Genomic DNA, 55,764 nt, shown 5'->3' on the forward strand with positions numbered 1-55,764 from the left:
AGCTTGCTGGGGACCTCAGCGGTGATGTCCAGGCCCCATTCGGCGAGCGCCTGCGCGGCCGCCGGGTTGACCTGGTCCGCGGGCTCGGAGCCGGCGGAGCGCACGGCGACGCGGCCGAGGGCGTGGTGCTGCAGCAACGCGGCGGCCAGCTGCGAACGGCCGGCGTTGTGCACGCACACGAACAGCACCTCCGGAGTGCGGGTCACAGCAGAAGTCCTTTCACCAGAAGCGAAAACGCGGGGTACGGGAGTCAGTCGCGGAGTTCGCCGAGCAGCTGGATCGAACTCTGTCGATGCAAGTGAACGCTTTGGATCGATGTTTGTCAATCCAGCAGGTACTATCGTGAGCACGTACGCCGGGATCGACCGAGGAGGACGGATGACGACCGCGCACGGCCACACCCGCCGGGAGCCGATCGCGGTGACGCTGCTGCTCGCCGAACCCGCCGCGGTCGTCGCGGGGGATGCGGCCGAGTCGGCGGCGAAGCTGTTCAAGGCCCTGTCCGACCCGGTCCGGATCCGGCTCGTGTCGCTGATCCGCTGCTCGCCCGGTGGCGAGGCCTGCTTCTGCGACCTCGCCGAGGACTTCGCCATGCCCCAGCCCACGCTCAGCCACCACCTGCGGGTGCTCGTCACCGCCGGCATCCTCACCCGCGAGCGCCGCGGCACCTGGAGCTGGTACCGCCTCGTCCCCGAATCCCTCGGCGAACTCGAAACGCTGCTCCGCGCCGGCGGCCCGCTCGCCGACCGGCCCGCCCCGCTGACCGGCGCCGACCGCGACCGCGACAGCCGCCGCTGAACTCGCTTCCGGCCGGCACTCTTTCCGGCTGACACCGCGGCCCACAGTGCGGCCCGCGCTGCGGCCCGCGCTGCGGCCCGCGCTGCGGGGTGATACCACTGGTGGCGCATTCGCATCAGCTATCGAGTCAGAATCCTGAGGAACAGTATTTCATGCGGCAATTCCCCCTCGAAGAACTGGAGACTTCCCCGGGTTCGGTCGTCCAATGGCGGCCGCGGATTCGTCCGGACGCCGTTTCCGGCCGTTCGGGAGAACGGGCTTCGTTCAACCAGGCCAAGCACTATTCGAGCATTCGGGGATCGCGGCTGGCCGGCGACCCGCTGGCGTCCTGGCTGGCCGTGACCTTCGAGGTCGAAGGCGAGCCGGACCTCGCCGCGCTCGAGGCCGCGGTGCTGCTGCTGGTGCGGCGGCACGAGGTGCTGCGCTGCGAGTTCGAGCGGCTCGCCGGGGACCTCTCCTGCGCGGTCCACGGGGCCGACGACATCGAGCTTTCCCGGGTGGAGCGGGGGTTCTTCGCCTCGAGCACGGAGCTGCTGGGGTTCCTCGGGGACGAGTTCCGCCGGGGCATCGACACCCTGGCGTGGCCGCTGTGCATGGCGGGCGCCGTGGTGCGGCCGGGCGCCCCGGCCACGGTGTACCTGGCGTTCGACCACATCGTCTCGGACGGGATGTCGATGCTCTACGTCATCGACGAGGTCCAGCGCGCCTATCGCGCGTACTCCCGCGGCGAAGAACCCGATTTGGCCGAAGCCGGCGGTTATGTGGACTTCGCCCGGGATCAGCGTGACCGTTACCTGGAAATCGGTGCCGACGACCACCGGCTGGCGCATTGGCGGCGGTTCGCCGAGAACAACGGCGGGGTCTTCCCGCGATTCTCACCGGACCTCGGCGTCGAGCCGGGGCGCACCTATCCGGTGCTCAGCGAGGCGGGGCAGCTGCTCGACGCCGAGGAGACCGCCGCGTTCGAAGCCGCCTGCCGGGCCGAGGGCGGCCGGCTGTTCATGGGCCTGCTCGCGACCGTGGGCACAACGCTGCGCGAGGAGGGCGGCCGGGAGGTCTACCGCGGGCTGATGCCGGTGAGCGAGCGGGACCGGACGGGGCGGCAGAGCGCGATCGGCTGGTTCGTCAACACCCTGCCGATAGAGTTCCCGGTGTCCGCGGGCCTCGATTTCGGCGGGCTGGTCCGCGGCGTCCGCGATGCCTTCGAGGAGATGATGCGGCACGCCGAGGTGCCGTTCGTGCGGGTGTGGGAGCTGCTCGCGCCGGAGCATTTCGACCGGCATTCCTGGCCGTACCCGGTCAATTTCTTCTCCTACATCGACACCCGCAAATTCCCCGGCGCCGAGTCCCACCCGGGCTGGAAGCCGGCTTTGCACGTGTGGGCCTCGCGGTCCAACGGCGCGAATTCCTGGTTCGTGCGCGACGCGGCGGGCCTGCATTTCAACTCGCTCTACGCGAGCACCCCGCGGGCACGGGCGGTGATGGCCGGGATCCACGAGACGCTCCGGCGCACTTTGCGGGAAATGGCCGCCGCCGGCCTGGTCTCCGCGCGCTGACCGGAGCTAGCCGTCCCAGACCCCGGCGCCCTGGCGCACCACGGTGACCGGCGCCGGGGCCGCGGACGGCCACAGGTCGAGGACGTACCGGAAGTGCGCGCCGTACTCGAAGTCGTTCCACTCCGCGTCCGGCGGATCACTCTCCACATAGGACACCCGGACGCGGTAGCGCCCCGGCGCGGCGGGCAGGTGGTGCTCCTGGCCCGGGTAGTCCGTGGGGCCGGCGACGGTGAGGGTGCCGCCGCGGACCTCCAGGTCGGCCTCGACCACGTGCTCCGCGCCGTCCGGGACGGCGGGCCGCGCGGCGTGCACCGAGACCGCCGCCTCGACCAGGTCCGAGCGCGCCGTGGCGACGGCCAGGGCGAACGGCTCGACCGCGATCCGGTGGGAGGTCACCGCTTCACCGGTCCACCCGCCGTCACCCGGCACCCAGGCCGAGGTGTCACGCACCGAGAACTGACGCTGGTCGGCATGAACCACTAGACGCACGGGCCCACGTTAGACCCTGGACAGGGGGTCATCGGAAATGATAGAGACGCGCGGTTTAGCGTAATGTCCATGACCACTGCTCCCGTCGACGTCGACACCGCCCGCCGTGACTACGCGGCGCTCGTCGACCGCGGCCTCTCCCTGGACATCACCCGCGGCAAGCCGTCCCCCCGGCAGCTGGACCTCTCCGCGGACCTGCTCACGCTGCCGAACGGCCAGTACAAGGCCGAAGACGGCACGGACACCCGCAACTACGGCGGCGGCGCCAAGGGCCTGCCGGAGCTGCGCCGCGCGTTCGCCGAGGCCTTGCAGGTCCCCGTCGAGCAGCTGCTCGCCGTCGGCAATTCGAGCCTCGAGCTGATGCACGACGCCGTGGTGCAGTCGCTGCTCAGCGTGCTGCCGGGCGGCGAGCGCCGCTGGGCCGACGAGCCGCGCGTCGCGATGCTCTGCCCGGTCCCGGGTTACGACCGGCACTTCCACCTCGCCCAGCGGTTCGGTATCGAGCTGATCCAGGTGCCGATGACCGAGGCCGGCCCGGACATGGACCTCGTCGAGCGGCTCGTCGCCGAGGACGCCGGGATCAAGGGCATCTGGTGCGTGCCGAAGTACTCGAACCCGACCGGCGTCACGTTCTCCGACGACACCGTGCGCCGCCTCGCGGGCATGACCACCGCGGCGCCGGACTTCCGGATCTTCTGGGACAACGCCTACGCCGTGCACCACCTCACCGAGGAAGAGCCGGCGCTGGCCGACGTGCTCGCGCTGTGCGCCGAGGCGGGCAACGCGGACCGCGCGTTCGTCTTCGGCTCCACCTCGAAGATCACCCTCGCCGGGTCCGGCGTCGGGTTCTTCGGCGCGTCGGCGGCCAACATCGCGTGGTGGTCCGGCCTGGCCGCCAAGCGCACGATCGGCCCGGACAAGGTGAACCAGCTGCGGCACGCGCTGTTCCTCGCCGACGCCGAGGGCGTGCGCGCCCACATGCGCAAGCACGCGGCGATCCTGGCGCCGAAGTTCGCCGCGGTGGACCGCATCCTGACCGAGGAGCTGGGCGACTCGGGCCTGGCCACCTGGACGCGGCCGGCCGGCGGGTACTTCATCACGCTGACCGCGCCCGAGGGCACCGCCAAGGAGATCGTGCGGCTGGCCAAGGAGGCGGGCGTCGCGCTGACCCCGGCCGGCGCGACCCACCCGTACGGCGACGACCCGGCCGACGCGACCATCCGCATCGCCCCGTCGTTCCCGGAGATCGGCGAGCTGGAAGAGGCCGTCCGCGGCCTGGTGGTCTGCCTGCGGCTCGCGGTCGCCGAGCGCGCCTGACCCGGATCCGGGCCGCCACCGTTTCGGTAGGGTCGGCGGCGGCACGGATTGTCTCAGAGGGGTTAGTGATGCGGGTTCTCGTCGCCGGCGGCGGCATCTCGGGCACGGTCACGGCGATGGCGCTGCACCGCGCCGGGCACGAGGCAGTGGTCTTCGAGGCGTACCCGTCCGGCGGAGCGGACGCGGGCGCGTTCCTCACCGTGATGCACAACGGCATGGACGCCCTGCGCGCGATCGAGGCCGACGGCCCGGTGGTCGACGCGTCGTTCGCCGCGCTCGGCGTCGAGGTGGTCGCGCCCGACGGCGGCACCGCGGGTCCCCAGGAATTCGACGACACCGGGCGGGACGGCCCGCGCACGCTCACCCGCGCCACTTTTTACCGTGTGCTGCAAGAAGAAGCGGGCCGTCGCGGCATCACCGTGACGCACGGGCGCCGGCTGGTCTCGGCCGAGACGGGCCCGGAGGGGGTAGTCGCCACCTTCGACGACGGCTCCGTCGAGTCCGGTGATGTGCTGGTCGGCGCCGACGGCCTGCACTCGGTGGTCCGCACCCTGATCGACCCGGACGCCGGCGAGCCGCGGTTCACCGGCCTCACCGTCGTCTACGGCTACACCCGCGCCGACAGCTTTCCCGCCGCCCCGGGCGTCTACCGGATGATCCGCGGCAGCCGCGCCGGTTTCGGCTACACCACGGCGCCGGACGGCGCCACGTTCTGGTTCGCCCGCATCCAGGAAGCCGAGCGGCCCCGCGACGAGATCGCGGCGGTGACCCCGGCGCAGTGGCGCGAGTTCGCGCACGAGAAGTTCGCCGGCGATCCGCTGCCGTGCGCCGACATCATCGCGGCCACCGGCGACGAGGTCTTCGGCGGCCACTCCTACGACGTGCCGACCACCCGGCTCTGGTCCACCGGGCGGATGGTGCTGGTCGGCGACGCGGCCCACGCGGCGTCCCCGTCGGCCGGGCAGGGCGCGTCGATGGCGCTGGAGGACAGCGTGGTGCTCGCCCTGTGCCTGCGGGACCAGCCGGACGCGCCCTCGGCCTTCGCCGCGTACGAGCGGTTGCGCCGCACCCGCGTGGAGAAACTGGTGGCCGCGAGCGCGGGCCAGGACGTCGGCGAGGAGCGCGGCTGGGTCTACCACCACCACATCGACTGGAACGCGCGGATCACTTCCTGATTACGCGGTGCGGCGGCCCCGGGCTCGTTACGATCCGTCCATGACACAACCCGCGCCCCCGCAGCAGTTCCCGATCCTGCTGTCCACTATGAACGACCTGCCCGGTTATCGCGTGGTTCGCGTGTTCGGCGAGGTTTTCGGGCTGACCGTGCGCAGCCGCAACATGTTCTCCAACATCGGTGCCGGCTTCAAGTCGATGGCGGGCGGTGAGCTGAAGGGCCTGTCGAAGCTGCTCTCGGACTCGCGTTACGAGGCGCTGCACCGGCTTTCGCAGGAGGCCATGCAGCACGGCGCGAACGCGGTGCTCGCGCTGCGCTTCGACTGCAACGAGATCGCCCAGACGGCCAGCGAGATCGCCGCGTACGGCACCGCCGTGTACGTCGTCCCCGAAGGCGGGCAGCAGCCCCCGGCGGGCCAGCACCAGCCGGGCCAGCACCAGCCCGGTCAGCCGCCGCAGCAGCCGGGCCAGCCGCAGCCGGGGCAGCCGCAGCCGGGCCAGCCCCAGCAGCAGCCCCAGTTCCAGCCGCCGCAGAACTTCCAGCAGGGCTGAGCCCCCAGCGCCCCAATGTGGCGTTGGTTGCGTCCAACGCACCCAATGTGGCGTTCGGTGCGTTCAACGCACCGAACGCCACATTGGGGCGCTTCAGGCGGGGCGAGGCGAGGCGGGCCGGCGCCGAGGGTCAGCGCTTGTACAGCGCTTCGATGTCGCCGGCGTAGTTCTTGCTCACCACGTTGCGCTTGAGCTTCATGCTCGGCGTGATCTCGCCGCCCGCCTCGGTGAAGTCCTTGGCCAGCACGGTGAACTTCTTGATCGCCTCGGCGTGCGAGACCTGCCGGTTGGCCTCGTCCACCGCGGCCTGGATCTCCTGGCGCAGGTCCTCGTCCGCGGCCAGGTCGGCGACGGTGGCCTGCGCGGGCTTGCCGTGCTGGGTCTTCCAGGACGGGAAGTACTCCTCGTCGATGGTCACCAGCGCGCCGATGAACGGCCGCTGGTCGCCCACCACCATGGCCTGGCTGATCAGCGGCGACGCCTTGATCGTGTCCTCCAGCCCGGACGGCGCCACGTTCTTGCCGCCCGCGGTGACGATGATCTCCTTCTTGCGCCCGGTGATCTTCAGGAAGCCGTCGGAGTCCAGCTCGCCGAGGTCGCCGGTGTGGAACCAGCCGTCGGTGAGCGACTCGGCCGAAGCCTCGGCGTTGTTGTGGTACGCGCCGAAGACGACCGCGCCCTTGACCAGGATCTCGCCGTCGTCGGCGATGCGCACCGAGTTGCCGGCCACCGGCTTGCCGACGGTGCCGACGCGGAACGCCGTCTTGGTGTTCACGTTCGCCGCCGCCGAGGTCTCGGTCAGGCCGTAGCCCTCGAACACCGGCACGCCGATGCCGCGGAAGAAGTGCGCCAGCCGCGCGCCCAGCGGGGCGCCGCCGGACACCGCCGCGACGCACCGGCCGCCGAGCGCCGCGCGGAGCTTGCTGTAGACGAGCTTGTCGAACAGCAAGTGCTTGGCGCGCAGGCCGAACCCGGCCCCGCCGCCGTCCAGAGCCTCGCTGTACTCGACCGCGACGGCCTCGGCCGCGTCGAAGATCTTGCCCTTGCCCTCGCTGTGCGCCTTCTGCTTCGCCGAGTTGTAGACCTTCTCGAACACACGCGGCACGGCGACCACGAACGTCGGGCGGAAGGTGCCGAGGTCGGGCACCAGGTTCTTGACGTCGGGGGTGTGCCCCAGCGTGACCCGGGCCGAGAGCGCGGTGACGGCGATGGCGCGGGCCAGGATGTGGGCCAGCGGCAGGAAGCAGAGCAGCGAGTTGCCCTGCTCCATCAGCTCCGGGAACGCCTCGATGTCGGCCCGGATCTCGGTCAGCAGGTTGCGGTGCGTCAGCTCGACGCCCTTGGGCCGCCCGGTGGTGCCGGAGGTGTAGACGATGGTGGCCAGCTCGCCCGCGGAGACGGCGCGCCGGCGGGAGTGCAGGTCTTCGTCGGAGATCTCGGCGCCCAGCGCGGTCAGCTCGTCGATCGCGGGGGAGTCGCTCTCGATCTGCCAGGTCAGCTCCAGCCCGGTCAGCCGGTCGCGGATCTGCTCGACGGCGCCGCGGTGCTCGTCGGTCTCGACGATCACGGCCTTGGCGGCCGAGTCCGACAGGATCCAGTGCACCTGCTCGGGCGAGGACGTCTCGTAGATCGGGACGGTGACCGCGCCGGCGGCCCAGATCGCGAAGTCGATCAGGGTCCACTCGTAGCGGGTCTTGGACATCAGGGCGACGCGGTCGCCGTGCCCGACGCCGGCCCCGGCGAGGCCCTTCGCGACGGCGGCCACCTGGTCGGCGAAGTCCTTCGCGGTCACGTCGAGCCAGCTGCCTTCGACCTGCCTGCGGAAGCTGACGACGTCGGAGAACCGCTCGGCGTTCGCCCAGACGACATCCGCCAGGTTCTCGTCGTCGGTCACCGGCTTCCCGGCGGGGGCGCTGTATTCGCGCACGTGGACCTCCGTGTTCGACGCGTGCGGTTACCCGCCGGTCAACTTAGCTTGCCGTAGACCTTAAGACCACGCCGCGGCGGCCCGCCGGACGAGGTCATGACATTCTGCGCCTGTGAACCCCGGACCACCTGCCCTGGACCTCGTGGACGAGACCTTCATCGTGGTGCCGCCGAGCACGATCGCCGCGGCGTTCGCCGACCCGGCCGCCTGGCGGCGGTACTGGCCGGACCTGTCCCTCGAGGTCTACACCGACCGTGGGGACAAGGGTCTGCGCTGGACCGTCACCGGCGCGCTCGTCGGTACGATGGAGGTCTGGCTGGAACCCGTGCTCGACGGCACCGTGCTGCACTACTTCCTGCGCGCGACGCCCACCGGGCCCGGTGGCGCGCCGCGTGAGCTGAGCCCACGCGAGCTGCGCCGCGAGTTCGACCGCCGCGCCCGCGCGGCGAAGGAGCTCACGCTGGGGCTCAAGGACGTCCTCGAGGACGGGCGCGAGCCCGGGATCCCGCCGCTGACCGAGGATTAGGAGGGTCTTGTGCGGGTTCACGTCGTTTCGGACGTGCACGGCAACGCCGACGCGCTGAAGCGGGCCGGTGAGGGCGCGGACGCGCTGGTCGTGCTGGGTGACCTGCTCGACTTCGTCGACTACCGCGAGCACGACAAGGGCATCATGGGCGCCCTGTTCGGCGCGGAGCGGGTCGGCGAGTTCGCGCGGCTGCGCCGGGAGGGCACCCGTGACGAGACCGTCGCGTACTCCCGCACGCTCTGGGCCACCCTGGACGACCCGGCCGCGGCCGTCGACGAGGCCGTGCGCAGCCAGTACGCCACCTTGTTCGCCGCGATGACCGCGCCCACCTACGCCACCCCCGGCAACGTCGACACCCCCGCGCTGTGGCCCGAGTTCTCCGGCTCCGGCGTCGAGGTGCTCGACGGCGAGGTCGCGACCATCGGCGGCCTGCGGTTCGGCTTCGTCGGCGGCGCGGTGCTGCCCGAGGGCGTCGTGCCGCGGCCCCGCAAGGGCGCGGCCTGGCGTCCGTACCTGCGGGCCCGCGAGGAGTTCGACGAGTCCGTGGCGAAGCTCGAAAACGTCGATGTGCTCTGCACGCACATCCCGCCCGCCGTGGCCGACCTGACCTACGACGTGGTCGCGCGCCGCGCCGAGCTGGGCTCGAAGGCGCTGCTGGAGCTGATCCGCGAGCAGCGGCCGCGGTGGTCGCTGTTCGGCCACGTGCACCAGCCGCTGGCCGCGCGGCGGCGGCTCGGGCGCACCGAGTGCCGTAACGTGGGTCACTTCAAGGAGACCGGGCAGCCCTACGTGCTGCGCTGGTGAAGACGCTCTCCGGCTACGCTTCGTCCCATGGCCGAGCAGTCCACGCAGTCCATCGAGGTCGACGCCGAGCCCGCCAGGGTGCTGGCGGTGATCGCCGACTTCCCCGCCTACCCCGAGTGGGCGAAGGCCGTCCGTGAGGCCGAGGTGCTGGGCACCGACGACGCCGGGCGCGCGAAGCAGGTGAAGCTCACCCTGGACGCCGGCCCGATCAAGGACGTCTACACCCTCGAGTACGACTGGGACACGACCGGCCTCGGCGTCAGCTGGCACCTGGTCAAGGGCCAGATGCAGAAGGCGCAGAACGGCCGTTACGCGCTCGAGGACCTCTCCGGCGGGCGCACGAAGGTGACGTACACGCTGTCGGTGGAGCTGGCGTTGCCGATGATCGGGCTGCTGAGGCGCAAGGCCGAGAAGATGGTCATGGACACCGCGCTCAAGGAACTCAAGAAGCGGGCCGAAGGCGGGGAATAGGAGCGAGCGCATGCGGATCCTGCTGTTCACCGGCAAGGGGGGTGTCGGGAAGACCACGCTCGCCGCGGCCACCGCCACCGCGCTCGCCGGCCGCGGCAGGAAGACGCTGGTCGTCTCCACCGACCCGGCGCACTCGCTCGGCGACGCGTTCGGCCGCCCGCTCGGCTCGGAGCCGTCCGAAGTGGACGTCGCGCCCGGCACCGCCGCGGTGGCGAACCGGCTGTCCGCCGTGCAGGTCGACTCGCGCTCGCTGGCCGACCGGACCTGGGACGAGCTGCGCGGGCAGCTGCGCTCGACGCTGGCCGGCGCCGGCCTCGACGCGCTGGACGCCGAGGAGCTGACCGTGCTGCCGGGCGTCGACGAGCTGCTCGCGCTGACCGAGGTGCAGCGGCTCGCCGAGCACAGCCCGTGGGACACGGTGGTGGTCGACTGCGGCCCGACCGCCGAGACGCTGCGGCTGCTCGCCTTGCCCGAGGCCGTTTCGGGCTACCTGACCAGGATGTACGGCTGGAAGGCGGGCCGGCGCGGCCGCGTCGTGGACTCGGTGGGCCGGCTCGGCGCCCACCTGGAGTCGCTGCGCGCGCTGCTCACCGACCCGGCCGTGACCACGGTGCGGCTGGTGCTCACCCCCGAACGGGTGGTGGTCGCCGAGGCGCGCCGCACGCTCAGCTCGCTGGCGCTGCGCGGCATCGCCGTCGACGGCCTGATCGCGAACCGCCTGATGCCCGCGCCCGGCTTCTGGCGCGGCTCGGCGGCCACCTGGCTGCGCACCCGGCGGACCCAGCAGGACGCGGTGCTGGCCGAGCTGGCGGCCGCGGGCTTCGGGCCCCGCGAGCTGGCGCGCGTCGAGCACCGGGCGAGCGAGCCGGTGGGCGCGCGGGCGCTGGCCGAGCTGGCCGAAGAGCTGTACGGCGGGCGGGACCCGTTGGCGGGCAACGGAAAGCCCGTGACGCCGTTGCTTCAGGTGAACGAGGTCGAAGACGGCTTCCGCCTGCGCGTCGCGATCCCGCTGGAGCGGGACGCGGACGTGGACCTCGCCCGCGTCGACGACGACCTGGCGATCACCGTGGACGGCTTCCGCAGGCTCATCGCCCTGCCCGAGCCGCTGCGGCCGTGCCGGATCACCGGCGCGGAATCCGACGCCGACGGCCTGGTGGTCAGCCTGGCCGGGAACCGGGGACCCGGGTGAGCGAAGAGGACGAGCCCGGCGCCGAGGGCCTGCGGCTGGCCGAGGAGATCCGCCTGCTGGCCGAGATGCTGGTGGAGCGGGCCGCGCCGTGGCTCGAGGGCGTGATCTCGGCCGGGCACGGCGGTGACGAGTCCCACGAAGCGGCGGCCGAGGGCGGTTCGACGTGCGGCTGGTGCCCGCTGTGTGCGATCGTCGCCGTCGTGCGAGGTGAGCGGCCGGAGTTCGCCGCCCGGGTGCTGGAACAGCTGGCCCAGCTGGTGGCGTTGTTACGGGCGGTGCTCGCCGACCGGTGGGAGCCGGACGAGGGTGTGCACATGCCGGGCTTCCGGCCCGCGCCCCGGCCGACGGCGTCCACACAGGCGGCGGCCGGAGCGTCTTCGGAAGGGGCGGGAGCGTCCCGGGTGCAGCACATCGCCGTCCGCAGGCGGGAAGACTGGCGGCCGGAGCAGGAGAGCTGAGTTGCTGACGATAGGGGTGGACGTCGGGGGCACGAGTGTGCGCGCCGGCGTCGTGGACGAGCGGGGCTCGCTGCTGGACACGGGCCGCGTCGGGACGCCGAGCGAGGAGAACGCGCTCGAGGACGCCATCGCGGGGGTCATCGAGGACCTGCGCAACCGGCACGACGTCGCGGCCGTCGGGCTGGCCGTGGCCGGGTTCGTGGCGCGGGACCGCCGTTCGGTGATGTTCGCGCCGCACCTGGCCTGGCGTGACGCGCCGGTGGCCGACCGGATCTCCAAGCGTGTGGGCCTGCCCGTGACGCTGGAGCACGACGTGAACTCGGCCGTCGTCGGCGAGCACCGCTTCGGTGCCGCGCGCGGGGCGCAGGTGGCGGCGCTGGTCGCGCTGGGCACCGGGATCGGCGCCGGCCTGCTGCTCAACGGCGAGATCTACCGCGGTGCGTACGGTGTCGCGCCCGAGCTGGGCCACCTGACCATGGTGCCCGGCGGGCGGGCCTGTCCGTGCGGAAAGTACGGCTGCTGGGAGCGCTACTGCAGCGGCACGGCGCTGGCCGCGACGGCCGTCGAGCTGCTCGCGCGCTACCCCGGCCGTTCGACGGTGCTGTCCCGCGAGATCGCGGGCGACCCGGGCTCGGTCACCGGCCGCCGGGTGGCCGGCGCCGCCCGCGACGGCGACCCGATCGCGCTGCGGGCGATGGCCGAGCTGGCCAAGTGGCTCGGCGAGGGCCTGGCCCTGGTGGCGGACGTGTTCGACCCGGAGATCATCGTGATCGGCGGCGGGGTTTCGGAGTCCGCGCCGCTGTTCCTCGACGAGGCCCGCGAGCACTACGCGGGGGCCATCACCGGCGCCCGCTACCGGCCGCTGGCGCGCATTCGCACCGCGCACCTCGGTGACGACACGGCGATCGTCGGCGCCGCCGCGCTGGCCGTCGACGCCGCGAAGGCTCCCGGAGCCGAAGTCGGTGTGACAGGCTGAAGGCGTGACGCCGAAGACCGCCAACCGCTTCGTGCGGTGCACCACCTGCGGCCGGCTGCACTGGGGCGCGTTCGGCGCGGCCGGGCTGTTGCTCTCGGACCCCGCGCGCGGCGTGCTGCTGCAACGGCGGGCCTGGTGGGTGCACAACGGCGGCACCTGGGCCCTGCCCGGCGGCGCGCTGGAAGTGGGCGAGACCGTGCGCGACGCGGCGGCCCGCGAGGCGTGGGAAGAGGCGGACGTGGCGAAGTCCGACTTTCGCGCGCTGTCCGCTTCGGTGCTCGACCACGACGTCTGGCGCTACACCACGGTGCTCGGCGTCGCCCACAGCTCGCTCGACGCACGGGTCGCGAACCAGGAGAGCGCGGAGGTGCGCTGGGTCGAGCCCGACGCCGTCGCGGACCTGCCGCTGCACCGGGACTTCGCCGGGTCGTGGCCACGGCTGCGCGCGCAGATCGGCCGTGAGCTGGTCCTGGTCGTGGACGGCGCGAACGTGGTCGGCTCGCGCCCCGACGGCTGGTGGCGCGACCGCCGCGGCGCGGCCGAGCGGCTGCGCGACCGGCTGGCGAAACCGGCCGAGTCGGGGATCCCGGACGCGGTCGCAGACATCGGCGCCGGGCCGGAGTGGACGTGGTGGCCGCGGGTCGTGCTCGTCGTCGAGGGGCAGGCCCGCGGGGTCGAGCCGGTGCCCGGCGTGCAGGTCGTCTCCGCCGAGACCGACGGTGACTCGAAGATCGTCGAGTTCACCGCGTCGGCCCGCACCCGCCCGGACGACCACGTGGTGGTCGTGACGGCCGACCGCGAGCTGCGTGGCCGCGTCACGGCACTGGGTGCGTCCGCGATCGGCCCGGGCACGCTGCTGCGTCACCTCGACGGGGGAAAAGGCTCGTGAGTGTTTATGACGGTTCTAGCGGACCGTCTGACCGCTAAGCCGCCGGACACCACCAGGCACACCGCAGCAGACCGCAGGAGGAGCAGCGACTATCACAGTCCAGGACGCGACACTCGCACCCACGGCGGACAACCCGCCTGCAACGACAACGAGGAAACTGGGTACCGCGCCAACCCACACGACAGGCAGCGTCGACACTCGCAGACGAGACTGCGCCGAGACCGGCAGAGCATCTCCGTACGGCCGGAGCGGGAAAGCTACGCCGAACAGCGCGCCCGGCTGGAGGAGGAAGCCTCGGTCGGGAGACCTCGGCCGGCCGGAGCAGATCTGATCTTTAGCCGGTACCGCTGACAGTAAGCAGGATCGGAGTGCTGATGCCGTGCCGATTGGCTGTGTCACTGAGAAAAGCGGCCATCCACCCGATAGCATTGAGTGACCACTCGGCGAGAACCCCGGTGAACGAGACCCGATGTTGTGGGGGCCCGTTCCACAGCTGATCAACAACGGGGCTGCGTGCAGCCAAGGGGTCGTGCTGAGACAGCGAGTACGAGTCACAGACGAAGGCGCTATGCCGGAATCCAGCCATGGTTTCCTGCATTCCTGATGCTGCAGCCTGGATAGCGGGATCGCGTCCACTATCGATCGTGACGCGGATCGGCCTCCGCTCGCGGGGGTTGATGTCGGCAAACCAGCCGGCATCCTGCGCTAGGCGGAAGGTGCGGGCCGTCGGGTACTGCGGTGTACCACCAGTAGTGATCAAGCTCTGCAGAGGTAACACGAGTTGAACGGTCTCCACCCGCACCTCCCCGATCCGGTCCAGGACATCGCCGACGCAGTTCAGAAAGGGTTGCGCCGGAATTGGCCGGTCCACCGGGACGGAGTCAGACCACGAGACTTGGAACCATGCGATAGGCGCGGGGGAGGACTCGCCGTTTGCGGCCTCCCCCGCGTCGTTCATTCCCCATGCACCGCCAGAATCGCCCTGTCGTGCATCGGCAAGCAACCGCATCGCCGACGTTCTCGCGACAAATAAACTGTAGGCATCCATCTCATGACTGTTCGCCTCCCACCACGAGTGGTGCTTGAGCCAGCCATGCAATGTCATGAACATCGTGTTCGCCGGGGAAGACAGGGCTGCGGGCATTGGCGTCATTTACTCACCGAACTTACTTACTCACTGCGCAATTGAAGGTTTGCTTGGGGGTGGTAACGGTAGAGAAGGGCGCATCAGGTCGTGTCACCTCGACCACACTATACCAGGTTACCGGCTGAAAGCCATCGCAGTCGAGGCGCAGCGGGACCCGGCTGGTTGAGCCACCCCCAGGAAGGGGATTTCCGGTATTGTAACCTTTGTAATGGTATGTCCCGTCACTGTAGAACTCGTACGCTCCGATGCGCACGCTGGCGTTTCCTTGGCAATTGATGGTGGTCCACCATCCATGTGCTGATGCCGCCGTGGGCGGCGAGGAGGAAATGTGGAAATTGTCACCAGCGGCCTGGATGGCGCAGGCCGGAATTGCACCACCTGCCGGTAGTGAAGTCCCTCCCGGCAATGCTCCGTTCGGTGGCTGCGTCCCCGCCGACGGGTCAACAGCAGGAACGGGACCCTTGGATGGCGATGGAGTGTCCGCCTGTGCCGACAAAGCAGAGGTGAACGGTAGTAGGCATACGGCGGTTCCGGCAAGCGCGAACGCTAGCGAACGGCTTCTTCGCGGGAATGAAAACTTTTTCGCCATCATGGATAATCAAACCTCTTTCGTGTGCGAACTATAAACAAGAAACCTTGAGTCGGCAAAGTCGGTGCGTCTGTGAATTATTTCACCGCGCTAACATCACCCCCAAGCTGGCGCGGGCCTCGTGCGGCGCCGCGGTGTACGAGGCATCCGAACTCGATGAAACTTCGGCACAGCTAGTGCCTCATCAAGAAACGTTGACGTTGCCATCGTGTCGCGTGGACATCCGGGCTGGTGATTCGCAAGGCTGGCCGTGGAGGTGTGGCTGGTGGCGCGTCAGCCGGAGGTGTTCGCGCGGTCGCTGGAGCCGGAGGAGGCGCAGCGGCTGGTGAAGATCACGAGGTCGGCGAAGGACCGGGTGCGACTGCGACGGTCCGGGATCCGTGTTGGCCTCGGCATAGGGCCGATCCGCCGGCCGCTGAGTCGACCACGGACGAACACATAGAAAATACTACGGCACCAGCGGTTAGTGCCGCTACGAATTTGCTGCGCAAGAAAATACCCCTAAGGCTACAGTGGAAAAAGTAGCAAGTTCCCGAAAAGTCCCCCGACTCAGACAAGGGACACGCTACCCAACTTATTTTCCGAGCCCTAGGCCCGATCGGGTGAATCGCTTGCGCGCACCGGCGTTTTACGAAAAATAAAAAATCTAACCTGCCAAAGATGCGGAACCATCACTAATGGAAAAATGCAGCAATGAAATCCGACGTCGCCACCGGTTCGTCGTTCATCTTTCCCTTGCGGAGCCTGACTCGGTCACCCCTGACACTGACGTCATCTGCCCTACCAATGCGAGGGATACGTCGTGCGGCTCCTGGAAGCGAATGAGCCGGGTCGTGGCCGACGCGCTTAGTTCGGCGGCCGCCCGCCTTGGGGGCGGGGTGCGCGTCGCCCTGTGTCGCTGGTGTCGGACGGTAAGACCCCCTGCTCGGTGCACAAGGCGGCATGGTGCTCGTCCTCTCTGCAACTCGCCCTGGGTGCGACTGTGCCGGAGTTCGCATCGAGGGAGGAACGTTCCGAGTCCTTGGTTCGACCCCTGTTGTCGGGAATGACCTGGCCGCCTACTGCTGATCACAAGTAGGTAACCAAGTGATGATCGGTTCTAACCGTCATCAACACTCACGAGCCTTTCGGCGCGGCCGGCTCAGCGGGCGATGCCGTCCCGCATCTCGGCGACCAGCGACGCCACCACGGCCTTGAGCGAGCCGTTGTACTGCTTTGCCACGGCCCGCTGCCGCAGGTAGCTCGGGCCGTAGGTCAGGATCGTCTCGACGTCGCGCAGTTCGGCGACGCAGTCCAAGCGCCGGGCCACCGGCTCCAGGCGGTCCAGCAGGTCGGCGATGTCGTCGGTGACCAGGCGCTCGCGGCCGGCGGCGTCGAGGATGACGATCGCGTCGATGCCGTAGCGGGCGGCGCGCCACTTGTTCTCCTGGACATGCCACGGCGGCAGCGTCGGCAGCCGCTCGCCGTCGTCGAGGCGGGTGCTGAAGTCCTCCACCAGGCACTGCGTCAGCGCCGAGATGGCACCGACCTCCTCCAGCGTCGGCAGGCCGTCGCACACGCGCATTTCGATCGTGCCGAAGTGCGGCGCCGGGCGGATGTCCCAGCGGATCTCGGAGAAGTGGTCGATCACGCCGGTGGTGAACATGTCGGCCACGTACTGCTCCAGCTCGCCCCACTCGCTGAACTGGAACGGCAGCCCGGCCGTCGGCAGCTGCTGGAACATCAGCGCCCGGTTGGACGCGTACCCGGTGTCCTCCGCGCCCCAGTACGGCGAGGACGCCGAGAGCGCCTGCAGGTGCGGCGCGTAGTTCAGCAACGCGTCGAGCACCGGCAGCGCCTTGTCCCGGTGGTCGAGGCCGACGTGCACGTGGACGCCGTAGATCAGCATCTGCCGGCCCCACCACTGGGTGCGGTCGATCAGCTTGGCGTACCGCTCCTTGTCGGTGACCTTCTGCTGGTACCAGTTGGAGAACGGGTGCGTGCCGGCGGAGAACAGCTCCACGCCCAGCGGGTCGGTGACCCCGTGCACCACGTCGAGCGAGCCGGTGAGGTCGGCCTTCAGCTCGGCGACCGTGGTGCAGACGCCGGTGATCACCTCGATGGTGTTGAGCAGCAGCTCCTGCTTGATCTTCGGGTGCTCGGCGGCGCCGTCCGGGCACACCTGGTCGAGGATCCGCTCCGCGACCGAGGACAGCTCGCCGCTGCGCCGGTCCACCAGCGCCAGTTCCCACTCCGCGCCGATCGTCGAACGGCGCGAAGGGGTGAAGTCGATCCGCATGCCCGCCCGGTCAGACCTGGGCGCCGTTGTGCGGGTCCGCGCCGGGAGGCGGGCCCTGGCGCACGCGCAGCAGCAGGAGCGCGATCGCCGTGGCGAGCGCGAGGATGCCCAGCGGCATGGACAGCGACGGGCTGACGCCGATCAGGTTCGGCACGATCAGCAGCAGCAGGCCCACCACGAAGAACAGCAGCACCACGAACGCGCCCTTGCGCGGGCGCGGCAGGGGCGGCGGCTCCGGCGGGACGAAGTGCTCGTCGTCCTCGGCCGGGTCGTCGGAGAACATGGTGGCGTCCCAGGTCGTGCCGCCGCCGCGCCAGCCCTCGCTCGGTTCCGCGGGCTTCTCCTGCTTCGCGGGCGGCGGCGGGCTGGGCGGGCCGGTGTCCGACGGCCGGTCGGCCGCCGTGTCCTCGGCGACTTCGAGCGCGTCCTGGGTGAACACGCCCACCCCCTCCGCGCGCAGGTCCGCCACGATCTCGGCGAACGTCGCGTCGACGTCCTCGGGCCCGTCCGTGCCTTTCCCCCTGCTCATCAGGCACCCACCTGTCCCGCCCGTGTCGCCCGGGCGAAGTCGACACTGCTGCTGAAGATCAGTTCCGCGTCGTTGTCCTGGGTCGCGACGTGGAAGCTGTGCTCCAGCACCACTTCGGTGACGTCCGTGCTGGAGATCCCGGCCAGCACGAGCCGTGAGTTCTCGGGCTCGACGACGTGGTCGACCCGCGAGTGCAGCAGCAGCACCGGCTGCGTGATCTTGCCCAGGTCGGCGCGCACGAGGCGCCACAGCTGCGCCAGGCTCGCGGCGGCGCGCACCGGCGTGCGCGGGTAGGCCAGCTCCGTCTCGCCGGGCTTGGCGATGTCGTTCGCGATCGCGGGCACCGACGGGACGACGTGCGCGAGCAGCGGCAGCAGCTTCGTGTCCCACTTCAGCCGGGTGACCGACGGGTTGACCAGCACGAGGCCGGCGATCCGGTCGCCGAACTCCTCGGCCAGCCGCAGCGTGAGCGTGCCGCCCATGGACAGGCCGCCGACGTACACCGTCTCGCAGGTGGACAGCAGCGCGAGCAGCTCTTCGCGCACCGCGCCGTACCAGTCCTGCCAGGTCGTGCGGTTCAGGTCCTGCCAGCGGGTGCCGTGGCCGGGCAGCAGCGGGCAGCGGACCGCGTACCCGGCTTCGGCCAGGTGGTCGCCCCACGCCCGCAGCCCCGCCGGCGTCCCGGTGAAGCCGTGGCAGAGCAGGAACCCGGCCCCGGACGAACCGGTGTGGGCGAACGGTTCAGCGCCGGCGAGCACGCCCATGACGAACGCCTTCCGATCGAAACGGTGTAGGTCTTCCATGCTCTCACGCTCGCGTGGTGTTGTGGGGGCCCGGCCGGTGCCCGTAACCACCCGCCTGCGCTGTGAGATCGGTCGCTGCCGGGTAGTAGCCCCCGGTCTCGCATTGTGCGCGGACCACCCGGTTTCGTAGTCTTGGCGACTGAGAACTCGGACGTCGGGCCACGGGAAGGACAAGAGCGCGGTGCTGTACTGGCTCATGAAGTTCGTGTTCATCGGTCCGCTGCTCAAGACGCTGTGGCCGACCAAGGTCGTCGGCGCCGGGAACATCCCCGAGACCGGTGGCGTCATCCTGGCCGGCAACCACCTGGCGGTGGCCGACTCGTTCTTCATGCCGCTGCGGGTCAAGCGCAAGGTCACCTTCCCTGCCAAGTCCGAGTACTTCACCGAGCCGGGCCTGAAGGGCCTGCTCAAGAAGTGGTTCTTCACCGGCGTCGGCCAGATCCCGATCGACCGCTCCAGCGGCAACGCCGCGCAGGCCGCGCTCGACACCGCCACCCGCCTGGTCCGCGAGGGCCACCTGCTCGGCATCTACCCCGAGGGCACGCGCTCGCCCGACGGCCGGCTGTACAAGGGCAAGACCGGCGTCGCGCGGATCGCGCTGGAGTCCCACGGCCTGGTGGTGCCGGTCGCCATGGTCGGCACCGACAAGGTCAACCCGATCGGCTCCAAGATGTGGTGGCCGCGCCGGCTGGAGATCCGCTTCGGCACGCCGCTGGACTTCTCGCGCTACGACGGCCTGGCCGGCGACCGCTTCATCGAGCGGTCGATCACCGACGAAATCATGTACGCGCTGATGGAGCTGTCCGGCCAGGAGTACGTGGACATCTACGCGGCGAAGGCCAAGGAACTGATCGCCGCCGAGGCCGCCGGCGTCAACGCGAAGGTGCCCGAGCAGCCCTCCGGCCGCGACGCCGACCGGGTGCCCGAGAGCAAGGCGAGCTAGCCGCCTTCCGCCGTACCGCCGCCCTCAACAGCGCCGCTTAGCGCCGCTGCTAGTTTCCCGTAATGCGTTTTTTCTACGACACCGAGTTCATCGAGGACGGCGTGACGATCGACCTGGTGTCGATCGGTGTCGTTGACGAGCGTGGCCGCGAGTTCTACGCCGTGTCGACCGACTTCGACCCGGGCAAGGCCGGCCCCTGGGTACGGGACAACGTGCTGCCGAAGCTGCCCTCGCCGGCGGACACCGCGTGGCGCAGCCGGGAGAAGATCCGGACCGACCTGCTGGAGTTCTTCGGCAAGCCGCCGGGCGGTATCGAGCTGTGGGCCTGGTTCGCGGCCTACGACCACGTCGCCCTCGCGCAGCTGTGGGGCCCGATGCCCGCGCTGCCGCGCCAGCTGCCGCGCTTCACGCGTGACCTGCGCCAGCGCTGGGAGGACGCGGGCAAGCCCAAGCTGCCCGCCGCCCCCACCGACCAGCACGACGCACTGGCCGACGCCCGGCACAACTACCAGCGCTGGGACGTCATCGAGTCGGCCTTCCGCCGCCGCTGAGCCAGTAGGGTCGTCGCGGTTGGGGGAGGGGAGCCCGCGGTGCGTCGTCTGCTTGCCGCATTTGTCGTGCTGGTACTCGTGGCGGGCTTGGCCACGGCCGCGTCGGCACCGCGTCCGGGTTCGCCGCGGGAGTACCTCACCTACGCGCTCGGCCTGCTGCGGGCCCACTCGATCGACCGGGACTTCATCGACTGGCCCGAGGTGGAAGCCGACGCGATGCGCCTGGCGGCGAGCGCGTCCGACCCTGCGGACACCTACCCGGCGATCCAGAGCGTGATCTACCAGCTGGGCAATCCGCACACCAGCCTGCTCACCCCCGCGGCGGCCATGCCCCCGCCGCCGGAGACCATCGACGTGCCGACCAGCCGGAGCCTCGGCGACGTGGCCGTGCTGACCGTCCCGCAGTTCAAGGCCGACCCGGTCGGCGAACGCCGTTACATCGCGGCCGGGGTGGCCGCGGCTTCCGACGCGGGCAATCCGTGCGGCTGGATCGTGGACCTGCGCGGCAACCTCGGCGGCGACATGGTCCCCATGCTCACGGTCGTCGCGCCGCTGCTGGACGAGGGCGAGCTGGGCTCGTTCGAGCAACTCGACGGCTCCAGCACCTGGTCCCTGCGCTCCGGCCGGGTCCTGGTCGACGGCCGGGCCCCGGTCGACGAGGCCAATCCGCTGCGCCTGGCCCGTCCGCACCCGCCGGTCGCCGTGCTGACCGACGGCCGCACGGCCAGCTCGGGCGAACTGACGCTGGTGGCGTTCCGCGGACTCGGGCGCGCCGCCAGCTTCGGCCAAGCGACCGCCGGTTTCGCCACGGGCAACGAGGCCTTTCGGCTCAGCGATGGCGCCGTACTGCTCATCACGTCCTCGCGCACCGTCGACCGTACTGGGCGCCGTTACGGCAACACCCCGATCCAGCCCGACCACCCGCTGCCCGCGGCCGCGACCACCGATCAGGAGGTCGCGGCCGCGACGGCGTGGCTGCACACCCAGCCCGGGTGCGCCCACCGCTGAGCGCTCAGCGGCGCGCGCGGACGGCGGCCGCGAGCGTGTCGAGCAGACCCGTGGTCGAGTCCCAGTCCAGGCAGGCGTCGGTGATCGACTGGCCGTAGGTCAGCTCGGAAGCCTTGCCCAGCACGAGTTCCTGGCGCCCGGCGGCCAGGAAGCTCTCCATCATCAGGCCGACGATCCCGCGCTCGCCCGCGGCGATCCGCGCGGCCAGCTCGGTCACCACCTCGCCCTGGCGGACGTGGTCCTTCCGGCTGTTGCCGTGGCTGGCGTCGATGATCACGCGCTCCGGCAGGCCCGACTTCTCCAGGCGCCCCAACGTCTCGGTCACCGAGGCGGGGTCGTAGTTGGGGCCGGCCGAGCTGCCGCGCAGGATCACGTGGCAGTCCGGGTTGCCGGAGGTGGTCAGCAGCGCCGCGAGGCCGTCGATGTTGATGCCGGGGAACACGTGCGACGCCGCGGCCGCGCGGGTGGCGTCGACCGCCACCTGGATGTCGCCCTCCACCGAGTTCTTGATCCCCACCGGCATCGACAGCGCGCTGCACAGCTGCCGGTGCACCTGGCTCGCGGCCGTGCGCGCGCCGATCGAGCCCCAGGTGACGATGTCCGCGATGAACTGCGGCGTGATCGGGTCCAGGAACTCGCACCCCACCGGCAGCCCGAGCGCGGACACGTCGAGCAGCAGCTTCCGGGCGAGCCGCAGGCCCTTGTTGACGGCGAAGGTGCCGTCGAGGTCCGGGTCGTTGATCAGGCCCTTCCAGCCCAGCGTGGTGCGCGGCTTCTCGAAGTACACGCGCATCACGATGTGCAGGTCGCCGCGCAGTTCCTCGGCCTTGGCGGCCAGCTTGCGGGCGTAGTCGAGCGCGGCCTCGGGGTCGTGCACCGAGCACGGGCCGACGACGACGGCGAGCCGGTCGTCGCGCCCGTCGAGGATGTCGACGGTCTCACTGCGGCCGGTCTGCACGACCTTGGCCACGGCGGCGTCCACGGGATGGTCCTCGCGGAGCAGGGCGGGGGAGATGAGCGGGCTGATCGCGGTGGTGCGCTGGTTGTCCAGCGAACCCGCGTCGGCGGGACCAGCGCTCAACTTGGGGGTGGTCACGGCGGGTGGTTCCTTCCTGGAGGACACCGACCCGCGGAGAAATCGCCGAGCCGGTGGGAAATCCGGCTCGGGCGGTGGTGGTCAGCGCAGGTTCACGCCGCCGTGCCCACCCGGGGCCGGCTTCGTAAACCAGAAATAGCGCTGCACGAGGCCAACGTAGCACAAGCGTGACGGTGTACCGATTCGCCAGGTGGTACGGGCTGCACCGATCCAGAGGAAAGCCGCTACCCTGGCGGCGAAATGTGACTGCAATCTCCACTTGACGAAAAGACGGAGGCTCGAGATGCGTGTCGGTGTGCTGACGGGTGGCGGGGACTGCCCGGGCCTGAACGCGGTGATCCGCGCGGTGGTCCGCAAGGGCATCGAGGTGCACGACTGGGAGCTCGTCGGCTTCCGCAACGGGTGGCAGGGGCCGCTCACCGGTGACAGCAGGCCGCTCGGCCTCAACGACGTCGAGGACATCCTCACCCGCGGCGGCACGATCCTGCGCTCGTCCCGGACGAACCCGTACAAGATCGAGGGCGGGGTCGAGAAGATCAAAGCCGTGCTGGCCGAGCAGCAGGTCGACGCGCTGATCGCGATCGGCGGCGAGGACACCCTCGGCGTCGCGAAGCGGCTGACCGACGACGGCGTCGGCGTGGTCGGCGTGCCCAAGACGATCGACAACGACCTGGGCGCCACCGACTACACCTTCGGCTTCGACACCGCGGTGTCCATCGCGACCGAGGCGATCGACCGGCTGCACACCACCGCGGAGTCGCACCACCGCGCGCTTGTCATCGAGGTCATGGGCCGGCACGCCGGCTGGATCGCGCTGCACTCCGGCGTGGCCGGCGGCGCGAGCGTGATCCTCATGCCGGAGCGCGAGTTCTCCGTCGACCAGGTCGTGGACTGGGTCGAGCGCCGGTTCGAGCGCGAGTACGCGCCGATCATCGTGGTCGCCGAGGGCGCGTTGCCTGAGGGCGGCCAGGAGAAGCTGCTGACCGGGGAGAAGGACTCCTTCGGGCACGTCCGCCTCGGCGGCATCGGCAACTGGCTGGCCGACGAGATCGCGCACCGCACCGGCAAGGAGTCCCGCGCCGTGGTGCTCGGGCACGTGCAGCGCGGCGGCACGCCGACCGCGTACGACCGCGTGCTCGCCACGCGCTTCGGCCTGCACGCGGTGGACGCGGTGGCGGACGGCGACTTCGGCGTGATGGTGGCGCTGAAGGGCACCGAGATCGTCCGCGTGAAGTTGTCGGAGGCGACCGCCGAGCTGAAGACCGTGCCGCTCGAGCGTTACCAGGAAGCCGAAGTCTTCTTCGGCTGAGTTTCCGCCCGCGCCGGGTGGGGCCAGCCCCACCCGGCGTACGGGGGCGCGCTGGATCGCTTGCGCGCGGCCATGATCGTTACGTTGGGGTCCTTCGACGAGAGGGGCTCGGACATGGCGGTGATGGGGGCAGTGGGCCTGGTGGCCTTGGCACTGGGCGGATCGGTGACACCTGTATCCACTGTGGACACTGTGGACGGGGTCTGGCGCAGCGACGGCTACGGCCAGGTCGTGCGGGTCGCGGGCGGCGCGCTCACCACCTACGACGTCACCGCGGTCAGCTGCCTGCCCGGCTCGCTGACCGGGACCGGCGACGGGACCACGTTCGCCACCAGCGAGGGCACGGTCGCCACCGTGCGGCCGCGTGGCCGTGACCACGCGAGCCTGAGCTTCGACGGCGACCTCGGCGTCCGCTCGCTCACCCGCCTGCCGGGGCTGCCCGCCGCGTGCACGACCGCCCCGCCCACCGGCGCACTGTCCACTTTCGACGTCTTCTGGCACAGCTACGCCGAGAACTACCCGTTCTTCGCCGCGAAGGGCGTCGACTGGCGGGCCGAGGGCGCGGCGGCCCGCGAGCAGGTGGCCGCCCACCCCGAGCGGCTGTACGAAATCCTCTGTGGACTGATCACCCCGCTGCACGACGCGCACGTCGCCCTGATCGCGGGCGGGGACCACTGCAGCTCACCCCGGCCCGGCACCCCCGACTACCCGGGGGATCCCGCGCTGCGCAAGCGAATCAAGGACGTCACCGACGCGAACGTCGGCGTGCCGTTGCAGACCTGGGCCGGCGGCGCGATCGCGTACGCCGACTTGCCGGGCGGCACCGGCTACCTGCGCGTGACGAGATTCGAGGGCTACACGGACACCTTCGCGGGCGACAAGGCTGAGCTGGACCGCGCGCTCGACGCGATCTTCACCGCCGCGCGCGTCCACTCGCTGCACGGCCTCGTCCTCGACCTGCGTGTGAACGGCGGCGGCGCCGACCCGCTCGGCCTCGAGATCGCGTCCCGGCTCACGGACACCCCGCACTTCGCCTACGCCAAGCGCGCCCGCAACGACCCGGACGACCCGGCGCGGTTCACCGTGCCGCAGCCACTCTTCGTGCGGCCCGCCGCGGGCCCGCGGTACACCGGCCCGCTCGCCGTGCTGGTCGGCGATCTGGACGTGTCGGCGGGGGAGACGTTCACGCAGGCGCTGCTCAACCGCACCCCGCGGCCGGTGCTCGTCGGGCAGAACACCCAGGGCGTCTACTCCGACACCATGGGCCGCACCCTGCCGGCGCCCGGCTGGATGGCGGTGGTGCCGAACGAGGAGTACCTCGACCCGCGCGGCCACACCTACGACGGCACCGGCATCGCCCCGGACGTCCGCACGCCCGTCTTCACCCCCGAAGAGCTGGCCGCGGGCCGCGACACCGGACTCGCCACGGCCCGGAGTCTCGTGACTGGCTAGTGGGTCACGCTCGAGACGTCCCTGAAGGCCACCTTCAGGGACGTAGATGCCCTGAAGGTGGCCTTCAGGGCACGCAGCGAGGGGCGGGTCAGGCCGGGTCCGTCGCGTCCAGGCGCCGCTCCAGTGCGTCGAGCCGGTCGGACCAGAACCGGCGGTACGGCGCGAGCCAGGCGTCGACCTCGGCCAGCGGCTCCGGGCGCAGCCGGTAGCAGCGGCGCTGGGCCGCGACCCGCACCGTGACCAGGCCGGCCTCCCGCAGCACCCGCAGGTGCTTGGACACGGCGGGCTGGCTGAGCTCCAGCTCGTCGACCAGTTCGCCGACGGATCGCTCGCCGTCGCGGAGCAGGTCGAGGATCGAGCGGCGGCGGGGCTCGGCGAGGACGTCGAAGGTCTGCATCACACCAGGGAATGTGCCGCGCGACGTTCATGCCTGTCAAGGAATGTGCGAATTGCCCGGTGTCGTATCTGGACTAGACCATTGACCTAATGGTCTAGTCCACTTTACGGTGTGACGGTCCCCACCTCGTATCGTCACCTGGTGTGACTCCCCGAAGGGAGCCCGGCATGGTAGGTCCGCGCAAGAGGAGCTTCTTGTCCCTGATCGGCACGGTGAGCGCAGCGCTCGCCGGCCTCGCGCTCGCCGCTCCAGCGGCGCCCGCCGACCCGGTGAGAGCGGCCGCGCCGGCGCCGGCGAGCGCGCAGGCGTCCGTCGGCAAGGTCGTCGGCTACTTCACCGAGTGGGGTGTCTACGACCGCAACTACCACGTCAAGAACGTCGAGACCTCCGGCTCGGCGGCGAAGCTGACGCACATCAACTACGCGTTCGGCAACGTCACCAACGGCGGCTGCGCGATCGGCGACGCCTACGCCGACTACCAGAAGACCTACGACGCCGCGGGCAGTGTCGACGGCGTCGCCGACACCTGGGACCAGCCGCTGGCGGGCAGCTTCAACCAGCTGAAGGAGCTCAAGGCCAAGCACCCCGGCCTGAAGGTGCTCTGGTCGTTCGGCGGCTGGACCTGGTCCGGCGGCTTCGGCCAGGCCGCGCAGAACCCGGCCGCGTTCGCCGACTCCTGCTACAACCTGGTCAACGACCCCCGCTGGGCCGGCGTGTTCGACGGCATCGACCTCGACTGGGAGTACCCGAACGCCTGCGGCCTGAGCTGTGACACCAGCGGCGCGGCGGCGTTCAAGAACGTGATGTCGGCGATGCGGGCCAAGTTCGGCTCCTCGAAGCTGGTCACCGCGGCCATCACCGCCGACGGCACGAGCGGCGGCAAGATCGACGCCGCCGACTACGCGGGCGCCGCGCAGTACGTCGACTGGTACAACGTGATGACCTACGACTACTTCGGCGCCTTCAACGCGCAGGGCCCGACCGCCCCGCACTCGCCGCTGACCTCGTACAACGGCATCCCGACCGCGGGCTTCTACACCGACGCGGCCGTCCAGAAGCTCAAGAGCAAGGGCGTCCCGGCCTCGAAGCTGTTGCTGGGCATCGGCTTCTACGGCCGCGGCTGGACCGGCGTCACGCAGGACGCCCCTGGCGGCACCGCCACCGGCCCCGCGGCGGCCAAGTACGAGCCGGGCATCGAGGACTACAAGGTCCTCAAGGGCAGCTGCCCGTCCACCGGCACGATCGCCGGCACCGCGTACGCCAAGTGCGGCTCGAACTGGTGGAGCTACGACACCCCGAGCACCATCGCGGGCAAGGTCGGCTACGCCAAGACGCAGGGCCTCGGCGGTGCGATGGTCTGGGAGCTTTCGGGCGACACCACCAACGGCGAGCTGATCACGGCCGTCTCCAAGTGACGGTGTAGCCGAGTGACTCCCGGTGTGGCCGGCGGCGCAGGGGCGCGCCGGCCACACCGGGCCCCACGAAATGAGCCCGCCGGAGTCTTCCGGCGGGCTCGATTCGTGTCCGGGGCGAGGACTGTCGGTGCCCCGGATTATCGTGCTCCGCGTGAAGTTCACCGGATTCGGGGAGTACGCCGTCGATTTCTACGACGGGCTGGAGGCCGACAACTCCAAGTCCTACTGGGACCAGAACGTGGCGGTCTACCAAGGCGACGTGCGGGCGCCGATGGAGGCGCTGCTCAAGGAGCTGTCGACCGAGTTCGGCCAGGGGTTCGGTGAGGGCAAGGTGTTCCGGCCGTACCGCGACGTGCGGTTCGCCAAGGACAAGACGCCGTACAAGACGCACTGCGGCGGGGTGATCGAGGCCGGCCGCGGCGGCGGCGCGTACTACGTGGAGCTGGGCCCGGCCGGGCTGCGTGTCGGCGGCGGCTGCTTCCACCTGGCGTCGGACCAGCTGGCGCGATTCCGCACGGCGGTCGACACCGAGCTGCACGGCCCGGCGCTGGAGAAGATCCTCGCCACGCTCCGGCGCGGCGGCTGGGACATCAACGGCGACCGGCTCAAGTCCCGTCCGCGCGGCTTCGCCGAGGAGCACCCCCGCATCGACCTGCTCCGTTACCGCTCGGTCTACGCGGCCCGCACCTGGGAGCCGGCCGACTTCCTGCACGAGCGCGAGGCGCTGGAGCGCGTCCGCAAGTCGTGGCGGCAGCTGCGGGCGTTCAACGAGTGGGCCCGCGACCATGTCGGGCCCAGTGAGCAGCCCCGACGGTGAAATCCCGCTCCGACCAGGGTGAGGACCACGATCAGGGGCCGCCGACGACGGTGAACGACCCGCCAGGTTTCTGAACAGTTCCTCTGAACTTTCGGTATCGGTACAGACGTGGGCTGGACGAAGGACTACTCTCAACGAACGTGAGCCGACGCGCGAAGATCGTTTGTACTCTGGGCCCTGCCACCTCCACACCGGAGAAGATGCGGGCACTCGTCGACGCCGGAATGGACGTCGCGAGGATGAACTTCAGCCACGGAAGCCACAGCGACCACAAGCAGGTCTACGACCTGGTCCGGTCCGCCGCGGCCGAGAGTGGCCGGTCGGTGGGCATCCTCGCCGACCTGCAGGGCCCCAAGATCCGGCTCGGCACGTTCGCGAACGGCGCGGTCGAGTGGCAGAACGGCGACATCGTCCGCATCACCGTCGAGGACGTCGCCGGCACCCACGACCGGGTCTCCACCACCTACAAGGGCCTCGCCAGGGACGCCAAGCCGGGCGACCGCCTGCTGGTCGACGACGGCAAGGTCGGCCTCGTGGTCAAGGGCGTCGAGGGCCCGGACGTGGTGTGCGAGGTGACCGAGGGCGGTCCCGTCAGCAACAACAAGGGCGTGTCGCTGCCCGGCATGGACGTCTCGGTGCCCGCGCTGTCCGAGAAGGACATCGAGGACCTGGAGTTCGCGCTGCAGCTGGGCGTGGACTTCATCGCGCTGTCCTTCGTGCGCTCGCCGGCCGACATCGACCTGGTGCACCAGATCATGGACCGCACCGGCAAGGGCCGGCTGCCGGTCGTCGCCAAGATCGAGAAGCCCGAGGCGGTCTACAACCTCGAGGCGATCGTGCTGGCCTTCGACGCGGTGATGGTCGCCCGCGGCGACCTCGGCGTCGAGCTGCCGCTGGAGCAGGTCCCGCTGGTGCAGAAGCGCGCCATCCAGATCTGCCGCGAGAACGCGAAGCCGGTCATCGTCGCGACGCAGATGCTCGAGTCGATGATCACCAACTCGCGCCCGACCCGCGCGGAGGCCTCCGACGTCGCGAACGCGGTGCTCGACGGTGCCGACGCGCTGATGCTTTCCGGCGAGACGAGTGTCGGCCGGTACGCGATCGAGGTCGTCCAGACCATGGGCCGGATCATCGAGGCGGTCGAGACCGACTCGCCGGTCGTGCCGCCGCTGACGCACGTCCCGCGCACCAAGCGCGGGGTGATCTCCTACGCCGCCCGCGACATCGGCGAGCGGCTGAACGCCAAGGCGCTGGTGGCCTTCACCCAGTCCGGCGACACGGTCCGCCGCCTCGCCCGGCTGCACACCCGGCTGCCGCTGCTGGCGTTCACGCCGGAGGAGTGCGTGCGCAGCCAGCTCTCGATGACCTGGGGCACGAACACCCAGATCGTGCCGCGGGTGGACTCCACCGACCAGATGATCCAGCAGGTCGACCACAAGATGCTGGAGATGCCCAAGTACCAGCGCGGTGACCTGGTGGTCATCGTGGCCGGCTCCCCGCCGGGGACCGTGGGCTCGACCAACCTGATCCACGTGCACCGCCTCGGTGAAGACGACCACGCGTAAGGGACGGGCACCGGGCCCGCCGTCTAGGGTTCGGGCATGACTGAGATGGCCAGGAAGGCCGCCACCGGGCTGGACGAAAGCCCTGGTGGCGGCGGGCAGCCGGTGCTCGACCGGCTGGTCGCGCTGCTCGACCTGGAGAAGATCGAGGAGAACTACTACCGCGGCGTCTCGCCCGTGCACTCGCCGGTCCGCGTGTTCGGCGGCCAGGTGGCGGGGCAGGCGCTGGTCGCGGCCGGGCGCACCGTGCCCGAGGACCGCCGGGTGCACTCGCTGCACGCGTACTTCATCCGCGGCGGGGACCCGAGCGTGCCGATCGTCTACGAGGTCGACCGCATTCGCGACGGCCGCTCGTTCACCACCCGCCGGGTGGTTGCGGTCCAGCACGGCAAGGCGATCTTCTCGTTGTCCGCGTCGTTCCAGAAGGACGAGGGCGGCATCGAGCACGCCGACACCATGCCGGACGTGCCGGCCCCGGAGACGCTGCCGACGTTCGCCGAGCGCGTCGAGGGCTTCGGCATGGGCTTCACCGAGCGCCCGCGCCCGATCGACGTCCGCTACGTCAACGAGCCGCCGTGGATCACCCGTCAGACCGACGAGCGGCCGGCCTCCAACCGCGTCTGGATGCGGGCCGACGGCAAGCTGCCGGACCACCAGCTGCTGCACGTCTGCGTGCTCACCTATGCCTCCGATATGACCCTGCTCGATTCGGTCCTCGCGCGCCACGGCGTGTACTGGGACGACGAGAACGTGCTCGGGGCGAGCCTCGACCACGCGCTGTGGTTCCACCGGCCCTTCCGCGCCGACGAGTGGCTCCTTTACGACTGCACGTCGCCGAGCGCCTCGGGCGCCCGCGGGCTGGCCACCGGGCGGTTCTTCGCGCAGGACGGCACGCTCGTCGCGACCGTGGTCCAGGAGGGCCTGCTGCGGGTCCGGTGAAGGACGCCGCGCCCCGGCCGGATACCGCTTTGGTGATACCGAGAGTGTGCCGCGCACCGGTGAGCGTGGAATGGGCCACACCTTCGGGTGAGGAAAGGCGCGAATAAGCACGGGGTGAATGGTCTCGCGGGGGATGAAGGTGTCCGGGGCCGGTCGGGGGACAGCCCCGGACACCTTCCGCCGGAAACGCCCGCGCACTCGGTTCGGCGCTTCCGGCTGGTCTTCGTCTACGCTGCTCAGGGACCGGGTCAGCCTCGGCCGGCTGGTCTGACCGGCGTGGCGGGCGCGCGTCCTGCGTGCACGATGTCAGAGTACAAGCGCAATCTGCAAATTGCAGGCCGGAACCTTGCCCGAAGGTGGGGTATTCCGCGGTGTTAATACCTCACTGACTACGCGGTCGGCTGGTTAGATATGTGGTGCGGGCAAAGGCGCGCGCGACGGGGAAGACGGATCCGGAGGTGCTGTCGTGGCGAGAGGACAGGGACCCACCGTTCGCCGCCGGAGGCTCGCGAGCGAGCTGCGGCGGCTCCGCGAGGCGGCTGACCTCACCATCGACGAGGTGGGCGAGAAGCTCGAGTGCTCCGCTTCGAAGGTGAGCCGCATCGAGACCGGCCACGTCGGCGTCACCCCGCGTGACGCCCGGGACATGCTGGCGCTGTACGGGATCACCGGCGACGAGCAGGAGGCGCTCGTCCAGCTGGCCCGCGAGGCGCGCAAGCGCGGCTGGTGGCACGCCTACAACGAGGTGTTCACCGGCACCTTCGTCGGGCTCGAGGCCGATGCCAGCTCGCTGCGCGCGTTCCAGGCGCTGCTCGTGCCCGGGCTGCTGCAGACCGAGCGGTACGCGCACGCGGTGATCCGGGCGCTGCGGCCGGACGCGGAGGACGCCGCGATCCGGCGTCGCGTGGCCGCGCGGATGGCGCGCCAGGAACTGCTGAGCGACAGCCCGCCGGTGGAGTACTGGGCGGTGGTCGACGAGGCCGTGCTGCACCGCGTCGTGGACGGGCCCGAGGTGATGGCCGAGCAGCTCTACCGGATGGTCGCCGACGCCGAGAAGCCCAATGTCACGGTCCAGGTGGTGCCCTTCGGCGCCGGGGCGCACCCCGGTATGGAGGGCCCCTTCCTCATCATGGGCTTCCCCGAGCAGGCCGACCCGGACGTCGTCTACGTGGACGACAGCACCTCCAGCGGCCTGTACCTGGAGGAACCCTTAGACGTCCGGCGCTACGCGCTGATGTTCGACCATCTGCGCGCAGCCGCGCTGAAACCGGACGACTCGGTCGACTTGATCGCCGAGGCGGCCGGCCGGTTCGCCGAACAGGCGGCCGTGCCGGGCTCAGCGCACACCACCTGGAACCGACGAAACAGTAAGGAAGTGGGGAAATGACTCCGGACGCAGGCCTTTCTGGGGCTCAGTGGCGCAAGAGCAGCTACAGCGGCGGCGGCAACGACTGCGTCGAAATCGCGTTCGTCGACGGCGGCGCCGCGGTGCGCGACTCCAAGGATCCCGAAGGGGGTGCCTTCCGCCTCCCCGCCTCGGGTTGGCAGGGGCTGCTGGCGGCGGTGCGCGCCGGCGGCCCGACGCGCGACTGAACTACCCACAGACGACCCCTTACCCCCGCCGACCTGGTCAGCGGTTCGGGTAAGGGGTCGTTTGACGTCCGGGTGTAGGTGATCACCCGATGCCCGCGTCCACCCCTCAGGACGACTCTGAGTGTCAGCAAGGAAGGCAACTCTTCAGACGGGAACGAAACGATGAGCGATCTGCTCCTGGACGCGGTACGCGCCGAAGTCGCGTACCGGGTCGACGAACTACAGAAGGCACGAGGCAGCGGCCGGCCGCGGTCGAACCGCGCGGTGCGCTGGCTGCGCGCCCACCGGCTGACCAGCGTGGCCGTGCCGGCGCAGGAACGCCGCGAGGCGGTCCACACGCCGTCCGGCCTCGACTCCACTCGCCGCTGAACCGTTCGAAAACACTGAGGGGACAAAGACCATGAGCAGCGACCTTTTCTACGACGCGATGCGCGCGGAAGCCGCCTACCGGGCCGCCGAACTGCGCAAGGCCGGGCGGAGCGCCTGGTTCCGCCGCCCGGCCTCGCGCCGCGCCGGTTCGGGCGCCCGCGAACCGCGGGCGACCGGCCGCGGTTCGGCCCGGTGAGACGGGTGTCATGACGCTGCCGGCGAAAACCATGGCGAAACTGTCGGTGGGGTAGACCAGAATGCGTCTTGTGCCCCGCCTCGGCTCCGGAATCCCGCTTGTCGCCCGCACTCACGAGATGCGGCGGCTTCGCACTGCCTTCGCCCGCGCCGAACGGCGCGAGGCGGGTGCCGTGCTGGTCTCGGGCGACGCGGGGGTCGGCAAGACCCGGCTGCTGACCGCGCTGGGCGAGCACGTCACCGCGGCCGGCGGGCTGGTGCTCACCGGCCGGTGCATCGATGTGCGGGACGGCGGCCTGCCGTACCTGCCGTTCGCCGAGGCGCTGGCGCCGCTCGGGTCGGCCACCGACCCGCTGGTGGCCGCCGCCGTGCGGGCCCGGCCCGCGCTGGCCCGGCTGCTGCCGCAGAGCGGCGAGCCCGAGCCGGCCGTGCCAGGGGAGCACGGCCAGGTGTCGGCCAACGAACGTGAGGCGATGCGCCGGCCGCGACCGGAACAGGACCTCGGTCAGCTGCAGTTGTTCGACGCGGTACTGGGGGTGCTGACCGAGGTCGCCGAGTCGCGGCCGGTGGTGATCCTGCTCGAAGACCTGCACTGGGCCGATTCCTCGACCCGGAACCTGCTGTCGTTCCTGCTCAGCCGGCTGCGCGCGCAACGGCTGCTGGTGGTCGGCAGCTACCGGGAGGAGGACGTGCACCGGCGGCATCCGCTGCGCGGGCTGCTCTCGGAGCTGGTCCGGCTGGCGACCGTGGAGCAGGTCGCGCTGAGCCCGTTCGGAGCGGCCGAGGCGCGGGCGTTCGTCGAGGCGCTGGCCGACGAGCCGCTGGCCGCGGACGTGGTGGCCGACATCGTCGCGCGGTCCGAGGGCAACCCGTTTTTCGTGGAGGAGCTGCTGGCGACCAGCGCGGACTGCCGCGATCTGCCGGCCGGGCTCGCCGAGGTGCTGCTCGCCCGGCTGGAGCGCTTCCCGGCCGAAACCCGCCGGGTGCTGCGGGTGGTCTCGGTGGCCAACGAGCCGGTGTCGCACGCCGCGCTGACGGCGGTCTCGGGCATCGGCGAGCTGGAGCTGGACGAGGTGCTGCGCGAGGCCGTGCAGCATCACGTGCTGGTGATCGAGGGCGGCAACTACGCGTTCCGTCACGCGCTGCTGCAGGAGGCGGTGTACGGCGATCTGCTGCCGGGCGAGCGCACGCGGATGCACGCGGCCTACGCGGCACGGATCATGGCGGTGAAGCAGGGGCGCGGGCACGACGCGAAGCTGGCGTTCCACAGCCTCGAAAGCCGCGACCTGGTGACTGCCCTGCCCGCGCTGCTGCGCGCCATGGACGAGGCGGAGAAGCTGGGCGCGCCCGGAGCCGCGCTACGGCACGCCGAGCAGGCACTGTCCATTTGGGACGCGGTGCCGGTGGACGGCCGCCCCGAGGGCGTCGACGAGCTGAAGCTGCTGCACGAGGCGTCGTACTTCGCCGGCACGTCGGGCGAGCCCGAGCGGGCCGCGGCGTTCGCGCGGTCGGCCACCGAGGCGCTGCGACCGGAGATGTCCACGGATCGCGCCGCCAAGGTGTGGCGGCGGCTGGCCGAGGCGCTGAACGTGCTGGAGGGCGGGCTGGACGAGGCGCTGCTCGCCATGGACAAGGCCTGGGAGCTGGTCAAGGACAGTGAGCCCAGCGCCACCCGCGCGTGGGTGCTCGCCACCCGCGCCGGTTTCCAGCGGGCGATCGACCGGCCGGACGAGGCGCTGGACAACGCGCTCACGGCGGTCGCCGACGCGCGCGCGGCCGGTGCCGTCGGCGCCGAGGCGTCCGCGCTGGTCACCCTCGGCACGCTGGCCGATTCGGCCGGCGACGCCGAGGAGGCGCGGGAGCGGCTGCGCCAAGCGGTGCGCAAGGCCCACGGCGGCAAGGCGCTCAATGTCGAGCTTCGCGGGATGTACTTCCTCGCGTTGAGCTACGACGACCAGGCCGAAATGGCGGAGGCGCTGGCGCACGCGAAGCGCGGGGTCGAGCGAGCCGAGGAGAGCGGGCTCGCGTGGAGTTCGTACGGGCTGGAGCTGCGCGCGCGGCAGCTGTACCTGCGTTACCTGTCGGGGGATTGGCCGGCCGAGGACGCGGCCGGGCGCGCGGGCCGGGGCGTTTCGAGCGCGGTCGCAGCGCGGATCCTGGCCAACTGGGTGCTGTTCCTGGTGGCGCGCGGCCGGTTCGACGACGCGGCGAAGCTGCTGCCCGGGCTGCGGCAGAACTGGGCGGCCGACATCCAGATCGCGCTGTCGGCGGGCGACGCGGCGATCGAGCTGGCCACCTGGCGCGGCGAGCACGAGGAGGCGGTGCGCGCCACCGAGGAGCTGGTCGCCTGGCTGGAGAAGATGGAGCCGTGGCTGCTGGGCGGCATCCGGATCGTCGCGCTGGGCCTGGCCTCGGTGGTCGCGCGGGCGGCCGCCGCCCGGGCGCACGGTGACCAGCCGACGGCGGACCGGATGGCCGACGCCGGCCGTCGGCTGCTGGAGCACGGCCGGAAGTGCGTGAAAGAGGGCGCGCCGCGCTCGGGCACACTCGGTCCGGAAGGACGGGCGTGGATCGCCCGGGCGGAGGCTTGGGGGAGCGCCTTCGAAGGCCCCGCCGACCCGGTGCTCTGGGCCGCCGCGGCCGAGGCGTTCGGTTACGGCGCCGTCTACGAGCAGGCGATCTGCCGCTGGCATCAGGCCGAGGCGCTGTTGGCGAGCGGCGACACGGCGGCGGCCGTGGCCCCGCTGGAAGCCGCCCACGCCGTCGCCGATCGCCTGGGCGCGCTGCCGTTGCGCGACGCCCTCCGGGACCTCGCGCACCGCGCGCGGGTGGAGCTCCCGGGCGTCGACCCGGCGTCACCGCATCCCGTGTCCCGCCCGATGGCGGACCCGCTGACCGACCGCGAGCGCGACGTTCTGGAGCGCGTGGCGCTGGGGCGCACCAATCGTCAGGTCGGCGAGGAGCTGTACATCAGCGAGAAGACGGTGAGCGTGCACCTCTCGCGGGTGATGGCCAAGCTGGGGGCCGGGCGTCGCGCCGAAGCCGTCGCCATCGCGTACGACCGGGGGCTGCTCACCGCGCCGGCGCCGCCGGACTGACCGCGGTAACCGTTGGGCCACAACGGTTACCGCTCAGGGTCAGCGCCAGGGAAGGTGGCGCAGCAGCTTCATGCTCGAGGTCATCATCCGCGCCCACACCCCGCCCGGCACCCGCCGCGGCGGGCGCAGCGCCAGGCCGCGCTGGATGGCGATCGACTGGGTCTCGGTGTACTTCAGCAGGCCCTCGGCACCGTTGCGCCGGCCGGCCCCGGACTCCTTCATCCCGCCCATCGGCACGCCGACGCTGCCGAACGTCGCGGCGTAGCCCTCGTTGACGTTCACCGTGCCGGCCTTCAGCCGGGCCGCGACCTCCCAGCCGGCGCGGCCGTTGCGGGACCAGACGCTGGCGTTGAGCCCGAACGGCGTGTCGTTGGCGCGCTCGATGGCCTCGGTGACGTCGGTGTAGCCGTAGACCGAGACCACCGGCCCGAACGTCTCCTCCGCGAACGGCAGCATCCCGGCCGCGACGCCGGTGAGCACCGTCGGCTCGTAGAACAGCGGGCCGAGGTCCGGCCGCGCGCGGCCACCGGTGAGCACCTGCGCGCCCTTGGCCCGCGCGTCTTCGATATGCGCGGAGACCGTTTTCAGCTGGCTCTCCGAGGTCAGCGAGCCCATCTGCGCGCTGTAGCCGAGCGTGCCGCCGAGCTTCAGCGCGGCCGTGCGGGCGACGAACGCGCGGGTGAACTCCTCGCGGACGCTCTCGTGCACGTAGATCCGCTCCACCGAAACGCACAGCTGCCCGGCGGAGGAGAAACAGGCGGTGACGGCGCCGGTCGCGGCCTTGGCGACGTCCGCGTCCGGCAGCACGATCATCGGGTTCTTGCCGCCCAGCTCCAGGGAGTAGCTGGTCAGCCGCCGGGCGATCTGCCCGGCCAGGTCCTTGCCCGTCGGCGTCGAGCCGGTGAAGCAGAGGTAGTCGCACTCCTCGACCAGCGCGGCGCCGATGGCGGAGCCGCGCCCGAGCACCACCTGCCACAGCCCGGACGGCAGGCCCGCCTCCTCGGCCAGCTCCTGCAGCCACAGCGCGGACAGCGCGGTCTGGTTGTCCGGCTTCTGCACCACGGCGTTGCCGGCGGCGAGCGCGGGGAAGACGTCCATCGCGGTCAGCGCCAGCGGGTAGTTCCAGGGCGAGATGATCCCGACGACGCCCTTGGGGTGGTGCAGTTCGCCGGCTTTGGTCAGGCCGGGGATCACGCCCGCGCGACGCCGTGGCGCGAGGAATTTGGCGCTGTGCTTGCCGTAGTAGGCCGCGACGAGCGCGGAGGCACTGATCTCGTCGAAGGCGTCGATGCGGGCCTTGCCGGCCTCCACCTGCACGAGGTCGAGGGCCTCGGCCTGGCGGTCGAGCATCAGGTCGTGCAGCCGGACGAGGAACCGCTGCCGGTCGGCGGCGGGGCGCGCGCCCCAGCTGCGCTGTGCCTCGCGCGCGGCGGCGAAAGCCGAGCGCACCTCGGCGTCCGTGGCCTGGGGGAGTGTGGTGATCGGCAGCCCGGTGAACGGCGCCCGCATCCGGACGGGCGCGGAGTCCTCGCCGCCGGTCACCCTGGCCACGAGCTGGGCGGCGCGGTCCGCGGCGGGAGCGCCGGCGACACCGCCGATGGTCGCGGGCTGGGCCGCGTCCGCCGCCTCGCCGCTGAGGTTCGCCGGTGTCGTGCTGGTCATGGCGTCTCCGTTCAGACCGGTGTTACCGACGAGTACACCATACCGCCGGTACGCCGGTTGTCCAGATTACGTGAAAGTGATTCACGTATTGGGTTCGTCCGTGGTCCGGTGTCGGCCGGGTCCCTCCTCTTGTCCTGGGAGTGACTGTGGCTGTTCCGGGAGCGGCTCGGACGGCGGCACCACCGGCATCGGCTGCGAGGGCTGCGGCGGGAACGGCTGGGACACCGGCTCGTCGTGCGTCCGGGGCAGGAACCCGTGTGACGGCGGTTCGTTCGGCGGGGGCTGGAACGGGAAGGGCTGGGGGACCGGGACGCCGTGGGCCGGGGTTTCGTACGGCGTCGGGACCGAGTTGCCGTAGGACGGCGGCGGCGAGACCGGGTAGCCGAACGGCGGGGCGCCGGCGATCCCGGCCGGTCGGGGGCGGCGGCCGGAGAGCAGCGCCAGGCCCAGCGTGATCAGGGCGACGACCCCGCCGGCCAGCAGCACCCAGAACCCGGTCCCGCTGGTGTAGTGGAACTTCGTGAGGTCGGTCTGCCGGTCGTAGCTCAACGTCGCGGAGACGTCCATGCCGAGCATCCACACCGCCGCCACCACGCCCGCGCCCCCGGCGACGAGGGTGACGCGGCCGGCCGAACGGGCGCGCGTGAACACCAGCACCGCGCCGGCGAGCAGCACGAGGGCGGCGACGGTCAGCGGGATGCCGTAGTGGGCGACGTGATTGGTGTCGTAGTACGCGCGCTCGGTGGCGGTCGGCTCGATGCCGAACAGCCGCGTCCACGCGGTGACGGACTGCGACGCCTGGACCTTGCCGTCCGAGGACTCCTGGTAAGCCCAGACGGGCAGGAACGTCCCGGTGATCACCAGTACCGCCGCGAACGCCCCGAGCACCCCCGCGAGCAGCCGCCCCAGCACGCCGGGCTCGGCCGGGGGCGCGCCGGGAGGGAACTGGTACGGCGGAGGCACGCTGCTCATCGAGGCTCCTCGGCCGGGGCGCGGACCGGCTGGTGCGATTGCATCACGAAAACCCGCTCCGGATAAGGGGCGGTGCGACTTCGATGCCGCGCTGGACGCTGCGGGGTCAGTCCTGCACGGGCCCCGGTGCCGAGCCGGAGTAGAGCAGGACCGCGATGCGCTTCCACTCCTCCAGCAGCTGGCGGCGGCGGTGCGGGTCGCCGCCGAGTTCGGCGTCCAGGGCCAGGCCCCGGGTGAGGTTGACGGTGAGCCAGAAGAGCATCTCGGCGCGTTCCTTCGGCAGGTCGCCGGCGACCTGGCTGAGGTGCGCGAGGGTGGACCGGCCCAGCGCGCGGTCCACCGGGCGGATCGCGGCGCGCAGTTCCGGGTCCGTGCGCGCGGCGACCCACAGCTCGGTGACGGCGGTCGACAGCGTGCCCGAGTAGCCCTGCCACAGCAGGTCGATCGCCGCGGCGACGCCGGACGCGCCGCCGGGCAGGCCGTCGAGCGACGCGGCCAGCTCGCCGCGCAGCCGGTTCGTCAGGTGCTCGACGGCGGCGGCCATCAGCTCGGCCTTGGTGGCGAAGTGGTGCTGCACCGCGCCCTTCGACACCCCGGCGCGGGCGCAGATCTCCTGCACCGACGCCCGGGAGTAGCCGATGTCGACCAGGCACTCGATGGTCGCGTCGAGCAGGGCGGTCCGCGTCTGCTCCCGGCGCTGCGCCTGGGTGCGGTGCGACTTCGCCGCGACCTCGGTCATCGGGGCTCCCAGCTTCGGCTACCGGCGGATTCGGGTACGGGCACGGTGCGCACCACTTTACGTACAGGACGGCACGGATGTACATTCCGACTAGAACTTACCTTCCCAGCGTCATGTTTTCCAGTTCGTCCCGCAGGAGGCGTCGCCGTGCCGTTGCAGATCCAGAAGAGCTCGTGGAGCAACACCGAACTCGAAGACCTGAGGGAGCTCGCCCGGTCCTTCCTGCAGAAGGAACTGGTGCCGAACCAGGAGCGCTGGGCGGCGGAGAAGAAGATCGACCGCGAGGTGTGGACGAAGGCGGGCGAGATCGGGCTGCTCGCGCTGTCCATCCCCGAGGAGTACGGCGGGGGCGGCGGCACGTTCGCGCACGAGGCCGTCCTCTACGAGGAGCAGGCGCGGGCCGGGGACAGCGCGTGGGGCGTGACTGTCCACAACGGAATCGTCGCGCACTACCTGCTCGCCTACGCCGCGGAGGAGCGCAAGCGCGAGTGGCTGCCGAAGTTCGCCAGTGGCGAGTTCGTCGGCGCCGTCGCGATGACCGAGCCGGGCACGGGCTCGGACCTGCAGAGCATCAAGACCCGCGCGGTCCGCGACGGCGACCACTACGTGATCAACGGCGCCAAGACCTTCATCACCAACGGCTACCACACCGACCTCGTGGTGGTCGCCTGCAAGACCGACCCCGAAGCCGGCGCGCAGGGCGTGTCGCTGATCGCGGTCGAGACCGACACCCCGGGCTTCCGCCGCGGCCGCGTGCTCGACAAGGTCGGCATGAAGGGCCAGGACACCGCGGAGCTGTTCTTCGACGACGTCCGCGTGCCCGCCGCGAACCTGCTCGGCGACGCCGAGGGCCAGGGCTTCGTCCAGCTGATGCTGCAGCTGCCGCAGGAGCGGCTGATCATCGCCGTCACCGCGGTGGCCGGCATGGAGGCCGCGATCGACCTGACCCTGCAGTACACCAAGGAGCGCACCGCGTTCGGCCGGCCGATCTTCAACTTCCAGAACACCAAGTTCACGCTCGCTGAGGCCGCTACGGAAGCGGCGGTGGCGCGCGCGTACCTCGACCAGTGCATCGAGCGGCACCTCAAGGGCGAGCTCGATGTGCAGGGCGCGGCGATGGCGAAGCTGTGGACCACGGAGCGGGTCAACAAGGTCATCGACGACTGCCTGCAGCTGTTCGGCGGCTACGGCTACATGACCGAGTACCCGATCGCGCGCGCGTGGGCCGACGTCCGGATCTCCCGGATCTTCGGCGGCACCAGCGAGATCATGAAGGAGATCATCTCCCGCACGCTCTGATTTCCGTTGCCGTGGAAGGAAAGGACGTTCCGAAGTGAAAGCTGGTCCACTGGCCGGGCTGAAAGTGGTGGAGCTGGCCGGGCTCGCGCCCGCGCCGTTCGCCTGCATGGTGCTGGCCGACCTCGGCGCCGACGTGGTCCGCGTCGACCGCGCGACCCCGGGCGCCGACGTGCTCGGCCTGCCGAACGACCCGCTGGCGCGCGGGCGGCGCACGATCGGCGTCAACACCAAGACCCCCGAGGGCGTCGAGCTGGTGCTGAAGCTGGCCGAGACGGCCGACGTGCTGATCGAGGGCTTCCGGCCCGGGGTCATGGAGCGGATGGGGCTCGGGCCGGAGCAGGTGCACGCGCGTAACCCGCGGCTGGTCTACGGCCGGATGACCGGCTGGGGCCAGGACGGCCCGCTCGCGACGGCCGCCGGCCACGACATCAACTACGTCGGCATCGCGGGCGCGCTCGAGCCGATCGGGCGTGCCGGCGAGCGGCCGGTGCCGCCGCTCAACCTGATCGGCGACTTCGGCGGCGGCGGGCTGATGCTCGCGATGGGGGTGCTGGCCGCGCTGCACGAGCGCACCACATCGGGCCGCGGGCAGGTGGTGGACGCGTCGATGGTCGAGGGCGCGGCGCTGCTCACCACGAGCCTGCACGGCATGCGCGCGGCGGGCGTCTGGCCGGGGGAGCGCGGCGACAACATGCTCGACGGCGGCGCGCCGTTCTACGACACGTACGAGACCGCGGACGGCAAGTACGTGGCGATCGGCGCGATCGAGATGCGGTTCTGGGGCGACCTGGTGAAGGTGCTCGGCCTCGACGGCGAGGACCTGCCGGTGCACGTGGACAAGAGCCAGTGGCCGAAGCTGCGGAAGATCGTCGCCGAGGCCGTGCGCCGCTACCCGCGTGACGAGCTGGTCGCGCGCGCCGAGGGGACGGATGCCTGCCTGACTCCGGTGCTGTCCCCGTGGGAGGCCGCTTCGCACCCGCAGAACGCGGCTCGCGGCACCTTCGTCGACATCGGCGGCACGGTGCAGCCCGCGCCGGCGCCCCGTTTCGACCGCACCCCGCCCGCGACCCCGGAGGCGCCGCACGAGAAGGGCGCCGACACCGAGGAGGTGCTCACCGAGCTGGGCTTCGACGCGGCCGGCCTGGCACGCCTGCGCGAGGCGGGCGCGATCGCCTGACTCCCGAGTGCCGGTAAGGACTCCTTACCCGCGTCCGACGCCGGTAAGGAGTCCTTAGCGGCGTTGGGCGAACACTCACAAGGGGTTCGCGAGGTCCGAGCGAACGACCGCGTAAAGGACGTTGTCGCGCCACTCGCCGTCGCGGAAGTCGAAGCCGCGCAGCACGCCTTCGCGGGTGAAGCCGGCCTTCTCCAGCGAGCGCTGCTCGGCGCGGTTGCCGGTCTCGGTGGTGGCCTCGATGCGGTTCAGCTGCGTGTGGGCGAACAGGTAGCGCACGAGCAGGCGCTGCGCCTCCGTGCCGTGGCCGTGCCCGCGCGCCTCCGGCAGCAGGACCAGCCCCACGTTCCAGCAGAACGAGCTGGGGCCCGTCCGCGACCGGTGCCACGACACCAGTCCCAGCGCGCGGCCGCCCAGCGCGGGGATGAGCATGCCGCGGTCGGTGCCGAGCATCCCGTCCTCGTGCCAGCGGCGCCGGAGGAAACCGGGATCGTGCCAGCCGAACCACTGGTACTCGCCCGCGGTGTCCGGGTCGTTGGTCAGCGCTTCGAGCATCCCGAGGTCCGATTCGCGGACCGGCCGGAGCGTGACTCTCTCGCCGTCGTCCATCGCCGGAGCGTATCCGGGCGCCGACAGCGCGGCCTGGACTCACTCGATAGTGAGCGTCGTCACTCGCCCGTGATCGGCTGGGCCCGGCCTGGCCGTATCTCGGGTTTTCCGGGCCCGGCGTCATTACAGTGGGGACGACCGCGCGCGGTACCCGCGGGGTAACGGTCGGCGTCCGTCGGGGAGGCCGGGGAATGGAGCGGACTGAGCCATGTCGAGCGGCCTGAAGAAGATCGTCGTCGTCGGGGTGGTCGTGCTCGTGCTGTTCTTCCTGATCACGCAGCCGACGCAGTCGGCCGACCTGGTGCACCGCGTGCTGGGCTGGCTCAAGGACGGCGCGGAAGCCATCGTGACGTTCTTCAAGACCCTCTTCGCCTGATCACTCTCCGTGTTCTCGGGCCTGTTGTAACGCACTGTCACCGGATCTCGGAATGCGGGCCTGCGCTCGACCATCCGGGTGGATTGACCCCTGAAACAGCCTGGTCGCGGAATTTGTCGAGGCCTGGGTATGGCGTCGAAAGCACCCTCGGCCCTACGGTGCTCACATTGCGTGATCAGCCGGTTCTCCAGTCCCTCGGGAACCAGGCGAAAGCGGGGGATTTCCCGCTCGATCACGCGGTTGGGTGCAAGTCGTGAACGCGCACGGGGCCGGCGGTCAGGGCCGGCCCGTCGGGGACCAATGAGGAGGCAGGGATGACCGGAGATCCCGGAGTGGACGCGTTGATCCGGCAGTGGGCCGCGGAACGCGAGCAGACCCCCGAGGAGCAGGAGGTCGACCGCATCGCGTCCGCCTGGCTGGCCGACGCGCCCCAGGCGCCACCCGGCATCCCCGGCCAGCGGGCCCGGTCCGGCCCCGCGCGCTGGGCCCCGGTCGACGCGGCCGACCCCGGTTACCTCGACGCCATGCGCGTCCGCCTGCCCGAGGTCCCCGAAGACCTGCTCGTGGCCGCCGCCGGCTGGTGGCAGATGGTCGGCGACGTCGCCGAGGCCGAGCTGTGGTGGGACGCCGGCATCAGCCCGCTCGACCAGCGGGCCCTCGACTACCGCGCGGCGGGCCTCGCGCCCTCGGACCTGAGCCGTCGGCTCGGCCCGATGACCGTGCTCCAGCACCTGCGCCGCGGCAGCGCCCCGGCGTGGTGCGTCGCCCGTCTGGCGAGGCAGCAGAAGTCCGCCTGATGGGACGGTCCCACACGGCCGGGTGAACCGGCGTGGCGGCCCCGATCCGCGGCACCGCGTAACGCTAACCTGCGCGGGCTCGTTGTGTGATCGACCGACCGCCACGCTGGAGGACCTGAGTTTCGTGCCGACCACCGGACAGACCGAGGACGAGGCCGTGGTTCCGGCCGCGCCGGGCCCGGCCCGCACCCGCCATGGTGTGGCCGTGGCCGTGCGGCTGGCCGTGGTGATCGTGGTCTTGGCCGTGGCCGGCGGGGGCGTCTGGCTGGTCACCCGGGCTTCGGCGCCGGTGGCGAGCCCGACCACCACGGACATCCCGGCGCTGAGCGTCAAGGCGGCCGACGTGAAGCCCGGTTCGATCGTGCCGGTCAGCGCCGTCGTCGCGGGCGGCGCCGGTGAAGGCACCGCGCCGCAGTCGGCCCAGCCCTCGGGCGACGACCCGCTCGACGGGTGGGCGCGGAAAGTCGCCGCGGTCACCGGGATCCCGGCGCGGGCCCTGCACGCGTACGGCAACGCGGAGCTGGCCCTGCGCTCGGCCGACCCGGGCTGCCGTATCTCCTGGGCGACGCTGGCCGGCATCGGCCGCATCGAGTCGAACCACGGCCAGTACGGCGGGGCCGTGCTCGGCGCCGACGGCCGCCCGTCCAAGCCGATCATCGGGGTCCCGCTCGACGGCTCCGCCGGGGTCCGGGCCATCACCGACACCGACGGCGGCCGCTTCGACGGCGACCCGGTGGCCGACCGCGCCGTCGGCCCGATGCAGTTCATCCCCAGCACCTGGGCCAAGTGGGCCTCCGACGGCAACGGCGACGGCCTCGGCGACCCCCAGCAGATCGACGACGCCGCGCTCGCCGCGGGCCGGTACCTCTGCGCGGGCGGCCGCGACATGGCGACGCCGTCCGGCTGGTGGTCGGGAATCCTGTCGTACAACAACTCCACCGAGTACGCCCAGAAGGTGTTCGGCCTCGCCGACGGCTACGCCAAGAGCGCCCAGAAGGTGCAGGCCGGCTGAGGGCGGTTCCGCCGCGTTCGTCCCCCGCCATCCGGCCGTGGTGTGAAATCCGTGCGAAACCCATGGTCAGCGGCTGAGCGGCGGGCCACGCGTGGTGCGCCTCGGCGGCCGGCCGCCGGATTCCCAGTGCTAGCGTCTAGCCCGTGCCAGCGAACTCCGGCCCGGCCACGTCCCTGCTCGGGCGCCGGCTCATGATCGCCGTGACGTGCCTCGTGAGCCTGGCGTTGTGCTGCGGGCTGGCCTGGTGGCAGTGGGACCGGTTCATGTCCGCCAGCGGCACCTTCCAGAACCTCGGTTACGTGCTGCAGTGGCCGCTCTTCGGCCTGTTCCCGGCTTTTATGTTCTGGCGCATCAAGAAACTGCGCGAGCGCGAACAAGCCGAGGCGGCGAACCCGGCCGCGTCCCCGGCCGAGGTGACCGTGCCCGCCCCGAGGCGCGCCGTCGTCGTGCGTCAGCCGGCCGTCGTCACCGAAGAGGACGCCGAGCTCGCCGCGTACAACAGCTACCTGCGCGAGCTGCACGCCCGCGACCAGCAGTCCTGAAGCCCGCAGAAGTGAGGACCAGCTCATGACCACCAGCACCGAGGGTGCCGCGAAGACCCGCCCGGCGTCGCTGTCCGGCCCGCTGCTGCGCTTCCGCGTCAGTGCTTACGTGACCGGCGTCGGCCTGCTCGCGCTGTGCGCGACGATGGTCGTCGAGTACGGCTTCGGCAACGCCACCCCGGCGGCCGTCTACTCGCCGATCCACGGCGTGCTCTACATGATCTACCTGGTGCTCACCATCGACCTGGCGATCAAGGCCCGCTGGTCGATCAAGAGCACGGTGCTGGTCCTGCTGGCCGGCTGCGTCCCGTTCGTCTCGTTCCTGGTCGAGCGCCGGGTGACCCACCGCGTGCAGGCCGGGCAGAACATCTTCTGAGCCGCTTGGCGCTGTCCGCGCAGGCGAGCGGCGTTGCCCGGGGTCCCTGAAGGCCACCATGAGGGTCGGATATGCCCTCATGGTGGCCTTCAGGGACTTCGGCGGGAGGGGTTCAGGAGCCGATGCCGGTCAGCGACCGGACCTCCATCTCGGCGTGCTTGGCCGAGTCGGCCTTCGACCGGCCGACGAAGGTGCCGATCGCCCCGCACAGGAACGAGAACGGGATCGAGGCCAGGCCCGGGTTCTTGAGCGGGAACCAGTGGAAGTCGATGCTCGGGAAGATCGAGTCGGCCGCGCCGGAGACCACCGGGGAGAACAGCACCAGCGCCAGGCACGCGATCAGCCCGCCGTAGATGCTCCACAGCGTGCCGGTCGTGTTGAACCGCTTCCAGAACAGCGAGTACAGCAGCGTCGAGAGGTTCGCCGACGCCGCGACGGCCAGCGCCAGCGCGACCAGGAACGCGATGTTCTGCCCGTTGACCAGGATGCCGCCGAGGATCGCCAGGACGCCGATCACCAGCGCGGTCAGCCGGGCCACACGCACCTCGTCGGCCGGCTCCGCCTTGCCGCGCTTCATGATGTTCGCGTAGACGTCGTGCGCGAAGGAGGCGGACGCGGTGATCGTCAGGCCCGCGACCACGGCCAGGATGGTGGCGAACGCGACCGCGGAGACGACGCCGAGCAGCAGCGTGCCGCCGATGTGCAGGGCCAGCAGCGGGGCCGCGGAGTTCTCGCCGCCGGGCGCGCTCTTGATCTCGTCGGCGCCCACCAGCGCCGCCGCGCCGAAGCCGATCACCAGCGTGCACAGGTAGAACACGAACATGCACGCCGTGGCCCAGACCACCGAGCGGCGGGCTTCACGGGAGTTCGGCACGGTGTAGAAGCGCATCAGCACGTGCGGCAGCGAGGCGATGCCGAGCACCAGTGCCAGCGACAGCGAGACGAAGTCGAGCTTGGTGGTGCCGTTCTGCCCGTACGAGCCGCCGGGCTCGAGCAGCTGCGTGCCCATCGGGCTGCGGTCGGTCGCCGCGGTGAGCAGGTTGGAGAAGTTGAAGCCGTACTTGCCGAACAGGAACACGGTGATCAGCGTGGCGGCGACCAGCAGGATGCTCGCCTTGATGATCTGCACCCACGTGGTGCCCTTCATCCCGCCGACCAGCACGTAGACGACCATCACCATGCCGACCACGGCGATCACCAGCGCCTGGCCCAGCCGGGAGTGCACGTTCAGCAGCAGCGCGACGAGGCCGCCGGCGCCGGCCATCTGCGCCAGCATGTAGAAGAAGGAGATGATGAGCGTCGAGGTCGCGGAGGCGGCGCGCACGGGGCGCTGCCGCATCCGGAAGCTCAGCACGTCACCCATCGTGAACCGGCCGGTGTTGCGCAGCAGTTCGGCGATCAGCAGGAGGTCGACGAGCCACGCCACCAGGAATCCGATGGAGTAGAGGAAGCCGTCGTAGCCGTGGATCGCGATCGCGCCGGCGATGCCGAGGAACGAGGCGGCCGACAGGAAGTCGCCCGAGAGCGCGACGCCGTTCTGCCGCCCGGTGAAGGCGCTGTCGGCCGCGTAGTAGTCGGAGGTCGAGGTCTTCTGGCCCCGGTTGCCCGCCCGGTAGACCACGTACAGGGTGATCGCGACGAACAGGGCGAAGACCCCGGTGTTCACGAGCGGGTTGCTCGCGGGCGTGCTTTCGGCCAGTGCGATCACTGCTGGATCCCTTCCGTCACGGCTGCGCGTTCCCTGAGTTCGGCGACCCTCGGGTCGACCTGCCGGTTGGCGAACCGGACATAGCACAGGGTGATCAGCGCGGTGGTCACGAACTGTGCGAGCCCGAGCAGCATGCCCACGTTGACCAGGCCGAACACCGGGGTGCTCATGAAGTCGCCGGCGTAGGCGGCCAGCACCACGTAGGTCAGGTACCAGAGGAAGAAGGCGATGCTCATCGGGAAGACGAACCCGCGGTACCGCCGGCGCAGGGTGCGGAACTCCGGGCTGCGCTGGATGAGGTCGTAGTCGGGCCCGTTCGGGACGGCCGGGGCCGGTTCTTCGCCCTCCCGGGCGAACAGGGCCGGCAGCTGACCGGTCTCGTCGAGCGAGTTGCTCGTCGCGGGGGGCCGCGTGACTTCGTGCATGGGTGCCTCCGGCAACTTGCGTCCGTGGGCGGGCCGGGTCGGTGCCCCTCGTTCGAGTGGCGCCCGGTCTGCTCTTGCGGACAGGGAGGCGGCCATAGTAACGACGGCCGGGCGCACCGGAAAAAGCCGGTTCCGCGGACGGGTCCCGGAATTCGTTTTATAGCCGGAAATACGCGAAAACGGTCGCCCTGACTTTGATCACGGGCAGATCACTCGGAATAGCAGGGGTGTTGTCACACGGCGTCGCCGCAGCTCGGGAAGGCTGCGGCAAATGGTTGAGCGACACTCTCTGACGACACGAATGCGCTACCCCCGGTAGCCGTCAAACGGGGCGTCGGCCCCGCTCTCGTCCTTCCTTCGCGGGGGGTGGAAGAGGATTCGCAGGCCAGCACGGGATCCCGAAAGAAATCACCGGGTCGGGCGGCGAGTTGCTGCTACACCACAACATCGGGTTCATCTTCACGCTTGACCCACCCGATGGGGGCACGGAGCGTAGATCCCCCGAGCTATCTGACTACGCTGCGTGGGCTAATCGGGTGACGACCGGATGCCGAGACCCCGTCCAACCGGTAACCGGAATTCCCGGTTGACGCCCAACATGGCGAATCAGGGCTGCGTACACGGGGTGTCCGGCCTCTTTTCCCTGGTCAGCCAGTCGAAGTGGAAGAGAATTACCTCGGCTGGGATTGGTGTACGATTCTTTGGCCCAGCTGACCGCAGCGATCGATAGGCACAGACAAGTTGATCTCGACCACCCGCGTGCAGTACGCAACTTGCGCCATGCACGTGCAAAGTCCCGGGAACCACAGTTCCGGACGCAGGGGTGACCGATCGGCTCCAAGGTGCCCACCCGGGGTCGTTCGCGCGGGTCGGCGGAATGCCGTGGGCCGCGCCGGGAGCACCGGAAGCCGTCGACGGGCAGCCACGACGCCGGACAGGGAGTCACTTTCGTGACCGTTGCAGGAGAAGGCCAGGTGCCTGTTGGGAAACTGCTCGGCCGCCCGCCCCGGCGGTCGCGCTGGTCAACCGGCTGGCGCGCCGTGCTGGGCTGGCGGGACTGGAGCCTGGCGGTCAAGCTGTCGGCCGTCACGCTGGTCCCCATCGTGCTCGCGGTCGTGCTGGGTGTCACCGCGATCGTCGGCCAGGTCAGCCGCTCCGACGACTACGAGCGCATCGACCGTCTGGTCGGGCTGAGCAGCCAGCTGCGCGCGCTCACCGACGGGCTGCAGCACGAGCGCACCCTGACCGCGCAGCAGCTGATCGTCGGCTCGGCCGGGGTGACGCCGGAGCTGAAGGCCGCCCGCGCGGCCACCGACGCCGCGGTCGACCCCTTCACCACGGCCGCGGGCCGGGTCGGCGCCGACGAGTCCAGTGTGTCCGGTGCGGTGAACTCCGCGACCGCTCAGGTCAACGAGATCGCCGTGATCCGCCAGCAGGTCGGCGCCGGGCTGCTGGACGCGGCCGAGGCCGTCAGTGACTACAACGCCGTGACCACCGCGCTGATCGCCGCCGACACCGCGGTGGCCGCGGGCGCCAGCGCCGACGCGCTGGGCGGCACCCCGAACGCGCTGCACGACCTCGAGGCCGCCAAGGAACAGGCCTCGGTCAGCCAGGCGCTGATCGCGTTCGGCATCTCGCGTGGCGGCCTGCCGGCGCAGCAGCTCAGCGACGTCCGCGACGCGGAGCTCCGGTTCGACGACCGGATGGACGACTTCAGCGCCGCCGCCACCGCGCCGCAGCGCCAGGACCTCGACAGCACGCTCAAGCCCGACTCCTCCTACGACCGCAAGCGGATGGTCGGCCAGGCACTGGGCGAACAGGGCGCGTCGAGTGACGACGCGCTGCGCGGGATGTCGGCGCAGGAGTGGAACAACACCTCCAGCGCCGTGGTGAGCCAGCTGTCCGACGTCGGCAAGCGCCTCGGCGCCGAGGCGACGGACGCGTCGGCGGCGCTGGTCGAGGACGCCAGCAGCAGCGCCGGCCTGCTCGCCGTGCTGCTGTTCGCCGCGCTGGTCGTGGCCGCCGCCGTCGTCTTCCTGATCACCCGCCAGCTGCTCCGGTCGCTGTCCACCCTGCGCCGCAGCGCGCTGGACGTCGCGGAGAAGGAGCTGCCGGCCGCGGTCCGCAACATCCAGGAGGGCCGCTCCCAGAGCATCGAGGTCGCGCCGGTTCCGGTGCATGTGCACGACGAGGTCGGCGAGGTGGCGCGCGCCTTCGAGCAGGTGCACAGCCAGGCGCTGCGGCTCGCGACCGAGCAGGCCGCGATGCGCGCCGGTTACAGCAGCGTGTTCGTCAACCTGTCGCGGCGCAGCCAGAGCCTCGTGCAGCGGCAGCTGCAGCTGATCGAGCGGCTGGAGCGCGACGAAGAGGACGCCGACCAGCTCGCCACCCTGTTCCAGCTCGACCACCTCGCCACCCGGATGCGGCGCAACAACGAGAACCTGATGGTCCTCTCCGGCGCCGAGCCGGGCCGCCGCTCCGGGCAGCCGGTGAGCGCGCACGACGTGCTGCGCGCCGCCGTCTCGGAGATCGAGCAGTACCAGCGGGTTTCGGTGCAGCAGCCGCCCGCGGTGAAGATCGTCGGGTTCGCGGCCAGCGACGTCCAGCGCCTCGTCGCCGAGCTGCTCGACAACGCCACCGCGTTCTCCGCGCCGGAGACGCAGGTGACGGTCGCGACGCGGCTCGCCGACGACGGCTCGCTCAACGTCGACATCCTCGACAAGGGCATCGGCATGAACGAGTACGAGGTGGTGGAGGCCAACAGCCGGCTCACCGAGGCCGGCTCGGTCGACCTCGCCACCTCGCGCCGGATGGGCCTGTTCGTGGTCGGCCGCCTGGCCGGGCGCCACCGCATCGGCGTTTCGCTGCACGGCGGCAAGGACATCGTCGGCGTGCGCGCCACCGTGGTGGTCCCGCCGGAGCTGGTGATGACCGGCGCCGTGGTGGACAACGCGCCGCACACGGGCCCGATGAAGAGCGTCGCCGTCCCGCCGGTGAGCCCCGGCGGCCTGCCGCGGCGCCAGCGTCCGGTCAACGGCTCGGCCCGCCCCGGCGCGGTGCCGCTGCAGCAGGGCCACGGCGACGACCAGCTGCGGTCTTCGTCCGGCGACCTCGCGGGGTACGCCAACGGGCAGCAGGCCGCCCCGGGCGTGCGGCCGCCGTCGGACCTCGAGATCTCCGGGACCGCGCTGTTCAGCCCGATCCCGCGGGAGGACGGCCCGCCGCGGGTGCCGCGGGTGCCGCAGATCCTCCAGGTCCCGCCGCCGCGGCCCGAGTCCGAGCCCCAGCCGGCCGCGCCCGCCGAGGCCACCGAAGTCACCGAGCCCGTCGAGGCGCCCGTGGCCGAGGAAGCGGGCGAGCCTTCGGGGTCGGAGGGACGGCGTCAGGGCGAGCTGCCCTCGGGCAAGGACCTGTTCTCCGCCAACGGAACCACGCTGAGCGACTGGTGGAACCAGGCCGCGCAGAAGGTGCCCGAGGTGCCGCCGCCGTCGGCCGCCGAGACGACCATCGAGACCACGCCGATCTTCGACGAGATGCTCTCGGTCTGGTTCCGTTCGCCGGTCCCGGCCGTCGAGCCCAAGGACGTCAAGGAAGCCAAGGACACCAAGGAAACCGGGGTCAAGGACGGCGAGCCCGCCGAAGCCGACGCCCTCGCGGAAGTCCAGCCCGGCGTCGCCCCGGTCACCACGCCGGAGCAGGACGAGCGGAACTGGGACTTCGCGAGCGACGAGAACTGGCGCACCGTCCAGGCGGTGTCGCAGGTCGAGCCCACCGCGTTCACCCCGGCCGGGCTGCCGCGCCGCCGCCGGGGCGAGCAGCTCATGCCGGGCAGCGCGACCTCGGAGCCGGGGGCGACCGACTCTCCGGCCAAGCCGGAGCTTCCGGTGCGCGACCCTTCGGACGTCCGCGGGCGGCTGAACAGCTTCCAGCGCGGCGTCACCCGGGGCCGTCAGGAGACCCGGGGGGGCACGGAGCCGTCGGCCACCGGCCAGCCCGGCCAGCCGGTCGAGTCCGCACAGCCGGTCGAGTCCGGACAGTCGCAGGGACTCGGGGCGCAGGCGCTCGGACGGCTCGACGGGACCGTTGGTACCGCCGACGCGGAGACTCCCGTCGCGGGCCGCCTCGACGGGCCGGGCAGTGCGCCCGGCACGGACGCTCCGGCGCCGGGGCTCACCGGACCGCTCACGCCGGGCCACGCGCCCGCCGGGCCGCTGCCCGGCCGGGTTCCGGCGGCTTTCGACCCGAACGCCGGCCGTGCTCCCGAGGCCCCGCTGGCTCCCGGACAGGACGTCTTCCAGTCCTATACGGACCGGATGGCCGCACAGGCGCCGGCTGAGGCCGAACCGCAGCCGGCCGCCGAGCGTGGGCCCGAAGCCTTCACCCCGCGCCCGAACGCCCGGCCGGCGTTCGATCCCGAGCAGACCGTCCGCCCGGACGCGAGTGCCCCGCCGATCGTCCGCCCGAACGCGTCCGGGCCGCAGACCGTCCGGCCGGATGCGAGTGCCCCGCCGGCCACGCGTCCGGACGCCGCTCCGCCGATCGTCCGCCCGGAGACGCCCGCGCCGCAGCCGGCTCGTCCGGACGCGCCCGCGCCGCAGACCGGGCTGGGCCAGGCCGCCGAGTCCGGCCGTCCGGACGCGCTGCCGTCCCGGCGTCCCGGCGCGGAGGCGCCCAGCCGCCCGGACGGGCCGCCGGCGTCACTGCCCGCCCGCCGTCCGGCGGCCACCGACGTGCCGCCGGGACCCCCGGCGGACGGACCGCGAGACCTGCCCACTACCGTGCCCGAAATCCTGGGTGCTTCGTCGGATACGCCCGATTCGGAGTGGAACTTCGGGTCGGATGACGGGTGGCGAGCGGTCGAAGCGGTGTCCCAGTCGACACCCGCTTTGTTCACTTCGGCAGGATTGCCCCGGCGCCGTCGAGGGGAGCAGCTGCTCCCGGGCAGCGCCCCGCCGCCTTCCGGGACGGCGGGCCCCCTTCCGACTCGCGACGCACACGACGTGCGTGGCCGCCTGAGCAGTTTCCAGCAGGGCATCCAGCGTGGCCGGCACCGCACCGCGCAGGCCGCCGCCGAGACCAACCACGAAACACTGGAGGGTGAATGACCTCGCCGAGTACGGCCCAGCCGCAGCAGAACCAGTTCGGCTGGCTGGTGAACGACTTCGCCGAGCGCGTCCCGGGTGTCGCGCACGCGGTGGTGGTGTCCGCGGACGGGCTGCTGCTCACGGCCTCCAACCGGCTGCCGCTCGACCGCGCCGACCAGCTGGCCGCCGTGGCGTCCGGGCTGGTCAGCCTGACCCAGGGCGCGGCCCGCTGCTTCGAGGCGGGCGCGGTCAACGAGACCGTGGTCGAGATGGAGCTCGGCATCATGGTGCTGATGTCGATCAGCGACGGCTCCTGCCTCGCGATCCTCGCCGCACCGAACTGCGACATCGGCCAGGTCGCCTACGAGATGACGATGCTGGTCGACCGGGTCGGGCAGATCCTCACCCCGGAACTTCGCGCACAGTTGCAGGGCGCGGGTGGCTCTCTGATCGGCGAGCCGGTGGGATGATCTGGCGATGAGCACGGGGTCCGGATCGTCCGGCGAGGAACCGGGAGAGGGTGGCGAGCCTCCGCGTGCGGAGGCCCCTGGTGCTGCCCGCGACGACGGCACGTTCGCCGACGTCCTCAACGGCTTCAGCCTCGATTCCGGCCGCTCCCGCCGCAAGCGCAAGAAGACCGTCAAAGAGTCCAAGGAGTCCCAGTCCCCCGAAACCCCGGCCGCCGGAGCGCACGCGGCCGCGGAACCGCCGGCGGCGCCGCCGCCGGCCGAGATAGGAGATCGTGTGACCTCTCTAGTCTCCCCACCGGGCAGTACCGACGCGGACGGGCCTAGACCAGGCGGGCTCTTCGACCCCGGACCGCCCAGCGGCGAGTTCGTCATGCCCCCGGTCTTCGGCCAGCCGGAACGACCCGATCGGGTGGACCCGGCCGAGGAGACCGCGATCGTCCGGCCGTACGCTCTCACCGGCGGGCGCACGCGGGCGAACTACGCGCTCGAACTGGAGACCCTGGTCTCCACCAAGGACCAGGTCGCCGCGGGGGGCTTCCCCCACGCGGCGGCGGAGCAGATCGAGAGCATCTCGATCATGGAAGAGTGCCGGACCCCGCGCTCGGTCGCCGAGATCGCGGCGGCCCTGCGGGTGCCACTCGGGGTCGCCAGGGTGTTGATCAGCGACGCGGCCGACGCGGGACTGGTCACGGTGCACCGGACGATCACGGGTAATGACGGCGCCGAAGCACACTTGATGTTGATGGAAAGGGTTTTGAGTGGACTCCGTCGGCTTTAAGGCACCGCGGGATACCGCGCCCCCGACCATGACATCGGCGAAGATCGTGGTGGCGGGCGGCTTCGGTGCGGGCAAAACGACGTTCGTGGGCTCGGTGTCGGAGATCGTTCCGCTCACCACCGAGGCGATGATGACCGACGCGAGCCGCGGCATCGACAACCTCGACCAGACCCCGAACAAGACGACCACGACGGTCGCCATGGACTTCGGCCGTGTGTCGCTCGACGCCGACCTGATCCTGTACCTGTTCGGCACCCCGGGCCAGCAGCGGTTCTGGTTCATGTGGGACGACCTGGTCCGGGGCGCGATCGGCGCCGTCGTGCTGGCCGACACCCGCCGGCTGGCGGACTCGTTCGCGCCGATCGACTTCTTCGAGGACCGCGGCCTGCCCTACATCGTCGGCGTCAACACCTTCGACGGGGTGCTGGAGCACGACATCAACGACGTGCGCGAGGCGCTGTCGATCGACCCGAACATCCCGATCGTGCGCTGTGACGCCCGGGACCGCGAGTCGACGAAGCAGACGCTGATCACGCTCGTCGAGTACGCCATGCGCCAGTGGATCGCCCTCCGGGCGGCCAAGGCCCGCTGACCGCGGCTGCCGGGTCACCGGATCGGTGACCCGGCGCGGTCGCGGCCTTCAGCCCGCGGACCGGCGGTACCGCAGCAGCACCACGCGGCCGTCGAACACCCGGGACCCGGCCAGTTCGAGCTCCAGCCGGTCGGCGTCGATGGCGAACGGGCGTTTGTCGCCGCCCAGCACCACCGGGTGAACGAACACCTGGTACTCGTCGATCAGCCCCAGCCGGCCGAGCTCGGCCGGCAGGGTGGCCCCGCCGACGAGCAGGATGTCCTTCTCGTGCGCGGCTTTCAGCGCCGCCACCTCTTCGGCCAGGTCACCGTTCAGCACCCGCGTGTTCCAGCCCGCCTCGGCCAGGGTGCGGGAGAAGACGACCTTCGGCATCGCCAGCCACACCGGCGCGAACGCGCGGCCGTGCGGATCGTCCAAGGCCTCGGCCGTCGGCCAGTAGCCGGCCATCATCTCCCACACCCGCCGCCCGTAGGCCAGCACCGCGGAACGCCCGGTGAGCGTTTCGCTGTGGACGGCCAGCTCCGGCCCCATCGGCGCCCAGTCGAACTCCCCGCGCGGCCCCTCGACGCAGCCGTCGAGCGAGACGTGGACCTGGTAGACGAGCTCACCCATGACGTAGACCCTCTTTCACCGGGCGGCGCCTCTCGGGGACGCCGTCACCCACCGGTCGGAGCCGGTCCGGGGGACCGGACACCGGGCGGGGATGTTCCGGTTCAGTATTCGTCGTGCCGGCGCCACCACGAGCTGGGCGCGTCGGAGCCGTGCCCGGATTCCTCCCAAGCCTCCTGGCGGCCGAACGGCGTCACGTCCAGGTACCGCAGCGTCGAGACGAACTGCTCCCCGCCGCGGTCGCTGGTGAAGTACGTGCGGTAGACGTCCGAGCCGTCGCGCAGGAAGACGCTCAGCCCGAAGCCCGTGCCGACGCCGCAGTCGGCGGTGAAGTCGCTGCCCGCGGCGGAAACCCACGGCACCGTCCAGCCCATCCGGTCCCGATAGGACTCGATCTCGGGCAGGGTCGCGGGCGCGACCACGGTGAGCGTGACGTCCCGCGCGTTCAGGTGCGCCGGGTGGCTCATGTTGTCCACGAGCAGCGAGCAGCCGGGGCAGCCCGCGGCGTCGCCCGGGTGCAGCATGAAGTGGTAGACGATCAGCTGGCGGCGGCCCTCGAACAGGTCCAGCAGGCGCTTCGGGCCGTCCGGCGTGGTGAACTCGTAGGGCTTGGCGAAGGGGACCATCGGCAGCCGGCGGCGCTCGGCGGCCAGCCGGTCGGCCGCGCGGGTGAGGTCCTTTTCCTTGCGCAGCAAGTCTTCGCGCGCGGCCTGCCACTCTTCGGCGGAAACGACGCGGGGGAGTGCGGTGGTCATCATGCCTCCTGACGGATCCGGGCGAGCTGGACGGCGAGGTCTTCGAAGCCGGACTGCCAGCCGTGGAAGTGGCCGTCGCGCTCCACCTCGTTCGGGAACGGGGCCTGGTGGAAGGTCATCTCGGTCTTGTCGCCGGTGCCGTCGAAGGTGATCGTCACCAGCGTCTCGCCGACCTCGTCGGCGGGGTCGTCCCAGCGGTAGGTGAACACCAGCCGCCGGGGCGGGTCGAGTTCGCGGTAGCTGCCCTCCATCCAGCGCTCGACGCCGTACTCCTCGCTGCTGATGCACGCGCGCCACCGGCCGCCGGGCCGCGGGTCGGTCGTCACGGACGAGGCGGTGAACTTCTGCGGGCCCAGCCAGCTCGCCAGGTGGTCCGGGTCGGTCCAGGCGCGGAACACCAGTTCGCGCGGGGCGTCGAACGCCCGGGTGATGGTGAGTTCGTGTTCGGTCATTCGCCGGTCTCCCTAGCGGTTGCCTGAATCCTGCGCAGGTGCTCGTCCAAGCGGTCGAACCCGGCCTCCCAGAACTGCCGGTACTCGCCCACCCAGTCGGCGACGACGGCCAGCGGCC

57 protein-coding genes (2 of these 57 only partly in view) are annotated in these 55,764 nt (G+C 71.2%); 38 read left to right on the plus strand and 19 right to left on the minus strand.

What is annotated here, in order from left to right; genetic code table 11:
* Window positions 1-206: the start of an arsenate reductase ArsC gene (locus tag OG943_RS01340; RefSeq protein ID WP_328607812.1), read on the minus strand. Its footprint begins 211 nt before the window's first position; the window shows 206 of its 417 coding nt (coding positions 1-206); its start codon is at window positions 204-206; its stop codon lies off the left edge, out of view.
* A 172-nt stretch (window positions 207-378) separates the two neighbouring features.
* Here OG943_RS01340 and OG943_RS01345 point away from each other — a divergent pair, with 172 nt between their 5' ends.
* Together OG943_RS01345 and OG943_RS01350 are read left to right on the plus strand one after the other, a co-directional pair.
* Window positions 379-798 (plus strand): ArsR/SmtB family transcription factor, encoded by a 420-nt coding sequence (locus OG943_RS01345; RefSeq protein ID WP_328607813.1) that lies wholly within the window; start codon window positions 379-381, stop codon window positions 796-798.
* Window positions 799-950: 152 nt separating this feature from the next.
* Window positions 951-2,354 (plus strand): condensation domain-containing protein, encoded by a 1,404-nt coding sequence (locus OG943_RS01350; protein WP_328607814.1) that lies wholly within the window; start codon window positions 951-953, stop codon window positions 2,352-2,354.
* A gap of 6 nt (window positions 2,355-2,360) precedes the next feature.
* Here OG943_RS01350 and OG943_RS01355 read toward each other — a convergent pair whose 3' ends face one another.
* A complete protein-coding gene (locus tag OG943_RS01355; RefSeq protein WP_328607815.1) occupies window positions 2,361-2,843 on the minus strand; it encodes a hypothetical protein in 483 nt (160 codons plus the stop codon).
* A 69-nt stretch (window positions 2,844-2,912) separates the two neighbouring features.
* On the opposite strand from OG943_RS01355, the gene OG943_RS01360 reads away from it, so the two are divergent.
* From OG943_RS01360 to OG943_RS01370, 3 genes are all read left to right on the plus strand, one after another.
* On the plus strand, window positions 2,913-4,160 hold the full coding sequence (locus OG943_RS01360) for an aminotransferase class I/II-fold pyridoxal phosphate-dependent enzyme (protein WP_328607816.1): 1,248 nt from the start codon (window positions 2,913-2,915) through the stop codon (window positions 4,158-4,160).
* Window positions 4,161-4,228: 68 nt separating this feature from the next.
* The gene (locus tag OG943_RS01365) at window positions 4,229-5,335 is read left to right on the plus strand and encodes an FAD-dependent oxidoreductase (protein WP_328607817.1); all 1,107 of its coding nucleotides are present in this window, start codon (window positions 4,229-4,231) and stop codon (window positions 5,333-5,335) included.
* A 40-nt stretch (window positions 5,336-5,375) separates the two neighbouring features.
* Window positions 5,376-5,885: a YbjQ family protein gene (locus OG943_RS01370; RefSeq protein WP_328607818.1), complete on the plus strand. Its 510-nt coding sequence runs from the start codon at window positions 5,376-5,378 to the stop codon at window positions 5,883-5,885.
* A 130-nt stretch (window positions 5,886-6,015) separates the two neighbouring features.
* On the opposite strand, the gene OG943_RS01375 is transcribed toward OG943_RS01370, so the two are convergent.
* Complete coding sequence (locus tag OG943_RS01375; RefSeq protein ID WP_328607819.1) at window positions 6,016-7,812, minus strand: AMP-dependent synthetase/ligase; 1,797 nt, start codon at window positions 7,810-7,812, stop codon at window positions 6,016-6,018.
* A gap of 112 nt (window positions 7,813-7,924) precedes the next feature.
* Here OG943_RS01375 and OG943_RS01380 point away from each other — a divergent pair, with 112 nt between their 5' ends.
* Genes OG943_RS01380 through OG943_RS01410 form a run of 7 tightly spaced genes read left to right on the plus strand, consistent with a single transcriptional unit; the run spans window position 7,925 to window position 13,125 of the window.
* The gene (locus OG943_RS01380; RefSeq protein WP_328607820.1) at window positions 7,925-8,338 is read left to right on the plus strand and encodes a polyketide cyclase / dehydrase and lipid transport; all 414 of its coding nucleotides are present in this window, start codon (window positions 7,925-7,927) and stop codon (window positions 8,336-8,338) included.
* Window positions 8,339-8,347: 9 nt separating this feature from the next.
* The gene (locus OG943_RS01385; protein WP_328607821.1) at window positions 8,348-9,142 is read left to right on the plus strand and encodes a metallophosphoesterase family protein; all 795 of its coding nucleotides are present in this window, start codon (window positions 8,348-8,350) and stop codon (window positions 9,140-9,142) included.
* A gap of 27 nt (window positions 9,143-9,169) precedes the next feature.
* Entirely contained in the window at window positions 9,170-9,613 is a 444-nt protein-coding gene (locus OG943_RS01390) for an SRPBCC family protein (RefSeq protein WP_328607822.1), read from the plus strand.
* Window positions 9,614-9,623: 10 nt separating this feature from the next.
* Window positions 9,624-10,802: an ArsA family ATPase gene (locus tag OG943_RS01395; protein ID WP_328607823.1), complete on the plus strand. Its 1,179-nt coding sequence runs from the start codon at window positions 9,624-9,626 to the stop codon at window positions 10,800-10,802.
* Window positions 10,799-11,260 (plus strand): hypothetical protein, encoded by a 462-nt coding sequence (locus OG943_RS01400; protein ID WP_328607824.1) that lies wholly within the window; start codon window positions 10,799-10,801, stop codon window positions 11,258-11,260. The genes OG943_RS01395 and OG943_RS01400 overlap by 4 nt, the downstream gene beginning before the upstream one ends.
* Before the next feature lie 16 nt (window positions 11,261-11,276).
* Complete coding sequence (locus OG943_RS01405) at window positions 11,277-12,236, plus strand: ROK family protein (protein ID WP_328611962.1); 960 nt, start codon at window positions 11,277-11,279, stop codon at window positions 12,234-12,236.
* Between the two features lie 4 nt (window positions 12,237-12,240).
* On the plus strand, window positions 12,241-13,125 hold the full coding sequence (locus OG943_RS01410) for an NUDIX domain-containing protein (protein ID WP_328607825.1): 885 nt from the start codon (window positions 12,241-12,243) through the stop codon (window positions 13,123-13,125).
* A gap of 334 nt (window positions 13,126-13,459) precedes the next feature.
* Here the strand turns inward: OG943_RS01410 and OG943_RS01415 are convergent, their stop codons facing one another.
* Window positions 13,460-14,269 carry a hypothetical protein gene (locus OG943_RS01415; RefSeq protein WP_328607826.1) on the minus strand — a complete coding sequence of 270 codons (810 nt, stop codon included), beginning with the start codon at window positions 14,267-14,269 and terminating at the stop codon, window positions 13,460-13,462.
* Between the two features lie 248 nt (window positions 14,270-14,517).
* Between OG943_RS01415 and OG943_RS01420 the strand changes: the two genes are divergently transcribed.
* Window positions 14,518-14,898, plus strand: coding sequence for a hypothetical protein (locus OG943_RS01420; protein WP_328607827.1), 381 nt, complete (start codon window positions 14,518-14,520; stop codon window positions 14,896-14,898).
* A 1,104-nt stretch (window positions 14,899-16,002) separates the two neighbouring features.
* Here OG943_RS01420 and OG943_RS01425 read toward each other — a convergent pair.
* Genes OG943_RS01425 through OG943_RS01435 form a run of 3 tightly spaced genes read right to left on the minus strand, consistent with a single transcriptional unit; the run spans window position 16,003 to window position 18,432 of the window.
* Window positions 16,003-17,139 (minus strand): glutamate--cysteine ligase, encoded by a 1,137-nt coding sequence (locus OG943_RS01425; protein ID WP_328607828.1) that lies wholly within the window; start codon window positions 17,137-17,139, stop codon window positions 16,003-16,005.
* Between the two features lie 10 nt (window positions 17,140-17,149).
* Window positions 17,150-17,668 carry a hypothetical protein gene (locus tag OG943_RS01430; protein WP_328607829.1) on the minus strand — a complete coding sequence of 173 codons (519 nt, stop codon included), beginning with the start codon at window positions 17,666-17,668 and terminating at the stop codon, window positions 17,150-17,152.
* Window positions 17,668-18,432, minus strand: a complete 765-nt coding sequence (locus tag OG943_RS01435; protein ID WP_328611963.1) for an alpha/beta hydrolase — start codon at window positions 18,430-18,432, stop codon at window positions 17,668-17,670. Before OG943_RS01435 ends, OG943_RS01430 begins: the two co-directional genes overlap by 1 nt.
* Before the next feature lie 220 nt (window positions 18,433-18,652).
* Between OG943_RS01435 and OG943_RS01440 the strand changes: the two genes are divergently transcribed.
* The 3 genes from OG943_RS01440 (at window position 18,653) to OG943_RS01450 (ending at window position 20,973) form a co-directional block, all read left to right on the plus strand.
* Window positions 18,653-19,414: a lysophospholipid acyltransferase family protein gene (locus OG943_RS01440; protein ID WP_328607830.1), complete on the plus strand. Its 762-nt coding sequence runs from the start codon at window positions 18,653-18,655 to the stop codon at window positions 19,412-19,414.
* A gap of 62 nt (window positions 19,415-19,476) precedes the next feature.
* The gene (locus OG943_RS01445; RefSeq protein ID WP_328607831.1) at window positions 19,477-19,965 is read left to right on the plus strand and encodes a polyadenylate-specific 3'-exoribonuclease AS; all 489 of its coding nucleotides are present in this window, start codon (window positions 19,477-19,479) and stop codon (window positions 19,963-19,965) included.
* Between the two features lie 39 nt (window positions 19,966-20,004).
* The gene (locus OG943_RS01450) at window positions 20,005-20,973 is read left to right on the plus strand and encodes a S41 family peptidase (RefSeq protein ID WP_328607832.1); all 969 of its coding nucleotides are present in this window, start codon (window positions 20,005-20,007) and stop codon (window positions 20,971-20,973) included.
* 4 nt (window positions 20,974-20,977) lie between these two features.
* On the opposite strand, the gene OG943_RS01455 is transcribed toward OG943_RS01450, so the two are convergent.
* Window positions 20,978-22,069 (minus strand): 3-deoxy-7-phosphoheptulonate synthase, encoded by a 1,092-nt coding sequence (locus OG943_RS01455; protein WP_328607833.1) that lies wholly within the window; start codon window positions 22,067-22,069, stop codon window positions 20,978-20,980.
* Window positions 22,070-22,352: 283 nt separating this feature from the next.
* On the opposite strand from OG943_RS01455, the gene OG943_RS01460 reads away from it, so the two are divergent.
* Window positions 22,353-23,378 (plus strand): 6-phosphofructokinase, encoded by a 1,026-nt coding sequence (locus OG943_RS01460; protein WP_328607834.1) that lies wholly within the window; start codon window positions 22,353-22,355, stop codon window positions 23,376-23,378.
* A 114-nt stretch (window positions 23,379-23,492) separates the two neighbouring features.
* Window positions 23,493-24,830, plus strand: coding sequence for a S41 family peptidase (locus OG943_RS01465; RefSeq protein ID WP_328607835.1), 1,338 nt, complete (start codon window positions 23,493-23,495; stop codon window positions 24,828-24,830).
* 88 nt (window positions 24,831-24,918) lie between these two features.
* Here OG943_RS01465 and OG943_RS01470 read toward each other — a convergent pair whose 3' ends face one another.
* Window positions 24,919-25,227 (minus strand): ArsR/SmtB family transcription factor, encoded by a 309-nt coding sequence (locus OG943_RS01470; protein WP_328611964.1) that lies wholly within the window; start codon window positions 25,225-25,227, stop codon window positions 24,919-24,921.
* 167 nt (window positions 25,228-25,394) lie between these two features.
* Between OG943_RS01470 and OG943_RS01475 the strand changes: the two genes are divergently transcribed.
* The 9 genes from OG943_RS01475 to OG943_RS01515 all read left to right on the plus strand — a co-directional run bounded on the left by OG943_RS01475 (window position 25,395) and on the right by OG943_RS01515 (window position 35,215).
* The gene (locus OG943_RS01475; RefSeq protein WP_328607836.1) at window positions 25,395-26,642 is read left to right on the plus strand and encodes a glycoside hydrolase family 18 protein; all 1,248 of its coding nucleotides are present in this window, start codon (window positions 25,395-25,397) and stop codon (window positions 26,640-26,642) included.
* Window positions 26,643-26,793: 151 nt separating this feature from the next.
* Window positions 26,794-27,459 (plus strand): DUF2461 domain-containing protein, encoded by a 666-nt coding sequence (locus OG943_RS01480; RefSeq protein WP_328607837.1) that lies wholly within the window; start codon window positions 26,794-26,796, stop codon window positions 27,457-27,459.
* Window positions 27,460-27,599: 140 nt separating this feature from the next.
* Window positions 27,600-29,024 (plus strand): pyruvate kinase, encoded by a 1,425-nt coding sequence (pyk, locus tag OG943_RS01485; RefSeq protein WP_328607838.1) that lies wholly within the window; start codon window positions 27,600-27,602, stop codon window positions 29,022-29,024.
* Between the two features lie 36 nt (window positions 29,025-29,060).
* Window positions 29,061-29,960 (plus strand): acyl-CoA thioesterase II, encoded by a 900-nt coding sequence (gene tesB / locus OG943_RS01490; RefSeq protein WP_328607839.1) that lies wholly within the window; start codon window positions 29,061-29,063, stop codon window positions 29,958-29,960.
* A gap of 466 nt (window positions 29,961-30,426) precedes the next feature.
* A complete protein-coding gene (locus tag OG943_RS01495; RefSeq protein ID WP_328607840.1) occupies window positions 30,427-31,347 on the plus strand; it encodes a helix-turn-helix domain-containing protein in 921 nt (306 codons plus the stop codon).
* The gene (locus OG943_RS01500) at window positions 31,344-31,553 is read left to right on the plus strand and encodes a DUF397 domain-containing protein (protein WP_328607841.1); all 210 of its coding nucleotides are present in this window, start codon (window positions 31,344-31,346) and stop codon (window positions 31,551-31,553) included. The genes OG943_RS01495 and OG943_RS01500 overlap by 4 nt, the downstream gene beginning before the upstream one ends.
* Before the next feature lie 162 nt (window positions 31,554-31,715).
* A complete protein-coding gene (locus tag OG943_RS01505; RefSeq protein WP_328607842.1) occupies window positions 31,716-31,922 on the plus strand; it encodes a hypothetical protein in 207 nt (68 codons plus the stop codon).
* Between the two features lie 31 nt (window positions 31,923-31,953).
* Window positions 31,954-32,118, plus strand: coding sequence for a hypothetical protein (locus OG943_RS01510; protein WP_328607843.1), 165 nt, complete (start codon window positions 31,954-31,956; stop codon window positions 32,116-32,118).
* A 61-nt stretch (window positions 32,119-32,179) separates the two neighbouring features.
* On the plus strand, window positions 32,180-35,215 hold the full coding sequence (locus OG943_RS01515) for a helix-turn-helix transcriptional regulator (RefSeq protein WP_328607844.1): 3,036 nt from the start codon (window positions 32,180-32,182) through the stop codon (window positions 35,213-35,215).
* Window positions 35,216-35,254: 39 nt separating this feature from the next.
* Here OG943_RS01515 and OG943_RS01520 read toward each other — a convergent pair whose 3' ends face one another.
* The 3 genes from OG943_RS01520 to OG943_RS01530 form a co-directional block, all read right to left on the minus strand.
* The gene (locus OG943_RS01520) at window positions 35,255-36,877 is read right to left on the minus strand and encodes a succinic semialdehyde dehydrogenase (protein ID WP_328607845.1); all 1,623 of its coding nucleotides are present in this window, start codon (window positions 36,875-36,877) and stop codon (window positions 35,255-35,257) included.
* 81 nt (window positions 36,878-36,958) lie between these two features.
* Entirely contained in the window at window positions 36,959-37,849 is an 891-nt protein-coding gene (locus OG943_RS01525; protein WP_328607846.1) for a hypothetical protein, read from the minus strand.
* A 106-nt stretch (window positions 37,850-37,955) separates the two neighbouring features.
* Window positions 37,956-38,588 carry a TetR/AcrR family transcriptional regulator gene (locus OG943_RS01530; RefSeq protein WP_328607847.1) on the minus strand — a complete coding sequence of 211 codons (633 nt, stop codon included), beginning with the start codon at window positions 38,586-38,588 and terminating at the stop codon, window positions 37,956-37,958.
* A 147-nt stretch (window positions 38,589-38,735) separates the two neighbouring features.
* Between OG943_RS01530 and OG943_RS01535 the strand changes: the two genes are divergently transcribed.
* Window positions 38,736-39,887: an acyl-CoA dehydrogenase family protein gene (locus OG943_RS01535; protein WP_328607848.1), complete on the plus strand. Its 1,152-nt coding sequence runs from the start codon at window positions 38,736-38,738 to the stop codon at window positions 39,885-39,887.
* Window positions 39,888-39,921: 34 nt separating this feature from the next.
* Window positions 39,922-41,064 (plus strand): CaiB/BaiF CoA transferase family protein, encoded by a 1,143-nt coding sequence (locus tag OG943_RS01540; protein ID WP_328607849.1) that lies wholly within the window; start codon window positions 39,922-39,924, stop codon window positions 41,062-41,064.
* A gap of 75 nt (window positions 41,065-41,139) precedes the next feature.
* Here OG943_RS01540 and OG943_RS01545 read toward each other — a convergent pair whose 3' ends face one another.
* Complete coding sequence (locus OG943_RS01545; RefSeq protein ID WP_328607850.1) at window positions 41,140-41,670, minus strand: GNAT family N-acetyltransferase; 531 nt, start codon at window positions 41,668-41,670, stop codon at window positions 41,140-41,142.
* A 208-nt stretch (window positions 41,671-41,878) separates the two neighbouring features.
* On the opposite strand from OG943_RS01545, the gene OG943_RS01550 reads away from it, so the two are divergent.
* From OG943_RS01550 to OG943_RS01570, 5 genes are all read left to right on the plus strand, one after another.
* The gene (locus tag OG943_RS01550) at window positions 41,879-42,046 is read left to right on the plus strand and encodes a hypothetical protein (protein WP_328607851.1); all 168 of its coding nucleotides are present in this window, start codon (window positions 41,879-41,881) and stop codon (window positions 42,044-42,046) included.
* A 314-nt stretch (window positions 42,047-42,360) separates the two neighbouring features.
* Window positions 42,361-42,843: a helix-turn-helix transcriptional regulator gene (locus tag OG943_RS01555; protein WP_328607852.1), complete on the plus strand. Its 483-nt coding sequence runs from the start codon at window positions 42,361-42,363 to the stop codon at window positions 42,841-42,843.
* A gap of 124 nt (window positions 42,844-42,967) precedes the next feature.
* The gene (locus OG943_RS01560; RefSeq protein ID WP_442874678.1) at window positions 42,968-43,855 is read left to right on the plus strand and encodes a lytic transglycosylase domain-containing protein; all 888 of its coding nucleotides are present in this window, start codon (window positions 42,968-42,970) and stop codon (window positions 43,853-43,855) included.
* A 191-nt stretch (window positions 43,856-44,046) separates the two neighbouring features.
* Window positions 44,047-44,397: a hypothetical protein gene (locus OG943_RS01565; protein WP_328611966.1), complete on the plus strand. Its 351-nt coding sequence runs from the start codon at window positions 44,047-44,049 to the stop codon at window positions 44,395-44,397.
* 25 nt (window positions 44,398-44,422) lie between these two features.
* Entirely contained in the window at window positions 44,423-44,773 is a 351-nt protein-coding gene (locus OG943_RS01570; RefSeq protein ID WP_328607853.1) for a DUF3817 domain-containing protein, read from the plus strand.
* Between the two features lie 112 nt (window positions 44,774-44,885).
* Here the strand turns inward: OG943_RS01570 and OG943_RS01575 are convergent, their stop codons facing one another.
* On the minus strand, window positions 44,886-46,481 hold the full coding sequence (locus tag OG943_RS01575) for a solute symporter family protein (protein WP_328607854.1): 1,596 nt from the start codon (window positions 46,479-46,481) through the stop codon (window positions 44,886-44,888).
* Window positions 46,478-46,906 carry a DUF485 domain-containing protein gene (locus OG943_RS01580; protein WP_328607855.1) on the minus strand — a complete coding sequence of 143 codons (429 nt, stop codon included), beginning with the start codon at window positions 46,904-46,906 and terminating at the stop codon, window positions 46,478-46,480. Before OG943_RS01580 ends, OG943_RS01575 begins: the two co-directional genes overlap by 4 nt.
* A 974-nt stretch (window positions 46,907-47,880) precedes the next feature.
* Here OG943_RS01580 and OG943_RS01585 point away from each other — a divergent pair.
* From OG943_RS01585 to OG943_RS01600, 4 genes are read left to right on the plus strand one after another with little or no spacing between them, the layout of a single operon-like run.
* Window positions 47,881-52,011: a sensor histidine kinase gene (locus OG943_RS01585; RefSeq protein ID WP_328607856.1), complete on the plus strand. Its 4,131-nt coding sequence runs from the start codon at window positions 47,881-47,883 to the stop codon at window positions 52,009-52,011.
* Window positions 52,008-52,460 carry a roadblock/LC7 domain-containing protein gene (locus tag OG943_RS01590; RefSeq protein ID WP_220238205.1) on the plus strand — a complete coding sequence of 151 codons (453 nt, stop codon included), beginning with the start codon at window positions 52,008-52,010 and terminating at the stop codon, window positions 52,458-52,460. Before OG943_RS01585 ends, OG943_RS01590 begins: the two co-directional genes overlap by 4 nt.
* Window positions 52,461-52,467: 7 nt before the next feature.
* The gene (locus OG943_RS01595) at window positions 52,468-53,238 is read left to right on the plus strand and encodes a DUF742 domain-containing protein (RefSeq protein WP_328607857.1); all 771 of its coding nucleotides are present in this window, start codon (window positions 52,468-52,470) and stop codon (window positions 53,236-53,238) included.
* 28 nt (window positions 53,239-53,266) lie between these two features.
* Entirely contained in the window at window positions 53,267-53,830 is a 564-nt protein-coding gene (locus OG943_RS01600) for a GTP-binding protein (RefSeq protein WP_091617765.1), read from the plus strand.
* 48 nt (window positions 53,831-53,878) lie between these two features.
* Here the strand turns inward: OG943_RS01600 and OG943_RS01605 are convergent, their stop codons facing one another.
* The 4 genes from OG943_RS01605 to OG943_RS01620 all read right to left on the minus strand — a co-directional run.
* The gene (locus OG943_RS01605; RefSeq protein ID WP_328607858.1) at window positions 53,879-54,442 is read right to left on the minus strand and encodes a dihydrofolate reductase family protein; all 564 of its coding nucleotides are present in this window, start codon (window positions 54,440-54,442) and stop codon (window positions 53,879-53,881) included.
* 101 nt (window positions 54,443-54,543) lie between these two features.
* Entirely contained in the window at window positions 54,544-55,194 is a 651-nt protein-coding gene (locus OG943_RS01610; RefSeq protein ID WP_328607859.1) for a DUF899 domain-containing protein, read from the minus strand.
* Window positions 55,194-55,646 (minus strand): SRPBCC family protein, encoded by a 453-nt coding sequence (locus tag OG943_RS01615; protein ID WP_328607860.1) that lies wholly within the window; start codon window positions 55,644-55,646, stop codon window positions 55,194-55,196. Before OG943_RS01615 ends, OG943_RS01610 begins: the two co-directional genes overlap by 1 nt.
* On the minus strand, window positions 55,643-55,764 hold the final stretch of the coding sequence (locus tag OG943_RS01620; protein WP_328607861.1) for an ArsR/SmtB family transcription factor. It continues 223 nt past the right edge of the window; 122 of the gene's 345 nt are visible here — the last part of the coding sequence; the start codon falls outside the window, past its right edge; the stop codon is at window positions 55,643-55,645. Before OG943_RS01620 ends, OG943_RS01615 begins: the two co-directional genes overlap by 4 nt.

Source organism: Amycolatopsis sp. NBC_00345 (assembly GCF_036116635.1).
Lineage (GTDB): Bacteria > Actinomycetota > Actinomycetes > Mycobacteriales > Pseudonocardiaceae > Amycolatopsis.

Coding starts and splice junctions, on each gene's coding strand:
- OG943_RS01360 (WP_328607816.1), top strand. CDS start 2,913: ATGACCACTGCTCCCGTCGACGTCGACACCGCCCGCCGTGACTACGCG.
- OG943_RS01605 (WP_328607858.1), bottom strand. CDS start 54,442: ATGGGTGAGCTCGTCTACCAGGTCCACGTCTCGCTCGACGGCTGCGTC.
- OG943_RS01505 (WP_328607842.1), top strand. CDS start 31,716: ATGAGCGATCTGCTCCTGGACGCGGTACGCGCCGAAGTCGCGTACCGG.
- OG943_RS01530 (WP_328607847.1), bottom strand. CDS start 38,588: ATGACCGAGGTCGCGGCGAAGTCGCACCGCACCCAGGCGCAGCGCCGG.
- OG943_RS01390 (WP_328607822.1), top strand. CDS start 9,170: ATGGCCGAGCAGTCCACGCAGTCCATCGAGGTCGACGCCGAGCCCGCC.
- OG943_RS01345 (WP_328607813.1), top strand. CDS start 379: ATGACGACCGCGCACGGCCACACCCGCCGGGAGCCGATCGCGGTGACG.
- OG943_RS01460 (WP_328607834.1), top strand. CDS start 22,353: ATGCGTGTCGGTGTGCTGACGGGTGGCGGGGACTGCCCGGGCCTGAAC.
- OG943_RS01370 (WP_328607818.1), top strand. CDS start 5,376: ATGACACAACCCGCGCCCCCGCAGCAGTTCCCGATCCTGCTGTCCACT.
- OG943_RS01420 (WP_328607827.1), top strand. CDS start 14,518: ATGCGCACGCTGGCGTTTCCTTGGCAATTGATGGTGGTCCACCATCCA.
- tesB (WP_328607839.1), top strand. CDS start 29,061: ATGACTGAGATGGCCAGGAAGGCCGCCACCGGGCTGGACGAAAGCCCT.
- OG943_RS01465 (WP_328607835.1), top strand. CDS start 23,493: ATGGCGGTGATGGGGGCAGTGGGCCTGGTGGCCTTGGCACTGGGCGGA.
- OG943_RS01595 (WP_328607857.1), top strand. CDS start 52,468: ATGAGCACGGGGTCCGGATCGTCCGGCGAGGAACCGGGAGAGGGTGGC.
- OG943_RS01470 (WP_328611964.1), bottom strand. CDS start 25,227: ATGCAGACCTTCGACGTCCTCGCCGAGCCCCGCCGCCGCTCGATCCTC.
- OG943_RS01550 (WP_328607851.1), top strand. CDS start 41,879: ATGTCGAGCGGCCTGAAGAAGATCGTCGTCGTCGGGGTGGTCGTGCTC.
- OG943_RS01430 (WP_328607829.1), bottom strand. CDS start 17,668: ATGAGCAGGGGGAAAGGCACGGACGGGCCCGAGGACGTCGACGCGACG.
- OG943_RS01510 (WP_328607843.1), top strand. CDS start 31,954: ATGAGCAGCGACCTTTTCTACGACGCGATGCGCGCGGAAGCCGCCTAC.
- OG943_RS01545 (WP_328607850.1), bottom strand. CDS start 41,670: ATGGACGACGGCGAGAGAGTCACGCTCCGGCCGGTCCGCGAATCGGAC.
- OG943_RS01555 (WP_328607852.1), top strand. CDS start 42,361: ATGACCGGAGATCCCGGAGTGGACGCGTTGATCCGGCAGTGGGCCGCG.
- OG943_RS01590 (WP_220238205.1), top strand. CDS start 52,008: ATGACCTCGCCGAGTACGGCCCAGCCGCAGCAGAACCAGTTCGGCTGG.
- OG943_RS01520 (WP_328607845.1), bottom strand. CDS start 36,877: ATGACCAGCACGACACCGGCGAACCTCAGCGGCGAGGCGGCGGACGCG.
- OG943_RS01500 (WP_328607841.1), top strand. CDS start 31,344: ATGACTCCGGACGCAGGCCTTTCTGGGGCTCAGTGGCGCAAGAGCAGC.
- OG943_RS01515 (WP_328607844.1), top strand. CDS start 32,180: ATGCGTCTTGTGCCCCGCCTCGGCTCCGGAATCCCGCTTGTCGCCCGC.
- OG943_RS01565 (WP_328611966.1), top strand. CDS start 44,047: ATGATCGCCGTGACGTGCCTCGTGAGCCTGGCGTTGTGCTGCGGGCTG.
- OG943_RS01475 (WP_328607836.1), top strand. CDS start 25,395: ATGGTAGGTCCGCGCAAGAGGAGCTTCTTGTCCCTGATCGGCACGGTG.
- OG943_RS01395 (WP_328607823.1), top strand. CDS start 9,624: ATGCGGATCCTGCTGTTCACCGGCAAGGGGGGTGTCGGGAAGACCACG.
- OG943_RS01610 (WP_328607859.1), bottom strand. CDS start 55,194: ATGACCACCGCACTCCCCCGCGTCGTTTCCGCCGAAGAGTGGCAGGCC.
- OG943_RS01425 (WP_328607828.1), bottom strand. CDS start 17,139: ATGCGGATCGACTTCACCCCTTCGCGCCGTTCGACGATCGGCGCGGAG.
- OG943_RS01615 (WP_328607860.1), bottom strand. CDS start 55,646: ATGACCGAACACGAACTCACCATCACCCGGGCGTTCGACGCCCCGCGC.
- OG943_RS01580 (WP_328607855.1), bottom strand. CDS start 46,906: ATGCACGAAGTCACGCGGCCCCCCGCGACGAGCAACTCGCTCGACGAG.
- OG943_RS01570 (WP_328607853.1), top strand. CDS start 44,423: ATGACCACCAGCACCGAGGGTGCCGCGAAGACCCGCCCGGCGTCGCTG.
- OG943_RS01445 (WP_328607831.1), top strand. CDS start 19,477: ATGCGTTTTTTCTACGACACCGAGTTCATCGAGGACGGCGTGACGATC.
- OG943_RS01435 (WP_328611963.1), bottom strand. CDS start 18,432: ATGGGCGTGCTCGCCGGCGCTGAACCGTTCGCCCACACCGGTTCGTCC.
- OG943_RS01350 (WP_328607814.1), top strand. CDS start 951: ATGCGGCAATTCCCCCTCGAAGAACTGGAGACTTCCCCGGGTTCGGTC.
- OG943_RS01600 (WP_091617765.1), top strand. CDS start 53,267: ATGACATCGGCGAAGATCGTGGTGGCGGGCGGCTTCGGTGCGGGCAAA.
- OG943_RS01415 (WP_328607826.1), bottom strand. CDS start 14,269: ATGCCCGCAGCCCTGTCTTCCCCGGCGAACACGATGTTCATGACATTG.
- OG943_RS01365 (WP_328607817.1), top strand. CDS start 4,229: ATGCGGGTTCTCGTCGCCGGCGGCGGCATCTCGGGCACGGTCACGGCG.
- OG943_RS01525 (WP_328607846.1), bottom strand. CDS start 37,849: ATGAGCAGCGTGCCTCCGCCGTACCAGTTCCCTCCCGGCGCGCCCCCG.